Annotated in this window: 55 protein-coding genes, 2 tRNA genes and 1 pseudogene (2 of these 58 running past the window's edge); 29 read left to right on the top strand and 29 right to left on the bottom strand. The window is 68.6% G+C overall.

Going from position 1 to position 55,873, the window contains the following annotated elements:
• The 8 genes from IG04_RS0121430 to IG04_RS0121395 form a co-directional block, all read right to left on the bottom strand.
• On the bottom strand, positions 1–2,414 hold the 5' portion of the coding sequence (locus IG04_RS0121430) for a bifunctional FO biosynthesis protein CofGH (protein WP_030478457.1). It extends 109 nt beyond the left edge of the window; 2,414 of the gene's 2,523 nt are visible here — the first part of the coding sequence; it begins with the start codon at positions 2,412–2,414; its stop codon lies beyond the left edge, outside the window.
• Positions 2,415–2,477: 63 nt separating this feature from the next.
• Positions 2,478–4,136, bottom strand: a complete 1,659-nt coding sequence (locus tag IG04_RS0121425; protein ID WP_030478456.1) for a TIGR03767 family metallophosphoesterase — start codon at positions 4,134–4,136, stop codon at positions 2,478–2,480.
• 108 nt (positions 4,137–4,244) lie between these two features.
• Complete coding sequence (locus tag IG04_RS0121420; RefSeq protein WP_036015331.1) at positions 4,245–4,613, bottom strand: HepT-like ribonuclease domain-containing protein; 369 nt, start codon at positions 4,611–4,613, stop codon at positions 4,245–4,247.
• Positions 4,603–4,932: a nucleotidyltransferase family protein gene (locus IG04_RS0121415; protein ID WP_245815899.1), complete on the bottom strand. Its 330-nt coding sequence runs from the start codon at positions 4,930–4,932 to the stop codon at positions 4,603–4,605. The genes IG04_RS0121420 and IG04_RS0121415 overlap by 11 nt, the downstream gene beginning before the upstream one ends.
• 27 nt (positions 4,933–4,959) lie before the next feature.
• Positions 4,960–5,754: an exodeoxyribonuclease III gene (locus IG04_RS0121410; RefSeq protein WP_030478453.1), complete on the bottom strand. Its 795-nt coding sequence runs from the start codon at positions 5,752–5,754 to the stop codon at positions 4,960–4,962.
• A gap of 11 nt (positions 5,755–5,765) precedes the next feature.
• Positions 5,766–5,984, bottom strand: coding sequence for a hypothetical protein (locus tag IG04_RS0121405; RefSeq protein ID WP_030478452.1), 219 nt, complete (start codon positions 5,982–5,984; stop codon positions 5,766–5,768).
• A 10-nt stretch (positions 5,985–5,994) separates the two neighbouring features.
• Positions 5,995–6,306, bottom strand: a complete 312-nt coding sequence (locus tag IG04_RS0121400) for an SH3 domain-containing protein (RefSeq protein ID WP_030478451.1) — start codon at positions 6,304–6,306, stop codon at positions 5,995–5,997.
• Between the two features lie 174 nt (positions 6,307–6,480).
• Complete coding sequence (locus IG04_RS0121395) at positions 6,481–7,704, bottom strand: NADP-dependent isocitrate dehydrogenase (RefSeq protein WP_030478450.1); 1,224 nt, start codon at positions 7,702–7,704, stop codon at positions 6,481–6,483.
• Between the two features lie 272 nt (positions 7,705–7,976).
• Here IG04_RS0121395 and IG04_RS0121390 point away from each other — a divergent pair, with 272 nt between their 5' ends.
• The 4 genes from IG04_RS0121390 to IG04_RS0121375 all read left to right on the top strand — a co-directional run bounded on the left by IG04_RS0121390 (position 7,977) and on the right by IG04_RS0121375 (position 11,803).
• On the top strand, positions 7,977–8,783 hold the full coding sequence (locus IG04_RS0121390) for a metal-dependent hydrolase (protein ID WP_030478449.1): 807 nt from the start codon (positions 7,977–7,979) through the stop codon (positions 8,781–8,783).
• 77 nt (positions 8,784–8,860) lie between these two features.
• Positions 8,861–10,369, top strand: coding sequence for a PHP domain-containing protein (locus IG04_RS0121385; RefSeq protein ID WP_030478448.1), 1,509 nt, complete (start codon positions 8,861–8,863; stop codon positions 10,367–10,369).
• On the top strand, positions 10,366–10,848 hold the full coding sequence (locus IG04_RS0121380) for a hypothetical protein (RefSeq protein ID WP_030478447.1): 483 nt from the start codon (positions 10,366–10,368) through the stop codon (positions 10,846–10,848). Before IG04_RS0121385 ends, IG04_RS0121380 begins: the two co-directional genes overlap by 4 nt.
• A 10-nt stretch (positions 10,849–10,858) precedes the next feature.
• Positions 10,859–11,803, top strand: coding sequence for a ribose-phosphate diphosphokinase (locus IG04_RS0121375; protein WP_030478446.1), 945 nt, complete (start codon positions 10,859–10,861; stop codon positions 11,801–11,803).
• A gap of 7 nt (positions 11,804–11,810) precedes the next feature.
• Here the strand turns inward: IG04_RS0121375 and IG04_RS0121370 are convergent, their stop codons facing one another.
• Entirely contained in the window at positions 11,811–12,437 is a 627-nt protein-coding gene (locus IG04_RS0121370) for a TetR/AcrR family transcriptional regulator (RefSeq protein ID WP_211257789.1), read from the bottom strand.
• Between the two features lie 105 nt (positions 12,438–12,542).
• On the opposite strand from IG04_RS0121370, the gene IG04_RS0121365 reads away from it, so the two are divergent.
• The 3 genes from IG04_RS0121365 to IG04_RS0121355 are packed head-to-tail and all read left to right on the top strand — an operon-like array spanning position 12,543 to position 14,648.
• Positions 12,543–13,592, top strand: a complete 1,050-nt coding sequence (locus IG04_RS0121365) for a medium chain dehydrogenase/reductase family protein (RefSeq protein WP_030478444.1) — start codon at positions 12,543–12,545, stop codon at positions 13,590–13,592.
• Positions 13,589–14,047 carry a TetR/AcrR family transcriptional regulator gene (locus tag IG04_RS44130; protein ID WP_051770329.1) on the top strand — a complete coding sequence of 153 codons (459 nt, stop codon included), beginning with the start codon at positions 13,589–13,591 and terminating at the stop codon, positions 14,045–14,047. Before IG04_RS0121365 ends, IG04_RS44130 begins: the two co-directional genes overlap by 4 nt.
• 25 nt (positions 14,048–14,072) lie before the next feature.
• Positions 14,073–14,648 (top strand): hypothetical protein, encoded by a 576-nt coding sequence (locus IG04_RS0121355; protein ID WP_030478442.1) that lies wholly within the window; start codon positions 14,073–14,075, stop codon positions 14,646–14,648.
• 5 nt (positions 14,649–14,653) lie between these two features.
• On the opposite strand, the gene IG04_RS0121350 is transcribed toward IG04_RS0121355, so the two are convergent.
• The 4 genes from IG04_RS0121350 to IG04_RS0121335 are packed head-to-tail and all read right to left on the bottom strand — an operon-like array spanning position 14,654 to position 16,179.
• The gene (locus IG04_RS0121350) at positions 14,654–14,989 is read right to left on the bottom strand and encodes a nitroreductase/quinone reductase family protein (RefSeq protein WP_030478441.1); all 336 of its coding nucleotides are present in this window, start codon (positions 14,987–14,989) and stop codon (positions 14,654–14,656) included.
• Between the two features lie 30 nt (positions 14,990–15,019).
• Positions 15,020–15,490 carry a DUF3995 domain-containing protein gene (locus tag IG04_RS0121345; RefSeq protein WP_051770327.1) on the bottom strand — a complete coding sequence of 157 codons (471 nt, stop codon included), beginning with the start codon at positions 15,488–15,490 and terminating at the stop codon, positions 15,020–15,022.
• Between the two features lie 36 nt (positions 15,491–15,526).
• Positions 15,527–15,787 carry a hypothetical protein gene (locus IG04_RS0121340; protein ID WP_030478439.1) on the bottom strand — a complete coding sequence of 87 codons (261 nt, stop codon included), beginning with the start codon at positions 15,785–15,787 and terminating at the stop codon, positions 15,527–15,529.
• Between the two features lie 20 nt (positions 15,788–15,807).
• Positions 15,808–16,179: an MmcQ/YjbR family DNA-binding protein gene (locus IG04_RS0121335; RefSeq protein ID WP_030478438.1), complete on the bottom strand. Its 372-nt coding sequence runs from the start codon at positions 16,177–16,179 to the stop codon at positions 15,808–15,810.
• A 140-nt stretch (positions 16,180–16,319) separates the two neighbouring features.
• On the opposite strand from IG04_RS0121335, the gene IG04_RS0121330 reads away from it, so the two are divergent.
• Complete coding sequence (locus IG04_RS0121330) at positions 16,320–16,781, top strand: DUF2690 domain-containing protein (RefSeq protein ID WP_030478437.1); 462 nt, start codon at positions 16,320–16,322, stop codon at positions 16,779–16,781.
• Between the two features lie 149 nt (positions 16,782–16,930).
• Here the strand turns inward: IG04_RS0121330 and IG04_RS46605 are convergent.
• Positions 16,931–17,007 (bottom strand): annotated as a pseudogene (locus IG04_RS46605).
• Between the two features lie 106 nt (positions 17,008–17,113).
• Between IG04_RS46605 and IG04_RS0121325 the strand changes: the two are divergent.
• The 10 genes from IG04_RS0121325 (at position 17,114) to IG04_RS0121280 (ending at position 25,437) form a co-directional block, all read left to right on the top strand.
• Positions 17,114–18,229 carry a J domain-containing protein gene (locus IG04_RS0121325; RefSeq protein ID WP_030478436.1) on the top strand — a complete coding sequence of 372 codons (1,116 nt, stop codon included), beginning with the start codon at positions 17,114–17,116 and terminating at the stop codon, positions 18,227–18,229.
• 162 nt (positions 18,230–18,391) lie between these two features.
• On the top strand, positions 18,392–19,036 hold the full coding sequence (locus tag IG04_RS44125) for an RICIN domain-containing protein (RefSeq protein WP_144065197.1): 645 nt from the start codon (positions 18,392–18,394) through the stop codon (positions 19,034–19,036).
• A gap of 133 nt (positions 19,037–19,169) precedes the next feature.
• Positions 19,170–19,736: an HhH-GPD-type base excision DNA repair protein gene (locus tag IG04_RS0121315; RefSeq protein ID WP_030478434.1), complete on the top strand. Its 567-nt coding sequence runs from the start codon at positions 19,170–19,172 to the stop codon at positions 19,734–19,736.
• Positions 19,737–19,827: 91 nt separating this feature from the next.
• Positions 19,828–20,754, top strand: a complete 927-nt coding sequence (locus IG04_RS0121310; protein WP_245815895.1) for a hypothetical protein — start codon at positions 19,828–19,830, stop codon at positions 20,752–20,754.
• Positions 20,755–20,792: 38 nt separating this feature from the next.
• Positions 20,793–22,166, top strand: a complete 1,374-nt coding sequence (locus tag IG04_RS0121305) for a serine/threonine-protein kinase (RefSeq protein ID WP_030478432.1) — start codon at positions 20,793–20,795, stop codon at positions 22,164–22,166.
• Positions 22,167–22,283: 117 nt separating this feature from the next.
• Positions 22,284–22,994 (top strand): ABC transporter permease, encoded by a 711-nt coding sequence (locus IG04_RS0121300; protein WP_245815893.1) that lies wholly within the window; start codon positions 22,284–22,286, stop codon positions 22,992–22,994.
• Entirely contained in the window at positions 22,987–23,784 is a 798-nt protein-coding gene (locus tag IG04_RS0121295; protein WP_030478430.1) for an ABC transporter permease, read from the top strand. Before IG04_RS0121300 ends, IG04_RS0121295 begins: the two co-directional genes overlap by 8 nt.
• Complete coding sequence (locus tag IG04_RS0121290) at positions 23,781–24,752, top strand: ABC transporter ATP-binding protein (RefSeq protein ID WP_030478429.1); 972 nt, start codon at positions 23,781–23,783, stop codon at positions 24,750–24,752. Before IG04_RS0121295 ends, IG04_RS0121290 begins: the two co-directional genes overlap by 4 nt.
• A 48-nt stretch (positions 24,753–24,800) precedes the next feature.
• The gene (locus tag IG04_RS0121285; protein ID WP_030478428.1) at positions 24,801–25,148 is read left to right on the top strand and encodes a hypothetical protein; all 348 of its coding nucleotides are present in this window, start codon (positions 24,801–24,803) and stop codon (positions 25,146–25,148) included.
• Positions 25,149–25,245: 97 nt separating this feature from the next.
• Complete coding sequence (locus tag IG04_RS0121280; protein ID WP_030478427.1) at positions 25,246–25,437, top strand: DUF1918 domain-containing protein; 192 nt, start codon at positions 25,246–25,248, stop codon at positions 25,435–25,437.
• On the opposite strand, the gene IG04_RS0121275 is transcribed toward IG04_RS0121280, so the two are convergent.
• On the bottom strand, positions 25,434–26,249 hold the full coding sequence (locus IG04_RS0121275) for an inositol monophosphatase family protein (RefSeq protein ID WP_036015322.1): 816 nt from the start codon (positions 26,247–26,249) through the stop codon (positions 25,434–25,436). The genes IG04_RS0121280 and IG04_RS0121275 overlap by 4 nt on opposite strands.
• Positions 26,250–26,272: 23 nt before the next feature.
• On the bottom strand, positions 26,273–27,253 hold the full coding sequence (locus IG04_RS0121270; RefSeq protein ID WP_030478425.1) for a malate dehydrogenase: 981 nt from the start codon (positions 27,251–27,253) through the stop codon (positions 26,273–26,275).
• Between the two features lie 95 nt (positions 27,254–27,348).
• On the opposite strand from IG04_RS0121270, the gene IG04_RS0121265 reads away from it, so the two are divergent.
• Positions 27,349–27,948, top strand: a complete 600-nt coding sequence (locus IG04_RS0121265; RefSeq protein ID WP_030478424.1) for a pentapeptide repeat-containing protein — start codon at positions 27,349–27,351, stop codon at positions 27,946–27,948.
• Here IG04_RS0121265 and IG04_RS0121260 read toward each other — a convergent pair.
• Positions 27,934–30,603, bottom strand: coding sequence for a TNT domain-containing protein (locus IG04_RS0121260; RefSeq protein ID WP_036015320.1), 2,670 nt, complete (start codon positions 30,601–30,603; stop codon positions 27,934–27,936). The two genes, IG04_RS0121265 and IG04_RS0121260, sit on opposite strands and share 15 nt — an antisense overlap.
• 138 nt (positions 30,604–30,741) lie before the next feature.
• On the opposite strand from IG04_RS0121260, the gene IG04_RS0121255 reads away from it, so the two are divergent.
• From IG04_RS0121255 to IG04_RS0121245, 3 genes are read left to right on the top strand one after another with little or no spacing between them, the layout of a single operon-like run.
• Positions 30,742–31,662 (top strand): DMT family transporter, encoded by a 921-nt coding sequence (locus IG04_RS0121255; protein ID WP_030478422.1) that lies wholly within the window; start codon positions 30,742–30,744, stop codon positions 31,660–31,662.
• On the top strand, positions 31,659–32,507 hold the full coding sequence (locus IG04_RS0121250) for a bifunctional methylenetetrahydrofolate dehydrogenase/methenyltetrahydrofolate cyclohydrolase (RefSeq protein WP_030478421.1): 849 nt from the start codon (positions 31,659–31,661) through the stop codon (positions 32,505–32,507). Before IG04_RS0121255 ends, IG04_RS0121250 begins: the two co-directional genes overlap by 4 nt.
• A gap of 13 nt (positions 32,508–32,520) precedes the next feature.
• On the top strand, positions 32,521–32,814 hold the full coding sequence (locus IG04_RS0121245) for a DUF3017 domain-containing protein (protein WP_030478420.1): 294 nt from the start codon (positions 32,521–32,523) through the stop codon (positions 32,812–32,814).
• Here IG04_RS0121245 and IG04_RS0121240 read toward each other — a convergent pair.
• Complete coding sequence (locus IG04_RS0121240) at positions 32,804–33,373, bottom strand: TetR/AcrR family transcriptional regulator (RefSeq protein ID WP_030478419.1); 570 nt, start codon at positions 33,371–33,373, stop codon at positions 32,804–32,806. The two genes, IG04_RS0121245 and IG04_RS0121240, sit on opposite strands and share 11 nt — an antisense overlap.
• 74 nt (positions 33,374–33,447) lie before the next feature.
• Between IG04_RS0121240 and IG04_RS0121235 the strand changes: the two genes are divergently transcribed.
• The 4 genes from IG04_RS0121235 (at position 33,448) to IG04_RS0121220 (ending at position 35,230) form a co-directional block, all read left to right on the top strand.
• Positions 33,448–34,011 (top strand): dihydrofolate reductase family protein, encoded by a 564-nt coding sequence (locus IG04_RS0121235; protein ID WP_030478418.1) that lies wholly within the window; start codon positions 33,448–33,450, stop codon positions 34,009–34,011.
• A 267-nt stretch (positions 34,012–34,278) separates the two neighbouring features.
• A tRNA-Arg gene (locus IG04_RS0121230) sits at positions 34,279–34,350 on the top strand.
• A gap of 121 nt (positions 34,351–34,471) precedes the next feature.
• Positions 34,472–34,543: transfer RNA gene (locus IG04_RS0121225), tRNA-Asn, on the top strand.
• Positions 34,544–34,558: 15 nt separating this feature from the next.
• Positions 34,559–35,230, top strand: a complete 672-nt coding sequence (locus IG04_RS0121220; protein ID WP_159460426.1) for an SUKH-4 family immunity protein — start codon at positions 34,559–34,561, stop codon at positions 35,228–35,230.
• 12 nt (positions 35,231–35,242) lie between these two features.
• On the opposite strand, the gene IG04_RS0121215 is transcribed toward IG04_RS0121220, so the two are convergent.
• The 3 genes from IG04_RS0121215 to IG04_RS42735 are packed head-to-tail and all read right to left on the bottom strand — an operon-like array spanning position 35,243 to position 40,884.
• Complete coding sequence (locus IG04_RS0121215; RefSeq protein ID WP_030478416.1) at positions 35,243–38,530, bottom strand: error-prone DNA polymerase; 3,288 nt, start codon at positions 38,528–38,530, stop codon at positions 35,243–35,245.
• Positions 38,531–38,590: 60 nt separating this feature from the next.
• Positions 38,591–40,093: a DNA polymerase Y family protein gene (locus IG04_RS0121210; protein WP_030478415.1), complete on the bottom strand. Its 1,503-nt coding sequence runs from the start codon at positions 40,091–40,093 to the stop codon at positions 38,591–38,593.
• Complete coding sequence (locus IG04_RS42735; protein WP_063758296.1) at positions 40,090–40,884, bottom strand: hypothetical protein; 795 nt, start codon at positions 40,882–40,884, stop codon at positions 40,090–40,092. The genes IG04_RS0121210 and IG04_RS42735 overlap by 4 nt, the downstream gene beginning before the upstream one ends.
• Before the next feature lie 224 nt (positions 40,885–41,108).
• On the opposite strand from IG04_RS42735, the gene IG04_RS0121200 reads away from it, so the two are divergent.
• Positions 41,109–41,828: a hypothetical protein gene (locus IG04_RS0121200; protein ID WP_030478413.1), complete on the top strand. Its 720-nt coding sequence runs from the start codon at positions 41,109–41,111 to the stop codon at positions 41,826–41,828.
• Positions 41,829–41,880: 52 nt separating this feature from the next.
• Here the strand turns inward: IG04_RS0121200 and purH are convergent, their stop codons facing one another.
• The 7 genes from purH to IG04_RS0121165 all read right to left on the bottom strand — a co-directional run bounded on the left by purH (position 41,881) and on the right by IG04_RS0121165 (position 50,569).
• Positions 41,881–43,452, bottom strand: a complete 1,572-nt coding sequence (gene purH, locus IG04_RS0121195; protein WP_030478412.1) for a bifunctional phosphoribosylaminoimidazolecarboxamide formyltransferase/IMP cyclohydrolase — start codon at positions 43,450–43,452, stop codon at positions 41,881–41,883.
• A complete protein-coding gene (gene purN, locus IG04_RS0121190) occupies positions 43,449–44,066 on the bottom strand; it encodes a phosphoribosylglycinamide formyltransferase (protein WP_030478411.1) in 618 nt (205 codons plus the stop codon). Before purN ends, purH begins: the two co-directional genes overlap by 4 nt.
• A 45-nt stretch (positions 44,067–44,111) precedes the next feature.
• The gene (locus tag IG04_RS0121185; RefSeq protein WP_245815891.1) at positions 44,112–45,614 is read right to left on the bottom strand and encodes a cell division protein PerM; all 1,503 of its coding nucleotides are present in this window, start codon (positions 45,612–45,614) and stop codon (positions 44,112–44,114) included.
• A gap of 118 nt (positions 45,615–45,732) precedes the next feature.
• On the bottom strand, positions 45,733–46,446 hold the full coding sequence (locus tag IG04_RS0121180; RefSeq protein WP_030478409.1) for a DUF5336 domain-containing protein: 714 nt from the start codon (positions 46,444–46,446) through the stop codon (positions 45,733–45,735).
• A gap of 175 nt (positions 46,447–46,621) precedes the next feature.
• Positions 46,622–47,509: a succinate--CoA ligase subunit alpha gene (gene sucD / locus IG04_RS0121175; RefSeq protein WP_030478408.1), complete on the bottom strand. Its 888-nt coding sequence runs from the start codon at positions 47,507–47,509 to the stop codon at positions 46,622–46,624.
• Positions 47,510–47,514: 5 nt separating this feature from the next.
• Positions 47,515–48,681 (bottom strand): ADP-forming succinate--CoA ligase subunit beta, encoded by a 1,167-nt coding sequence (gene sucC, locus IG04_RS0121170; protein WP_030478407.1) that lies wholly within the window; start codon positions 48,679–48,681, stop codon positions 47,515–47,517.
• 208 nt (positions 48,682–48,889) lie between these two features.
• A complete protein-coding gene (locus tag IG04_RS0121165; RefSeq protein ID WP_030478406.1) occupies positions 48,890–50,569 on the bottom strand; it encodes a hypothetical protein in 1,680 nt (559 codons plus the stop codon).
• 125 nt (positions 50,570–50,694) lie between these two features.
• Between IG04_RS0121165 and IG04_RS0121160 the strand changes: the two genes are divergently transcribed.
• Complete coding sequence (locus IG04_RS0121160; RefSeq protein WP_144065196.1) at positions 50,695–51,675, top strand: esterase/lipase family protein; 981 nt, start codon at positions 50,695–50,697, stop codon at positions 51,673–51,675.
• 208 nt (positions 51,676–51,883) lie between these two features.
• Positions 51,884–52,672 (top strand): M23 family metallopeptidase, encoded by a 789-nt coding sequence (locus IG04_RS0121155; protein ID WP_030478404.1) that lies wholly within the window; start codon positions 51,884–51,886, stop codon positions 52,670–52,672.
• A gap of 1,110 nt (positions 52,673–53,782) precedes the next feature.
• Here the strand turns inward: IG04_RS0121155 and pcrA are convergent.
• On the bottom strand, positions 53,783–55,873 hold the 3' portion of the coding sequence (gene pcrA / locus IG04_RS0121145) for a DNA helicase PcrA (protein WP_030478402.1). Its footprint extends 222 nt past the window's final position; 2,091 of the gene's 2,313 nt are visible here — the last part of the coding sequence; the start codon falls outside the window, past its right edge; its stop codon occupies positions 53,783–53,785.

The raw sequence follows: 55,873 nt of genomic DNA, 5'->3' as shown, positions 1-55,873 counted from the left end.
TGTTCGGAGCCTGCCATGCGGCTGATGGTCTCCTCCATCAACGTGCCGCCGATGTCGTTCGCGCCGCCGTTGAGGATCTCCGCGGTGCCCTCGTCGCCGAGCTTCACCCAGGAGCACTGGATGTTGTCGACGCGTCCGTGCAGCGCCAGCCGTGCGAACGCGTGCACGGCCCGGTTGTCGCGGCGGGACGGGCCGGGACGGGCGACTCCCGCCAGGTAGATCGGGGCGTTGCGGTGCACGAACGGCAGCGCGACGAACTCGGTGAGCCCGCCGGTCCGGTCCTGCAGGTCCGCGAGCACCCGGAAGTGCGTGAGCCAGTGGCCGGGGTGGTCCACGTGGCCGTACATCATCGTGCTCGATGAACGAATGCCCAGTTCATGGGCCGTGCCGACGACTTCGAGCCAGGTCGCGGTCGGCAGCTTGCCCTTGGTCAGCACCCATCGCACGTCGTCGTCGAGGATCTCCGCCGCCGTGCCGGGGATCGTGTCGAGACCGGCTTCCTTCAGCTCCGTGAGCCAGTCACGGATACTCACGCCCGCCTTGGCCGCGGCGGAGACGATCTCCATCGGGCTGAACGCGTGGACGTGCATCTCGGGCAGACGCTTCTTGATCGCGCGCACCACGTCGGCGTAGTAGGTCACCGGCAGTTTGGGGTCGATGCCGCCCTGCATGCAGACCTCGGTGGCGCCGTCGTCCCACGCCTCCTGCGCGCGGTCGGCGACCTCCTCGGCCGACAACCGGAACGCGTCCGCGTCGCGCTCGCGCTGGGCGAAGGCGCAGAAGCGGCATCCGACGTAGCAGACGTTGGAGAAGTTGATGTTCCGGTTGACCACGTACGTGACGTCGTCGCCGACCACCTCGCGCCGCAGGTCGTCGGCGAGGCGGGCCATCTCCTCCAGCGCGTCGCCGTCCGCGGTCAGCAACGCCATCGCGGCCTCGGTGTCGCCGAGCAGCGCCGCCGGGTCGTTCGCGGCGATCTTCAGTCCACGTTGGACGTCGTCGGGAAGCCGTTGCGGGGCAACGGGAACCTTCAGCTCGTCCCAGTCGCCGTAGACCTCGTCGAAGTCGCCGCGGCGGTCGCTCGTACGGCCTTCGGTGTCGATCGCGGTGTGAAGGTCCGCGCGTCCGAACGTGTCGAGCCCGCCGTCCGGTTCCTGCCACTCGCGGCCGGTCACGGGAGCGTCCGGGTTCGCGAGGCCGTTCTCCAGTGCCAGCGCGGAAACGTGCGCGGTGAGCCGGGTGTCGATCCACTGCCCCGCCGCCGCGCGGACGTAGCGCGGGTAGACGTTCAGCCGTTCCTGCAAGGAAAAGCCGGCCTCTTTGGTGATCTCGGCGAGCTGGTCGACCTGCGGCCACGGCTTCTCGGGGTTCACGTGGTCGGGCGTGATCGGCGAGACGCCGCCCCAGTCGTCGACGCCCGCGCGCAGCATCAGATCGAACTCGCCACCGACGAGGTTCGGCGGGGCCTGCACGCTCACGGTCGACGGCATCACAAGGCGCGCAACGGCAATCGTCGCGGCGAGCTCGGTCAGGTCGGCGTCGGGCATGCCGCGCATCGCCGTGTCCGGCTTGGCGCGGAAGTTCTGGATGATGACTTCCTGGATGTGCCCGTACTGCTTCGCGATTTGACGCATCGCGAGCAACGACTCGGCGCGCTCGGCGATGGTCTCGCCGATGCCGATGAGGATTCCGGTGGTGAACGGGACGTTCACGCGGCCGGCGTCGGTGAGGACGCGCAGGCGGACGGCCGGTTCCTTGTCGGGGCTGCCGTAGTGCGGGCCGCCCTTCTCGCTCCACAGCCGTTCGGCCGTGGTCTCGAGCATCATGCCCATGCTGGACGCGACGGGCCGCAGCCGCGTCAGCTCCTCCCAGCTCAGCACGCCGGGGTTGAGGTGCGGCAGCAGCCCGGTCTCCTCCAGCACCGCGATGGCACTGGCTCGCACGTAGTCCAAAGTGGACTCGTAGCCGCGCGCGTCCAGCCACTCCTTCGCGGCGGGCCAGCGGTCCTCCGGCCGGTCGCCCAGCGTGAAAAGGGCTTCCTTGCACCCCTGCGCGGCGCCGGCGCGGGCGATCGCCAGCACCTCGTCGCGTTCGAGGAACGCGGCGGGCAGCTTGTGCGGCACGGTCGCGAACGTGCAGTAGTGGCACCGGTCCCGGCACAGCCTCGTCAGCGGGATGAACACCGACCGGCTGTACGTGACGATCCCGGCACGCCCCTCGGCGAGCAGGTGCGCGTCCCGCACCTTGCCCGCCGCTGTCAGCAACGCGTCCAGGTCGTCCTCACGCGCGTGCAGCAACACGGCGGCTTCCGTCGCGTCGAGCACGGCACCGTCAGCGGCCCTGCGCAGCGCACGCCGCATGGCCGCAGCACTCGGACGGGGCTGCGGTGGGGATAGCGAGATGTCCACTGCCACGTAAACGACCTTAAGCCGCCAAAATTCCTGATCACCGCACACCGGGTGTGGGACATCCCACTGTCAGCGCACGCTGACGAGCAGTTCCGTGTTCCGGTCGAGCGGCGTGCCCAGCGGGTTCGTCCGCGAATGGATGTCGTTGTAGGTGAACTCCCGGCACAGGCTGGCGAGCCCCGTGTCGGTCCGGTCGTCGTAGTCGACCCGGTACGGCGCGTCCGCCTCGAGCAACGTCGTGAACAGCGACAACGTGCCATCACCGTTGTCCGCAACCTCGATCACGCGGGCGTGCTGAGGGTAGTCGGCGTGCGCGGCGGTGTTGATCTCCCAGAAGCTCCGTGACGGCGTGTCGTGCCGGTGCGGGGTGATCACGTTGCGGTGCGTGTGGCCGTTGACCCACGCCAGCACGTTCGGGAAGCGGTGCAGCAGGTTGAGCAACGCGTCGCCGTTCATGCGCGGGTCCAACGGGCGGCGCTTGTCCGGCAGCACGTTGCCCATCGTCGTGCTCGTGTGGTGGCTGAACAGCACGAACAACTCATCGGTGACGTCCTGCCGCTGCGGCAGGCCGAGCCAGTCGTAGTAAAGCGAACTGTTGCGCTTGAGGGTCTTCTCGATCCAGTTGAGCTGATGCAGCCCGATGGAGCCCGTGGAGAACCCTGCGAGGTTCGTGGTGTCCATGCTGATGCCGGTGACACCGGGCGCCATCCGGAATGTGTAGAAGACGTCGACGCCGTCCGCGTTGGCTTCCGTGTAACCGTGTCCGCCCGTCGGCAGATGCTTGCGCACGTACTCACCGGTGCTGAACAGCCTGCGCCGACTGTCCGGCGTCACGGTCCGGACGACGCCACCACTCGCGAGAATGGCCATCGCTTCCGGAATGGCTTTGGGGTCCCTGAACGCCTGCGCGACCTTCGCGTTCTGCACGGGATCACCGAACCCGACGATCTTCTTGCGGCCGGTGTACCAGCTGTCGAGCAGTCCGTCCGGCAGCGCGCCGACCACGCTGTCGTCGTGGTTGCCGATCGTGGAGTACCAGGGGATGTCCAGACCGGGGCTGGTGAACTCGCGGACCGCCGCGTCGAGCAGACCACGGAGCTGCGGGAACCCGGCGGCCTTGTAGTCGTCGCCGCCGCTCAGGTCCGGCTGCCAGAACGTGCTGATGCCGGCGTTCTGCACGCCCTCGTACCGCGAGTCGCCGGTGTTCGGCGTGATGCGGCCGCCGTTGAGGATCGTGAGGAACCAGTCCAGCTCGATGTTCTCGTGGTTGTCCGTGTTGTCACCGGTCGTCATGAGGAAGTCGAACGGCCTGCCGGTCAGCGGACCGTTCCTGACGGCGTTGACCCGGCGGACGAGGCTCGTCGAGCCCTGCGTAGTCAGCGCCTCCTGCGGCCGGTGCGCGCTGGAGCCCATGATCGGATGCAGGTACTCGAACCGGAGCGGGCTCTGCGCGTCGCAGATGTGCATGTCGCTGAACTGCACGAAGCTGGTGAGCGCCTGGCGCCTGGCCTCCCGGTTCGCCTTGGCCTGGACGAGGTCGCCGCGCACGACCGTCGGCCAGCCCGGCCCTGCGGCGAGCCTGCGGTAACCGCTGGTGCCGATCGGCGTGGCCGTGACGTCGAGCGTCGTGCCCGCGGTCGACGCAAACGCTTGGCGGTCCAGGAGCGGCACGCCTGCGGCGCCCACCCCCATCGCCAGGAGGAAAGAACGCCGGTTGAACCCTGTCATGCCGCCCCCGATTCATCGATAGTGAATCGTGTTCATGTTCGGGGAGCGGGCGGGTTGAATCGAGCCGTCAGGTGGGTGACAAGAGCGATAAAGGCTGTTCGGGCTGGGTCAGTCGGAGCAGTGCGACGAGCCTTGATCGAGCCCGGCGAGCAGCTGGTGCAGCCGCTCCTCGAGCTGTGGACGCTTCTCGGTGAGCACCTGCCACACGAGCGCGTCGTCCACGCTCGCGTAACCGTGGATCAGGATGTTGCGGAAGGCCACGATGCGAGGCAGGTCGGGTACGGCGGCAGCAAGGTCGGGAGAGACCTTCGACAGGTTGTTCAGCGCCTCACCGATGATCTCGAACTGCCGCTCGACAGCGGACCGCAACATCGCGTCGGCAAGGTAGTCCGCGTATGACTTGCCACTGCTGAACTCGGCCAGCAACTCCGCAGCGCGAAGGGCATCCCACAGGTACGTGCGGGGATCACGCCGCATACAGAGTTTCCTTGCTTTTCATGACCTGCTCGCGGAAGTAAGGGTTGCGGATACTGCTGTCGACCACCAGGTCGACAGGCCTGTCGAGGATCCGCTCCAGCCCTTCCTTCAAAGCGAAGTAGGTGCCGAAATGATCAAAATCGTCGCCGGTCTCGAAGTCGACGAGAAGGTCCACATCGCTGGTCGTCACGTTGAACGAACCACTGGCCGCCGATCCGAACACGTCGAGACGCCGAACACCCAACGTTCGGCACAGGTCCTCGATCTCGGCCAGCCTGGCTGCCACGACCTCATGCACCCCCATCACCTCCTCGAACACGATTGTGCCTGATCCCGGGCATTTGGGTCAGTCCGAGTAGACGACGGTGACGGGCGCGTGGTCCGACCAACGCTCCGCGTATGTAGCCGCCCGCTCCACCACGGCCGAAGCGGCCCGAGCCGCCAGCCCGTCCGTCGCAACCTGGTAGTCGATCCTCCACCCAGAATCGTTGTCGAAGGCCTTGCCGCGGTACGACCACCACGAGTACGGCCCAACGGCATCGGGGTGCAGCGCGCGCATCACGTCGTTGTAGCCCGACGCGAACACAGACGTCATCCACTCCCGCTCGTACGGCAGGAAGCCGGACTCCTTCTGGTTCGTCTTCCAGTTCTTCAAATCCGCCTGCTGGTGCGCGATGTTCCAGTCACCGCACACGAGCACCTCACGGCCCGAGACAGCCGCCTTCTCTCGCAGCGACACCAGGTACGGCAGGAAGGCCGCCATGAAGCGGTCCTTCTCGTCCTGCCTCTCCGTGCCCACGTCGCCGGACGGCAGGTACAGCGAGGCCACGACGACGCCGGGCAGTTCGATCTCCAGGTAACGGCCGCTCGACTCGAACTCGGCGGTACCGAAGCCCACACGGACCGAGGTGGGTTCAACGCGCGAGAGAACACCCACGCCTGCGCGGCCCTTCAGCGAGGAAGGGGCGTACACGCCGTGCCAGCCGAGAGGTGAGTGGACGTCCGGAGCCAACTCGGACGGCTCCGCGCGGACTTCCTGCAAGCACACCACGTCCGCGGAAGAGGAAGCGAGCCACTCGAGGTAGCCCTTCTTCGCGGCGGCGCGCAGACCGTTGACGTTGACCGTGGAGACCGTGAGCACGACGAGGGAGCCTACTGGGAGGCCAGACCCCAGGGCTTCGGGTACTCGGCGCCGCAGCCGGCGCAGTGTGCGGTCAGGTCGAGGTAGCCGACGAGGGTGGCCATCTCGTCACGGGGCAGCGCCAGCTGACGTTCGCCGTAGACCTCGGTGTAGAGGCCCTGCCACTCCGGCTCGCAGGAGCACTGCGTGACGCTCTTGGCTCTGCCCCAACGAAACATGTTCCGCAGCATGCACGCGAGTTTACTTGCAGGTCGAATCGCTGGTCAGCGCGACGAACGACTGGCTCACCCAGCGGCGGTCGCTGAGCATCCGGTAGCCGTTCTCGACGCGCGCCTGGGCGTCGGTCACCGCGTCGCGCGGCATGGTCGAGACGATCGGCTGCATGTCACCGGGTCCCGAGCGGACGTTGAGGATGTCCGCGGTCACCGTGACCTTGCAGATCTCCGCGCCCTTGTCGCTGCCCATCTGCTTGCCGCCGTTCACGGCGTACATCACGCCCGCGACCCCGAGCACCCCGATGACGATCATTCCTCGAACCGGTACACCGAACATGACGCTGCCTCCGCACGCAAAAAGCCCTGGAACAGCAGATATATCGGCTACAGGACGTGTGTGGACGGCTCGGCGCGGCAACCACCCGCAAGAGGAACCGACCGGGTGACGGGCAACGAGAAAGGCCACCCCGGTGTGACCGGGGTGGCCTTCTCACGTGCTCGAATCAGGCGATCAGAACGACGCCATCTTCTTCTTGAGGTTCTCGTCGAGCGCGGCGAGGAAGTCCTCGGTGGTCAGCCACGCCTGGTCCTTGCTGATCAGCAGGGCCAGGTCCTTGGTCATCTGACCGGACTCGACGGTCTCGATCACGACCTCCTCGAGCGCCTCGGCGAAGCGGATCACCTCGGGGGTGCCGTCCAGCTTGCCGCGGTGCATGAGGCCACGGGTCCACGCGTAGATCGACGCGATGGGGTTCGTGGAGGTCGGCTTGCCGGCCTGGTGCTGGCGGAAGTGACGCGTCACGGTGCCGTGCGCGGCCTCGGCCTCGACCGTCTTGCCGTCCGGCGTCATCAGGACCGACGTCATGAGGCCGAGCGAGCCGAAGCCCTGCGCGACCGTGTCGGACTGGACGTCACCGTCGTAGTTCTTGCACGCCCAGACGTAGCCGCCCTCCCACTTCATGGCCGCTGCGACCATGTCGTCGATGAGGCGGTGCTCGTAGGTGAGGCCCTTGGCGTCGAACTCCGCCTTGAACTCCTCCTCGAAGACGCGCTGGAAGATGTCCTTGAAGGCGCCGTCGTAGGCCTTCAGGATCGTGTTCTTCGTCGACATGTAGACGGGGTAGCCCCGCTGCAGGCCGTAGGAGAACGAGGCGCGGGCGAAGTCCTCGATGGACTTGTTGTAGTTGTACATGCCCATCGCCACACCGCCCTCCGCCGGGAACTCGGTGACGACGTGCTCGATCGGGTCCGAGCCGTCCTCCGGCTGGAACGTGATCGTGAGCTTGCCGGCGCCGGGCACCTTGAAGTTGGTGGCCTTGTACTGGTCACCGTGCGCGTGACGGCCGATGATGATCGGCTTCGTCCAGCCCGGCACCAGACGCGGGACGTTGGAGATGATGATCGGCTCGCGGAAGACGACACCGCCGAGGATGTTGCGGATCGTGCCGTTCGGCGAGACCCACATCTTCTTGAGGCCGAACTCCTCGACGCGCGCCTCGTCCGGCGTGATCGTGGCGCACTTGACGCCGACGCCGTGCTTCTTGATGGCGTTGGCGGCGTCGACGGTGACCTGGTCGTCGGTGGCGTCCCGGTGCTCGATGCCCAGGTCGTAGTACTCCAGAGTGACGTCCAGGTACGGGTGGATCAGCTTGTCCTTGATGAACTGCCAGATGATCCGGGTCATCTCGTCGCCGTCGAGTTCGACGACGGTGCCCTGAACCTTGATCTTGCCCATAATCCTGGGCGCTCCTCTCGCGACGATGCAAGCAGGACAAGCGTACTGGTAAAACGCCGCCCTGTGCCTGCGACCCTGGTTACATCGATTCAACTGGCGCCAAGCACTGCGCCGTTGGTGTGAACCGTAGTCCCCTCGCCCATTGGCTACCACGAGAGAGGGCCCCACCAGGCAAGAGTCGATCTTCTTCGCCGTTGCACGAGTTTTGCTCCGGAGGCGTTCAAGCAACGACTACTGTCAGCACGGTCGGGTGATCACCGGAAAGGGCGTAAGTGTCAACTGGGCCAACACATGCGATGAGTGGGCTGCTCGCCTGGAGCGCGGTCACCGCACTCGCGTCAAGTCACCCGATCGGCCAGCTCTCGCCGCAGAGCTGGGCCGTCGGCGCGGTTCTCGCCACCGGCGCGGCACTTCTGCCCGACCTGGACCACCCCGGTTCGACCATCTCGCGCACGTTCGGGGCGCTGAGCAGCGGGCTGTCCGCGGGCATCAACGCGTTGAGCAGCTTCGTCTACCGGACGACGCGCCTGAAGAGGGATTCCAAGCGAGACGGCGGACATCGCGGTCTCACCCACACGCTCGTCTTCGCGCTGTTCTCCGCCGTCTTCACCGCCGCGGTCATCCAGAACAGCCAGAAGTGGGCGCTGCCGGTGCTCATGTTCGTGTTCGCCGGTCTGGCGGTGCGCGGCATCATGAACGACTGGTGCCCCAAGCAGGACGCGCTGCTGATCACCGTGGTCTCGGCGGGGATCACCTGGGCGATGATCGCGTGGACCTCGCAGACGGACGCGTCCGCCGCGGCGTGCGGGATCGCGGTCGGCGTCGGGTGCTTCGCGCACTACATCGGTGACGCGATCACCGAGCAGGGCTGCCCGATCCTGTGGCCGATCCCGATCATGGGCAAGACGTGGTTCCCGGTCGCGCCGCCGAAGATCATGCGGATGAGGACCGGCGGCGTGGTGGAGATGGCCATCGTCGGGCCGGTCGTGACGATCCTGTCGATCTGGCTGGGGCTCGCCGCGTTGCAGGGCACCGGCGCCCTGCCGTTCCTGGACTGGGTGGACCTGCTTCCTGTCTAGTTCATCCGGCGTCCACCTGCACCACACCCGATCGGCCTAGCCTCCACGGACCCCGACCCGTCGCGTGGAGGTTCAGCATGTCCGAAGTAGCCCGCAGACGCTTCCTGCAGGGGGCGGGCGTGCTGGGTGTGGCGGGAGCGCTGGGCACCGGTACCGCCTCGGCAACCAACCGCTACCAGTGGCTTTCCGGCGATCACCACGCGCACACGCAGTACTCGTACGACGGCATGTACACCATCGAGCAGCAGATCCGCGGTGCGTTGCGGCACGACACGGACTGGCTCGTGATCACCGACCACGGCCACGCCTCGCACGAGGCGCATTCGGTCGAGGCGACGGCGGCCGATCTCCGGCGCGCCCAGCGGAAGTTCCCGCAACTGCTGCTGTGGCACGGGATGGAGTGGAACGTCCCCGGCGCCGAGCACGCGACGTTGTTCTTCGAGGACTGCCGCGACGAGGCCGGGGTGCTGCGCGACTTCGAGCGGCAGTTCGACTGGCGGCTGAACGGCGCCGAAGCATCCAGTCCCGCCAACGAGAAGAAGGCGCTCGACGCGATCCGGTTCCTGCAGACCAAGATCCGCAACGGCACGATGAAGTCCGCACTGGTGTTCGTGAACCACCCGATGCGCAACGGCCGGGTGGCGCCTCACGAGCTGCGGAACATGCGTGACCTGGCCCCCGACATCGTTGTCGGCATGGAGGGCGCGCCCGGAGCGCAGGGCGACGGAGACCCGTTGCGCGGTCCGGGCGGGCACCGCGGCGGGTACTCGAACAGCCCCGGCTCGAACTCCTACGCGCCCTACCCGCCCGAGGCCTACCGGACCTACGGCGGCTTCGACTGGATGACCGCGAAGGTCGGCGGTGTCTGGGACTCGCTGCTCGCCGAGGGCCTCGGCTGGTGGATCACGTCGAACTCCGACTCCCACTTCAACTCGCGCGACACGATCGTCCGCGTGCCGGAGCCGGGCGACCAGTTCGACCTCACGGGCAAGCACCTGGACCCCGTCGACTCCGGTCCGCCGCAGGTCTCCCCTCCCTACGTCGACTTCTTCCCCGGCGAGTTCTCCCGGACCGTCGTCGGCGCCACCCGGCGCACGCGCGGCGCCGTGATGGAGGGCCTGAGGGCAGGCCGGGCGTGGGTCTCGCACGGCGGCCTCGTCGATGATCTTCGATTCGACGTTTACGCATCCGGCGGAACGCGGACGATGGGCGGCCGGCTGCGCGTTCGACGCGGCTCGGACGTGAGCGTGCTGGTCAAGGCACGTCTGGCGACCCGTCCGAACAGCGCCGGATTCATCCCCAGGTTGCGCCGTTTGGACCTCATCAAAGGCGCGGTAACCGGACGATCATCATCTGAAACGTTGGCCACGCCACATGTGAAGGTCGAGCGATCCTACGAGCCGCGCTGGCACTATGCGGTCTTCACGCACACGTTCCGCAACGTCCGGGAGCCGTTCTTCCTCCGATTGCGCGGAACCGACGGCAACCGCGGCGCGTTCGAACCCCAGGCGGACACACCCGGAGCCGCGAACCCGTGGGAGGACCTGTGGTGCTACACCAACCCGATCTTCGTGGAGGTCAGGTGACCAGCACCTTCGTCGGCATCGACGCCGGCTATGAAAACCGCTGGGAAGCGGAGAAGATCGCGTTGGAGCTGCACGACACAGTGCTGACCACGGCCCGAACGGTCGTGGTGCACGAGGTCGACGCCCACTACGCGATGTCCTTCCTCCTGCCCGTTCCCCCGTCCGACGCAGTGGTGAACTCACTGGTCGCACAGGGTTTCGGCGTCGCTGTACGCGGTGCGTCCTCAGGACGTCTGGTAGGCCCGGAGGTGCTTCGAGTAGGCGCCTCCACCGCTGCCGAGGCCCATCAGTACCGCCGCGAGGGGCGCGCTCTGCGATACCAAGGCCAACGGTCGTTGCGCGGCCGTCACGGGGTGTCGGACATCCTCGCGTTCACGGCCATAGAGGCCGTTCTCCCGCGCGGCACACACACGGTCGACACGCGCGGGAACCTGACGCCGTTCTTCCGCGACGGCAAGTTGGTGCTGGTCATCGACTAGTTTTGCGGATGTGCGTGACATCGCTGTCTTCAGTGGTTCTGCCCATCCGTCCCTAGCCGCCGAGATCTGTGGTCACCTCGGTGTCGAGCTCTCCCCCAGCCGTCTGACGCGGTTCGCCAACGACTGCCTGGAAGTGCAGCTGCAGGCGAACTGCCGTGAGCGGGACGTGTTCCTGATCCAGCCACTGGTGCCGCCGGTGCAGGAACACCTCGTCGAACTCCTGCTGATGCTCGACGCTGCCCGTGGCGCTTCGGCCGCGCGCACGACCGTCGTCCTGCCGCACTACGCGTACGCGCGTTCGGACAAGAAGGACGCACCCCGGATCTCGATCGGCGGCCGCCTGGTCGCCGATCTGATGGTCGCCGCCGGAGCATCCAGGGTGCTGGCGATGACGTTGCACTCGCCGCAGGTGCACGGGTTCTTCTCGGTGCCCGTCGACCACCTGCACGCCCTGCGCGAACTCGCCGCGCACTTCTCCCAATACGACCTCTCGAACACCGTTGTGGTGTCGCCTGACCTCGGCAACGCCAAGGAGGCCGCGCACTTCGCCCGAATCCTGGGGCTGCCGGTCGCGGCCGGCGCCAAGCAGCGGTTCGCCGACGACAAGGTGCAGATCCAGACCGTGATCGGCGAGGTGGCCGGGCGGGACGTGATCGTGCTGGACGACGAGATCGCCAAGGGCTCGACGGTGATCGAACTGCTGGACAAGCTGCGGGAACGCGGCGCCGGGTCGATCCGGGTCGCCTGCACGCACGGGCTGTTCTCGGCCGGCGCGCTGGACCGGCTGCAGGCGTTCGACGACGTGCTGGAGATCGTCGCGACGAACACCGTGCCGATCCCAGCGGAGAAGTCCGTGCCGAAGTTGAAGGTGCTGTCGATCGCGCCGGCGTTGGCCGAGGCGATGCGGCGGATCAACGTCGGCGAGTCGGTGTCGACCCTCTTCGAGGCCCCTTAGGGCCTGGTCACTTGAGGTGCGCGAGTGCCGTGATCAGCCGATCTCCGACGTCGGCCGGTCCCGGCATCTTGCGCACCACGGCCCGCTGGTGCGCGAGGCCGTGCAGCCCCAGCCACAACGCCACCGCGTCGCCGAACAGGTCGTCGCTGCCGTGGGCGATCCCCTCTTCGACGCACGCGCCGAGCACGTCGACGAGCAGCGTGAACGCTTCCACGCCGAGTGAGTCGAGGTCGGCGTCGGTGATCGAGGTGTCCTCCACCGACGGCGTCCACAGGCCGCCGAACATGATCCGGTAGCGCTGCGGGTGCAGCTTCGCGAAGTCCAGGTAGGCGTTGCACACCGCGAAGAGCCGTGCGCGTGCGTCTGGGCCCGCGTTTTCGCCGGCCTCGCGCAGGACGGTCGCGAGCGTGTCCATCTCCTGCTGCACCACAGCCAGCATGATCGACGGCTGGTCCGCGAAGTGCGGGTAGATCGACGGTGCCGCGATCCCCGCCTTGCGGGCGACCGAGCGCAGCGTCACCGCGCGTTCGTCGCCGCCCTCGTCCAGCAGCGCGAGGGCCGCCGCGATGATCTCGTCCCGCAGTTTCCCGCCTTCACCCCTGCGGTTGCGCCTGCGCGGTTCCGTGTTCGTCACGGCCGTAACCATACACCTGAAAGTTTATGGGTGTTAGGCCTTGCGATCGTAGACTTACGGGCGTTAGCTTATGTCCGTAAGCACAGCCGAGACCGAGGAGCCACGATGAACGCCACGACCACCACCACCCGCGCCACCGAGATCGTCCTGCCGGGTGTGGTCGAGCCCGCCGGCCTGCACGTCCAGGTCCGCGACCTGCCCGCGCCGGGTGAGGGCCAGGTCGTCCTGCGGATGGACGCCACGGGCGTCTCGTTCGCCGAGCAGCAGATGCGCCTGGGCAAGTACTACGACCAGCCGGCGTTCCCGTTCGTGCCCGGTTACGACGTCGTCGGCACCGTGGTCGGAACCGGGCCCGGCGTCGACCGCGACCTGCGGGGACACCGGTTCGCCGCGGTCACCAAGGTCGGCGCGTGGGCGAGCCACCTGATCGTCGAGGCCGCCGACCTGGTGCCCGTGCCGGACGGCGTGGACGCGGCCGCCGCCGAGACCGTCGTGGTCAACGGCGTCACGGCGTGGCAGATGATGTACCGCACGGCGAAGGTCGAGCGCGGCGACACGATCGTCGTGCTGGGGGCGAACGGCGGCGTCGGCTCGACGCTGGTGCAGCTCGCCCGCCACGCCGGCATCAAGGTGATCGGCACGGCCTCCGCCCGCCACCACGACGCGGTGCGCGAGCTCGGCGCGATCCCCGTCGACTACCGCGACCCGAACATGTACGCCCACATCCGCGAGCTGGCGCCCGAAGGGGTGGACGCCGTGTTCGACCACGTCGGTGGCCCCGCCCTGCACGACTCCTGGCGGCTGCTGCGCCGCGGTGGCGCGCTGGTCAACTACGGTTCGGCCGCCACGAAGGACGAGCCTGGCAACGCGATGCTGCCGGTGCTCAAGCTGTTCGGCCGGCTGATGCTGTGGAACCTGCTGCCCAACGGCAGGCGCGCGGGGTTCTACAACTTCTGGGCCGGCAAGCGCTTCCGTGCCGCCGCGTTCCGCGCCCGCCTGGCCGAGGACCTCACGCAGGTGTTCGCGCTGGTCAAGGCCAGCGTGCTGACGCCGCAGATCGCCGCGCGCGTCCCGTTGTCGGAGGCGGGCGCCGCGCTGGCGCTGGCCGAGTCGCGGACCGTACTGGGCAAGGTCGTCATCGTCCCGGAGCCGTGAGCCGGCCGGGCTGCCGCCAGACGATCGTGGCGGCGGCGACCGCCCTGGTCGACCGGGACCACGCCGTGACGCTGCGGGCCGTGTCCCGCGAGGCGGACGTGCCCACCTCGTCGATCTACCAGCAGTTCTCCGGCGCACCGTCGATCTTGCTGGCCATGTGTCACGCGGCCTTCCGCGAACTCGAAGCCGTCGTGCTCGACGCACCCGACGCTTACGCGGCCGGCCTCGCCTACCTGGACTTCGCCGTTCTGCACCCCCGCCGCTACCGCGTGATGTTCGGTGCGGCCGATCTCTCCTCGCAGGCACTGCGGCTGTTCACGCGGGTCCTCCCGGACCCCGACCGCGCCGTGACGTTCTGGCTAGGCCTGCACGGCCTCGCCGACCAGCGCGCCTCGATCCGCCGCTCGGCCCAGTTCGTCGTCATCGCACCACGCCTGATCACCTCACTCATCTGAACTCGACTTCCCGGGAGTCCCCACCATGAACGCCACCGCTGTCCGCGCCACCACCGTCGCGTCCACCGAGGTCGACAACCGCGCCGCCTATCTGGGTTTCGCGTTCGCCTACGTCTTCGGCCACGGCGCCGCGCTGCTCTCCAAGTCCGGCGCGGTCCTGATGCCGGCGTGGCTGCCGATCGGGTTGCTCGCCACCGGCCTCGTCGCCGGCACGGTCTTCGCCATGACCGCGTCGCTGCGGGCCCAGAAAGCCGCTCCGGAAGCGCGACGACGAGCCGAGAAGCTGGTCGGCACGGCCTGGATCACCGGCTTCACCGCTCTGGCGTTGGCGGTCACCGGCCTGAGCACGGTGTTCGACAAGCCGGAACTGCAGACCGTGCTGTGGCCCGCCGGCTCGACCATCGTCGTCGGCCTGATCTACATCGCCGAGGGCGCGATCCGCGGCAACGCCCTGCACTACAACCTGGGCACCTGGCTCATGCTGGTCGCCGCCGCGACGCTGTTCATCCCGGGAGCCGGTTTCTTCGGCACGCTGGCCGTGCTGGGTGGCGGCGCCTACCTGGTGGCGGCGTTCCTGGAGCGTCGACGCCTTGCCGCGTAAGGCTTCTACAGCTGCACTCGCACCGTGACACGACCCTTGTCGTCGCGGTGCGAAGTGGCGTGTCCGGTCTTCTCCGTACCATCGAGCTCAAGCGTCAACGGACCGCCCTCGCCTTCGAAGTTGCGCCACCACACCTTGGCGTCCGGCATCATCACGCGGATCTCGACGATGTCACCTTTGCGTTGGTAGCCAACGGGTGTGCTGATCGTGCGACCGGATCGCCTGCCCGTGTACGTCACGACCGTGAGCCCCTTGCGCACGAGTTTCCCCACGAGCGGCGCGTCGCGCAGTCCGACGATCCACTTGTTGACCCGGCGCACCATCGATCCCTGAACCCTCATGCGTTTCACCGTAGTCTGGCGCCTGGTCGCCTACCTGCTCGAAGCGTTCCGGGCGGGCACGGACCCGTTGCCGCCGCCCGTGCCGCTCAACCTGGACCTCCTGCTCCAGTAAGCGCCGAGCAGCAGCACGCCGCCGAGCACGAACCAGGGATTCCAGAGCAGAAGACTCCAACGGGCCTGCCGCTCGCCCACCTGCTGCGGCAGGTCGGTGGTCAGCAACGCGACCTCGACCGCAAGACCTCTGAGCAGGAGAACCGCGCCGCCGAGCAGCACGAGCACCCGCCGCCATCGCCGTGTGAGGTCGAGGCAGAGCCAGGCGCCGACGAGGAGCACCGCCGCCACGCCCCAAAGACCGCCCAGCACGAACCAGGCCGGCCGTTGCGCGGCCAGGTCCGCGCCGGCCGACTCCGCCAGTCCGGCGGAGCCGCCCAGCGCCCAGTAGACGTGCAGCGCGGCGAACAGCGCACACCACGTCGCCGCCGCATATCCCCAGGTCTTCACGCCAGACCAACGAGTCTGCGGCGGGCGGAGTTCCGATCAGCCCGGATGGGCGCCGACGGTGTCGCGGATCATCGCGCCCAGGTCGGCCGAGCCCATGCGCGCGCAGTGGGCGCAGCAGAAGAACTTGCCCTCCACCTCCACGCCGTGCCCGATCACGCGGCAGTCGCAGTGCTCGCAGCGCGGCGCCAGCCGTTGGATCGCGCACTCGAAGCTGTCGAACGTGTGCACACCCCCGCCGACGGTGCGCACCTCGAAGGCCATCCAGTATTCGTTGCCACAGACGTCACAGGTCGCCATGCGCGGAAGACTGCGACAGGTCAGTCGGGTCGGCAACTTGAAGCGTCGAGTTGCGCGACCAACGTCTTCGGGGCAATCACCCGATAGGCGTCCTCGACAAGATCGGCGAGGACGTCCCAGTCGAGTGGGACGTCGAGGTACACACCGAGCCAGCCTCGATGACCGACGTAGGGCGGACGGAAGTACTTCTCCGGCGCCTGCGCGACGAGCGTTTCCTGCACACCAGGGCCCGCCGCACACCAGAACGCCGTGCGGTCGTCGTGGTGGTGGTCGGCTGACGTCACGAAGGTCTTCTTGCCGCGGACGAACCAGGTCGGCTCGCCATGGCTCAGGCGTTCGGTCACCTCTGGCAGCGCGAGACAGAGGCGGCGCAGGTGTTCGAGCGCGTCCACCAGGACATCCTGCCATCTTCCCAGGTCAACCGCGGATTCAAGCTTTCGGCAACATCCCCGCAAGCCCGCGCGAACAGCATTCCCCTGCGACGGATCGCACGTCGCGGGGGGAATTCGACCATTCACGGGGAGCTGTTCACATGGCGAAGAAGTTGCTGGCCGGCGCTGCTGCGGCCGTCGGCCTGTCCATCGCGCTGCTCGGCGGTGTCACGGCGGGTGCGAGCGCCGCACCGATATCGGCCGCTGCCACGTGCACCGGCGCCGGCTGCGACAGCAAGGACCCGTACGACAGCGGCTGCGGGGCGACCAGGAGTAAGGCGGGCGAGAAGGCGACCGCGAGGGGCACGTTCATCCTCTACTACTCCAGCGGGTGCAGGACGAACTGGATCGAGGTGCCGAACTACGCGGGCGGACCTCCCAGCCTGGAGCTGTCGGTGTGGGACGGCGGGCGGAACAAGATCGTTCGTTACGACGCGAAGCCGACCGCCGGCCGGCACTACGGAAACATGGTCTATTCGCCGGGGAGCAGCTGCGCGATCGGTTACGCGGACTGGGACGCCGACTCCGCGTGGGAAGTGATCGTCAAGTCGAGCGGCTGCTGATCTAGTGGAACCCGTGGCCGGACTCGGTGCCTGGCCACGGGTTTCAGCGCAGTCGCATCTCAGATGTTCGACACACCGTCCACATAGGACGTGTGGTGGTGAGGACCCGGCGTGGTTCGCGGTCTCCGCGAACAGAGATCCCCTGAGAGCGGGACCGGCCGGATTCGAACCGGCGTTCTCCCTCCTCCGTTCAGGAGGGCGCGTCGACCACTGCGCTACAGGCCCCATTGCCACCGCGTCTCTCACACTAGTCGGGGAAGTCCGGGCCGTATGCCCTGCGAAAGTGTTGGACCCAATAAGGTTCACGGACCAACCCCGAACTGGACGGTGTCGTGCCAGGGATCGACTACTACGAGCTGCTCGGTGTCGACCGGGGCGCCAGCGCCTCGGAGATCAAGTCGGCTTACCGCTCTCTCGCCAAGGTCATGCACCCCGACGCGGGTGGGACGTCTGGCGGCTTCCGCCTGCTCCAGGAGGCCTACGAGACACTGAAGGACCCGGCCCGGCGCGCCGACTACGACCGCCCGACTCTCCGGGCACCCTCCGTGGTGCGGCCGCAGACACGGCCGCGACCTCGTAGAACAGGCCACACGGGCAGGCTGCGCGACTTCGGCGACGACCCGACCTACAGGGCACCGCGCCCCCGTGTCGACCTCGGTTCGACGGAGTGGTGGCACCGCATCGACCTCGGCGCGCGCGTCCGGTACGTCCCCGCCACCGGCCTCGGCCACGCCCCCGCGGCGGCCGCGATCGGCGGATGGTTCGTCCTGCTCATCCCGCTGACGATGACCCTGTCGCCGCTGCTGCTCGCCGTCTGGCTGCCGCTCGTGGCGGGCGCCGGCTACGGGGCGTTCCGGTTGGTGCGCCGCTACATGACGGTCGCGCGGGCCGAACGGGCGTTCGCCGGTGAGTACGACGGGAACACGATTTTCGGCCGTCCGGGTGAAAACAGACGCGAACGGCTGACCGCCGGACTGCTCACGGAGTACATGACCCAGCTACCGGGCGTGCGCATCTTCCACGGCCTCGCCTGGCCCGGGTCGGTCTTCACGGACATCGACCACGCCCTGCTCTGCGGCCGCCGCCTGGTCCTCATCGAGTCGAAGTCGTGGCTCCCCGGCCACTACTACTGCGACGAGGACGGCGAACTCTGGCGCAACGGCCACCCGTTCCGCGGCGGGGGCACCCAGCTGCTCGAGAGCGTCGAACGCTTCGCCGAGCTCCTGCCGTGGCTGGAGGTCCGCGGCGCCCTGCTCGTCTACCCGAGCCGCGCCGGCGAGGTCACGTGCGACGACGACCTCGACTTCGAGATACCGCCGATGACCCCCGAGCAGTTCGTCAGCGAGATCGGCGACTGGCTGGCCGACGATCCGGCCACCGTCGACCGCGAGGCATTGCGCATCCTCGTGCGCCAGGTGGTCTCGGAAGTCCGCGTCGCCGGCGCCTGACTCGTTTCACGCCTCACGAACAACCGGCCTGATTAAGACAAAAAGACCCTTGACTGACGACTGACGGCCTGAAAGATTGGCATTGTTCCTGGGGGAGCAGGTTGGCGTCGGGGAACGCCCTCCCATGGACTATTTCAGTCGCACATACATGGGGGATTCGAAGTGAAGAACGTCATTCGCAGATTTTCTGTTGCCATTGCGGCAGGCGCCGCCCTGATGTCGATCGTGACCGCGCCGGCCTCGGCCGCACCGAAGTTCGAGCCGTACGACCTGCCGGGCGTGGGCACGCAGGCCCAGTCCAGGATCGGCGCGGCGAGCGAGGCCGTCTGGACCGCGATCATCCCGAAGACGACCGACGTCAACTACGGCTCCACTGTGGACCGCTGCGCGGACATCGCCTGGAACTCCGTGGACAACGGCGCGCGCGCCATCCTGTTCGACTGCTACGGCACGAACAACCAGAAGTGGGCCCCTGTCTGGGTCGCGGGCACCGGCACCCAGTACGGCACCGCGATGTTCATCAACGCCAACTCCGGCAAGTGCCTCGACCTGTCCGGCAGCGCTCCCGTCAACGGATCCCACGTGATCCAGTGGAGCTGCCACAACGACACGAACCAGCAGTGGGAGGTCGTGCTGCCCGCCGGCGTCGACCCGGAGACCTACAACGGCCCGATCATGTTCAAGAACCGCGCCACCGGCAAGTGCCTCGACACCGACCACGGCGGCATCGTGAATGGCACCGGATTCCTGCAGTGGGACTGCCACGGCGAGGCCAACCAGCTGTTCTCGCTCTACAAGTGGATCTGATGATCTGAAGTACACGTAAAATGGCCGCCCGCACATTTCTGCGGGCGGCCACCGCTATTTCCGCACAACGTCATCGCCCGCCACCGGGGACCGCCACCGGCGATCTTGCGCCGGTCATGACATCCTTTCCGCCATGACCCGCACGGTGTGCCTCGCACAGAACCCCGACGCGGACGCACTCCTCGCGTCGGACATGTTCGCCCTGCTCACAGGAATGTTGCTGGACCAGCAGATCCCGATGGAGAAGGCGTTCTCCGGCCCCAAGGTCCTCGCCGACCGCATGGGCGGCCTGGACGTGCGCCGCATCGCCGAGGCCGACCCCGAGGCCTTCGCCACCGTCATGGCCACGCCGCCCGCCGTGCACCGGTTCCCCGGTTCGATGGCCAAGCGGGTGCAGGCGCTGTCGCAGTTCGTCGTCGAGACCTATGACGGCGACGTCACGCGGATCTGGGCCGACGGGGACGGGGCCGCGGTGTTGAAGCGGCTCAAGGCGTTGCCTGGGTTCGGGGAGCAGAAGGCCAGGATCTTCCTTGCACTTCTGGGCAAACAGTTCGGCGTCACGCCCGAGGGGTGGCGTGCGGCGGCCGGGCACTACGGGGACGAGGGAAGCCGACGTAGCGTCGCCGACGTGCGCGATCAGGCGTCGTTGCTGGAGGTCCGCGACTTCAAGAAGGCCGCGAAGGCCGCCGCCAAGAAGTAGCACGGCTGTTCATCGTCTGGTGCACTGGACGTCCGCCGCCAGTCTGCGCGAGGTGCGATCTTGCTGCCTCGTGAGAGAAGGGGCGTTTGCGTTGCGCATCAAGGTGATCGGCGTGTTCATGGTCCTCGTGCTCGGGTTGACCGGCCTTCCGGCGGGCGCGGCGACGTCGTGGCCGGGTGACTCCGCCACGAAGTACGCGGACGGGACGAACGTCTTCGGCAAGAACCTGAGCGGGCTGTCGTTCGAGAGTCCGGGTGTCGTGTGGGCGGTCAAGAACGGGCCCTCCACGCTGTACCGGCTCGTGCCGAGCGGAAGCACGTGGAAGGTCGACCAGAAGCGGTCGCTCAAGTTCGCGGACGGGCAGGGTGACCCCGACGCCGAAGGGGTCGTGAGCACTCCGGACGGGCTCTTCGTGGCTGTCGAGCGCGACAACAACGACGGTGACGTGAGCGCGCCGAAGATCCTCAAGTACGGCACCGGCAGCAACGCGGTCGCCGAGTGGGAACTCGGCGGCATGCCCGAGGTCGACCCCAACGACGGGCCCGAGGCCATCTCGTGGGTGCCGGACTCGTTCCTCACGCGGAACGGCTTCAAGGACGACAGCGGCAGGACCTACAACCCCGCTGACTACCCCGGTCACGGCAGCGGGTTGTTCTTCGTCGGGCTGGAGGCCACCGGTGAGGTGTACGTGTACGCCCTGCAGGGATCCAGCGCCAAGTTGCTGAGCAGGTTCGCGAGCGGGCAGAGCCAGGTCATGGACCTGGAGTTCGACGGCAGCAAGCTGTGGAGCCTCTGCGACAACCACTGCAGCGGCCGGGCGACGACGCTCGCCATCAGCAGCGGCAAGTTCAAGGCCACGGCGACGTACAACCGGCCGTCGACGCTGCCGAACGTGAACCTCGAGGGTTTCGCGATCTCGCCGAGCTGCGTGAACGGCAAGAAGGTCGTTCTCTGGTCGGACGACGACAACACGAGCAGTCACGCGCTCCGGAGTGGCACGCTGAACTGCGCGGTCTAGCGCCGGGATTGTCGGGGTGCGGAACTAAGCTGCCGCGCGTGACCGCACCCCACATTCCCGGCCTGACCGACCTGAGACCGTTGGGCGCGGGCGGGTTCGCCACCGTCTACACCGCCCATCAGGCTCAACTCGGTCGTGACGTCGCCGTGAAGATCGACAACCGGGTCCTGGTCGACGAGCGGGACCGGAGGCGGTTCCTCCGTGAGGCGCAGGCGGCGGCGAAGCTGTCGGGGCATCCGCACGTCGTCGGGGTGCACGACGCGAACATCACCGGCCATGGCACGCCGTACATCGTCATGGAGCTGTGCACGGGCGGGTCGCTCGCCGACCAGCTCGACCAACAGGGTCCGTTGCATCCCGAGCGGGTCCGCGACCTCGGCATCAAGCTCGCCGACGCACTCGCCGCAGCACATCAGGAAGGCGTGCTGCACCGGGACATCAAGCCCGCCAACATCCTCGTCGACCGCTACGGCACGCCGAAGCTCGCCGACTTCGGGCTCGCGGCGCTGCTCGACGCGCAGGGCGGCAGCACGGTCACCAGGGACGCCCTGAGCCCCAGCTACGCGCCGCCCGAGGCGTTCGCGATGGCCGAGCCGACGCCTCAGGCCGACGTCTACTCGCTCGCGGCGACGCTCTACACGTTGCTGGCCGGCAAGCCGCCGCGTCCGGTGCCGTGGCCGATCACCAGTTTCGACCAGCTCGGGGAGATCCTGCGCCGGCCCGTGCCCGCGGTGCCGGGGGTGCCGCCCGCGTTGCACGAGGCGCTGGCGAGGGCTCTGCACCCGGACGCGAACCTGCGCACGCCGAGCGCCACGCAGTTGCGGGACGAGTTGATCGACCCGATGCGGATGCCCACCGTGCCGGTCCCTCCCCCGCCGAAGCGCAAGGCGTGGCAGCTGCTCGCCGGCGCGGCGGGGCTCGTCGTCGCGGTCGTGGTCGGCCTGGTCATGTGGAACCCCTTCGGCAAGGAGCAGACGACCGCCCAGGGCGCCGGGCCGTCGACGAGCCAGCAGGGCGGTGCCGAGGACATCCCGCCGTACCTCAAGAAGTGCGACGCCGGGTTCTGCATCGACAAGTCGACCTGCTTCCGCGGCGTCACGAACATCGGCGGCATGCCCGCGGTCTCCCGGAAGGTCGGAAGCTGCGCGGACCTGCACCACTGGGAGGCGTTCTCCGGCGGCTGGCTCTCCGGGGAGATCCCGGCGGTCGACTCCGACGAACTCATGGCCTCGCCCGAGCTGAAGGACGTCTGCACGCCCGCGGTGATGAAGGCGAACTCGCGGCCGAGGGTGGACACGACGGGCTGGAAGATGACGGCCGTCGGCTTCAAGGACGGCAGCCGCAACTACTTCCTCTGCCTCGGCTCGCAGCCGAAGGCCGGGGAGGTCGTCACCAGCGCGTTCGGCGGTTAGCGACGCTAAATCCACTTGCGACGGTCACTAACGTTGACCGACGTGCGTGTTCACGCCGATTTGATCATTGCTGGATTCCGAAGGTACTCGACCTACCGACAAGCGATGCTGGCCGGGATGACCGCGAACGTGGTCTTCGGCCTGCTGCGGGCCGCCGTTCTCGTCGCCGCTCTCCAGGCGGCGAACGGTGAGATCGCGGAGTACGGCATCGCTGCCACCAACACGTACGTCTGGATCGGGCAGGGGCTGCTCGGGTTCATCCTGTTGTGGGGAACCAACGAGCTCGCCGAGCGCGTGCGATCCGGTGACGTCGTGGTCGACCTGTACCGGCCGTGGCACCTGCAGAGCGCTCTGCTCGCGCAGGACCTCGGCCGCGGCGGGTACGCGTTCCTGACCAGGCTCGCGCCGCCGATGGTGTTCGGCATGCTGCTGTTCCCGTTCCAGTTCCCGGCCAGCCCGGTGCAGTGGCCGCTGTTCCTGGTCAGCGCGGTCATCGCGCTGGTCATCAGCTTCGCGTGCCGGTTCCTGATCGACGTCAGCGCGTTCTGGCTGCTCGACAACCGGGGGCTGTACGGGTTCTGGAACGTCACGTCCGGCCTGCTGTGCGGACTCACCGTGCCGGTCGCGTTCTTTCCCGAGTGGGCTCGGGACGTGCTGTGGATGACCCCGTTCCCCGCGTTGATGCAGGCGCCGATCGACGTGTTCCTCGGACACGGCGACCCGGCGCGAACCTTGCTCTACCAGGTGTTCTGGGCCGTGGCGCTGCTCGCGGCCGGTCATCTGGTCCTTCAACGCGCGGTGCGCAGGGTGGTGGTGCAGGGTGGCTGACTCCATCTACCCCAGGCTCATCGGCGCGCGGCTGAGAAGCCAGATGTCCTACCGCGCGTCGTTCGCGCTCGACCTCGTCACGCAGGTGCTGGCGCAGTGGATCGAGCTGGTCGTCATCCTCGTGCTGTTCGGTCACGTCAGCGCGCTCGGCGGGTTCACCAAGGACGAGGTGCTGCTGATGTACGCGTTCGCGGGCATCGCGTTCGGCATCGCCGACCTGTTCGCCGGACAGCTCGACAACCTGCCGACGTACATCCGCACCGGCACCTTCGACGTGCTGCTGATGCGGCCGCTCGGCACGCTGCCGCAGATCATGGTCTCGGACGTTCGCCTGCGCAGGGTCGGGCGCATCATCGGCGCGATCGCCGTGATGGTCTACGCGCTGGCGCACGTCGGCATCGGCTGGACGCCCGCGAAGGTCGCGCTGACCATCGCCACGCCGCTGGCCGGCGCGGTCATCTTCGGCGCGATCTGGGTCGTGACGTGCTCGGTGTGCTTCTGGATCGTGGAGGGCCGCGAGTTCGCCAACGCCTTCACCTACGGCAGCAACGCCTTCACGTCGTACCCGGTCAACGTCTACTCCGCCCCGCTGCGCTGGGTGATGGCGTTCATCGTGCCGGGGGCGTTCGTCGCGTACTACCCGAGCCTCGCGCTGCTCGGGAAGCAGGATCCGCTCGGCCTTCCTGGCTGGGTCGGCTGGACATCACCGCTCGTCGCGGCGCTGGCGGCGGTCGTCGCCGGGTTCGTGTGGCGGTTCGCGGTCAGGCACTACCGGGGAACGGGATCATGATCGAGGTCAGGGAGCTCCGCAGGGAGTTCAAGGTAGCCACGTCCAAAGGCCTGCGCCGCAACTACAGGACCGTCACGGCGGTCGACGGCGTCACGTTCGACGTCGCCGCGGGTGAGGCCGTCGGCTACGTCGGGCCGAACGGCGCCGGCAAGTCCACGACGATCAAGATGCTGACCGGGATCCTGGTGCCGACCAGCGGCCACGTCAGGATGGGCGACGTCGATCCGTCGAAGCAGCGGCGCGATCTCGCGAAACGCATCGGTGTCGTGTTCGGCCAGCGCAGCCAGCTCTGGTGGGACCTGCCGCTGGGGGACAGCTTCGACCTGCTCAGGTCCATCTACCGCGTGTCGGCGGAGGACTACCGCAGGCGGCTCGACGAGTGCGTCGAACTCCTTGGGCTGCAAGAGTTCCTGATCACTCCCGTGCGGCAGCTCTCGCTGGGGCAACGGATGCGCGGCGAGATCACCGCCGCACTGCTGCACGCCCCGGAGCTCCTGGTGCTGGACGAGCCGACGATCGGCCTGGACCTGGAGTCCAAGGAGCGCCTCAGGGAGTTCCTCGCGGACATCAACACCCGCCGCGGCACGACGCTCCTGCTCACCACGCACGACCTGGACGACATCGAACGGCTCTGCCCGCGGCTGATGGTGATCGACCACGGCCGGGTGCTCGCCGACGGCCCACTGGAGGAGCTGCGCGCCGAGGTCACCCCTGACCGTGAGCTCGTCATCGACCTCAGGGAACCGGGTCCGGCACCGGACGTCCCTGGAGTGACGGCGGTGCGCAGCGAGGCCAACGGCCTGCGCCACCACCTCACGTTCAGGAGAGCGGAGACGACGGCGGCACAGTTGATCACCCAGGTGGTGCGGCAGGTGGAGGTCCACGACCTCGCCGTCGTGGAGCCGGAAATCGACGACGTCATCCGGAAGCTGTACCAACGTGAACTCGATCAAGACATCCGTCGGTAGAGTCATCAGTAGTAATAGAACCGGACACTTCGGTCACAAGGAGAGCGAATGCGCCTAGTTGGACCGCTTGCCGCGGCTGTCATCGCGTTGGGCAGCTTGACGGCATGCGACGCGATCCAGGGCGTCAGCAACACCGCGGACAAGGTGAAGCTGTGCGCCGACGCGATCTCGCTCGTCGGTTTCACGCCGGACATGAGCGACCCGCAGAAGGCGCTGGAGGAAACCCAGGCCAAGGCGAAGGAGCTGGAGACCCTCGCGAGTTCCTCGCCGGACGAGCAGGTCAAGAAGGCTCTCGAAGAGGCAGCCAACGGCATGCAGAACGTCAACTCCGCGGCGGACTGGGTGCAGCAGAAGGCCGATCTCGCCGCGAAGGTCTCCTCAGCCTGCGGCGGATGAGCACTTGAGCCCTGTTGCGCATCTCCGGTGGCGGCCTACGCTTTGACGCGTTCATCGTGCCAAGCCTCACGCCGCACACCGGAGGTGTTGCAGCACCATGCAAGCAACAGTGGGTGACAGGCTCCACGTCCACAGCCGTTCCGTCGGCCTGGAGGAGCGTCTCGGAGAGATCCTCGAAGTGCGCGGGACCGACGGGCATCCGCCGTACCTCGTCCGCTTCAACGACGGCCACGAGGGCCTGGTGTTCCCCGGACCCGACTGCATCGTCGAGCCCCGGGGCGCCGTCTAGCCGTTGAGAACGGTCGCGATCAACTCCTCGGCGAGCTGAGGAGTCGCTGCCGCCACGCCTGACCACCGACGGGTCAGGTCGGGCTCGAACGTGAACGGCCGCCCGTGCAGGTCGACCAGCACGCCCCCCGCGGCGGGCACGGTGACCAGCGCCGTCGCTAGGTCCATGATCCGGTGCGTGTCACTTCCCGGATCGATGAAGGCGTCGACCGTGCCTTCCGCGACCAGCATGGTCTCCAGGCAGGTCGTGCACAGCACACGGATGCGGTCGGCGCTGTTCGCGATGCGCAGCCACGCGTCCTGAGTGCTCGTCTTGGGGCGCATCAGGCAGACGGACGCGCCCTTGAGCGTCGTGCGTCCGGTGGTGCGGAACGACGTCGGCACTCCTGCGCGCGCGTGCCATGCACGGCCCGTGTCGAACCACGTCGTCAGAGCTTCTTTTGCCGTGCCGTCTTCGACGAGCGCACCGGCGAAGCAGGAGAGAGGGACGCCGAACGCGGCGTTCGCGGACCCGTCGACCGGGTCGATGACGAGGGTGATCGAGGAGCCGTTGTCGACGAACCCGGCTTCCTCGGAGAGCAGGTTCACGCGACTGCGGTGGATCGATTCCAGGATCGCGTCCTCGACGATGCGATCGACGAGCATCGTCGGTGTTCCGTCGGCGCCGTCCGCCACTTCTTCGCGGAGTTCGAGGCGCGTGTGCAGAGATCGGGCACGCCCGTACGCCGCCGACGCCGCACGGGCGGCGTCAGCGAGCGCAGGGTGCACGTCATCGGAGAGCTGCGGCTGGGGAACGTCCCATGGGATCAGCACGTTCCCACCCTGCCACGAAAAACTCAGATCAGGCCGAGGCCCTTGACCGCGTCGCGTTCCTCGACCAGCTCGGCCACGGAGGCGTCGATCCGGCCGCGGGAGAACTCGTCGATCTCCAGGCCCTGGATGATCTCGTAGCTGCCGCCGGAGCACTTGACCGGGAACGACGAGATGATGCCCTCGGGCACGCCGTACGAACCATCCGACGGGATGGCCATCGAGGTCCAGTCGGTGCCGTTGACCCAGTCGTGGACGTGGTCGATGGCGGCGTTCGCGGCCGACGCGGCGGAAGACGCGCCACGGGCCTCGATGATCGCCGCGCCGCGCTTGGCGACGGTCGGGATGAAGTCGTTCTCCAGCCACGCCTGGTCGTTCACGGCCTCGGCGGCGGTCTTGTCGCCCACCTTGGCGTGGAACAGGTCCGGGTACTGGGTGGCCGAGTGGTTGCCCCAGATCGTCATGTTCTGGATGTCGGTGACCGCGACGCCCAGCTTCTTGGCGAGCTGCGACAGGGCGCGGTTGTGGTCCAGGCGCGTCATCGCGGTGAAGCGCTCGCGCGGGACGTCCGGCGCGTGCTGCTGGGCGATGAGGGCGTTGGTGTTGGCCGGGTTGCCGACCACGAGGACCTTCACGTCGTCAGCGGCACCGGCGTTGATCGCCTCGCCCTGCGGCTTGAAGATGCCACCGTTGGCCTCGAGGAGGTCGCCGCGCTCCATGCCCTTGGTGCGGGGGCGGGCGCCGACGAGCAGGGCCACGTTGACGCCGTCGAACGCGGTCTTCGCGTCGTCGGTGATCGTGATTCCCTTGAGCAGCGGGAAGGCGCAGTCGTCCAGCTCCATCGCGGTGCCCTCGGCGGCCTTCAGCGCGGGGGTGATCTCCAGCAGCCGCAGGTTGACCGGGGTGTCCGGGCCGAGCAGGTGGCCGGAAGCGATGCGGAAGAGCAGTGCGTAGCCGATCTGGCCGGCTGCACCGGTGACAGTGACGTTCACGGGCGTGCGGGTCATGAGCCTTCCCGAATGACGATCGTCCTCGTTGACGTCGGGCAGGTCGCCCGGCGTCCCGCACGTTACCAACACGTGGTCAATGGCAGAGTGTGAGAGTGGACAACCTGGTCGAAGAGGTTGGCGAGGACTACGCCGACGCGAACCTGCACGGACAACACTGGGAGAAGCGGTCTTTCACCGACTGCGACTTCACCGAGGCCGACCTTCGCGAACTCGTCACGGCGGGGTGCACCTTCACCCGATGCGACTTCACCCGGACGGACCTCGGCGAGTCGAAGCACACCGCGACGGCGTTCCGGCAGTGCACCTTCGACCGTGCGGTCCTGACCCGGTCGAGCTTCACCTCGTGCAGCCTCATGGGTTCGAACTTCGTCGACTGCGTGCTGCGGCCCATCACCTTCACCGAGGTCGACTTCACGCTGGCGTCGTTCGTGAAGGCGCCGCTGTACGACCTGAAGCTGGGCGGTCAGCGGTTCCGCGAGACGAACCTCAGCGAGGCCGACCTGCGCAACACCGACCTGAGCCAGGCGGACCTGATGGGCGCGCGGCTGCTCGACGCCAAGCTGGAGGGCGCGGACCTGCGCGGGGCGAAGGTGGACGCGAACGGGCTCCGGCAAGCCAAGCTCGCCGGAGCCCTGATCGACATCGAGCAGGCGATCGCTTTCGCGGCCGCCTACGGACTAGTTGTCAGTTGATCCCGTGATCTCCACCAGAATGCCTTCGGAGACCATCTCCTCGACGGCCTTCGGCAGCAGGTAGGCGGTACCGCCGCCCGGCTGCTCGAACCACGGCACGGCCACGCCGGTCAGCACCTCGAGCGGGCGGCGCAACCGGTACACGCGGTACGGGCGGTTGATCCACGACGGCACGAGGCTGCGTTCCGGGAACGGTGTGCCCGCCACGTAGACGAGGTTGCCGCTCTGGTCGCCGTAGCGGTCGACCTCGGTGCCCGCCGGCAGTTCGAACATCTGCTTGTGGCGGAACAACGTCAGCGGCGGCTCGCCCGCGAGCGGCGAGATCGGGAACTTCCGCTTCGGCGGTTCCTCCTGCGCCACGGCGGCGGCGACCGGCGAGAGCGCCGGAGCCTGCTGTGGTGCGGGTGGCGGCGGAACCGGCTGCACCTTCGTCGGGGCGGCGGCCGGTGCCGGCATCGGCGCGGGCGGGACCTGCGGTGCCAGCGGCGGGCGCTGCGGAACGGGACGGCGCGGCTCCTCGCGGAAGCCGTTGGTCATCGGCCGCTGCGGTGGCTGGGGCGTCCGCGGGGGGATCGTGCGGAAGTTGCCCAGCACCAGCCTGCCCACCAGGTACGCCGACGCGTCCTCGACCTTGTCGAACCGCACCGGGTTCTTGGGGCCGTGGTCGAACCAGCTGACCTCCCAGCTGTCGCCGTCCAGGCGCAGCGACCACGTGCGGTCGGCGGGCTCGCCGCCGATCCGGAACACGCCGTGCGGCACGTTGAGGTCGTCCAGCGCACGGCGGGTGCCCGCCAGTTCGCGGTCCTCCTCCGGCGTGACCTGCCGCGGTGGCCTGACCGGTTCCGGTTCCGGTTCCGGTTCCGGTTCCGGTTCCGGTTCCGGCTCGGGTTCGGGCTCCGGTTCGGTCTCCTGGAACAGCGCCGCGTCGAACTGGGTGGTCTCCTCGGAACGCGTGGGCGCGGGAGCCATGGGCAGCACCTCGGGCTCCGCGACCGGCTCCGGCTCGAAGTGCGAGTCGAGCCGCGGGTCGAACCGGTCGTCGAACTCCGGCTCGACCGCCGCCTCGAACGACGTCGTCGACTCGATCTCCTCTTCGGCGAGGTCCGGCTCGTCCTCGGCCGCGGGGACGACCGGGTGCTCCTCGGTGACCTCGGCCGGGCTCTCCAGCGGCTCGTCGAGGACCGGGCTCCACGCCATCGTGTCCTGCATGAGGTCGCGCGGACGTTCCTCGGTCTCGGCGTCCAGGTGGTCCGTGAGTTCCGCTTCGGCCTGGTGCGTGAGGAGCACCGGCTCGTCCGGCCCTGCGGTGGGGATCTCGGGTTCCTCGGCGACGTCCACGTCTTCGTGTTCGTCCAGGGCGACCGTTTCGTTCGGCTCCTCGGCGACGAACTCCTCGACCGGCTCGGGAACGATGTCCCGGACGGGCTGCCGGACGATCTCCGGTGCGGACTGCCGCACGGGCTCCTGCTCCTCCGCGAGCTCGCTCGGGTGCGGGGCGAAGAGGTCCATGCCCGCGCCGTACGTGTCGCGCAGGGTCCTCTCGTCGACCGTGTCCGCCACGCCGTCCGAGTCGAAGACGACCCGGTAGGGAGGACCGTCACCGGCCAGTGGCGGCACGGCCACCGCGAGCGTCTCGCCCAGGTCGTCGGCCACGGGCTCCGGCGCGACCTGCGGCTGCTCGGTCGTCACCTCGGCCGCGATCGGCTCGGGGTACATCGGCTCGAAGTCGTACTCCTCCGGCCCGTCCTCGGCCTCGAGCTTCGGGGCCGCGACGAACTGCGTCGCGTCCGCCGCGGGTGCGGGCTCCGGCTCCGGTTCGACCGGCGTCGGCACGACGGTGCCGGGAGGCGCGGCGGGAGCGCCCAGGTTCGCCGCGGCGCCGAGCCTCGACTCCTCGCTGACCTCGGGCAGGCCGAACGCGGCGGCACGCGCCCGTTCGACCAGGTCCGGCTCGGGCGGGACGCCGTACTTGCGCAGGTAGTAGGCGACCCCGGCGGGCCAGATCCACACACCGTCCGTCTGGAACCCGGACGGCACGACCGGCGGCGCGTCCGGGTGCAGCACGTCGTTGTCGAAGCCGCGCCCGGCCACGGCGACCGGCGCGTTCGACAGGTACGTGAGCAGCGGCGCGACCTCGGGCTCCGGCACCGGCGGGCGGTTGACCGACGGACGGCCGTTCGGTCCGGCGCCGTCGAACACGCGAGCCGTGCGGAACACCGGCGTCGGCGGGTTCATCCTGCGGCGCAGCCAGTCCGGGATGTTCTCCTCGACACGCGGGAAGAACCGCATCTCGTCGACGTACGCCTGCTGGGGCGGCGGGGTCTGCCAGCTCGGCTCCGCGCGGTCGAAGTCGAGGTTGTAGCTGGAGGGGTGATCAAGCTGGTACCTGGCGTTGGTCCAGCTGCCCCGGCCCTCGCGGTGCATGCCGGCCCGCAGGCGCGCGAACAGCGAGGCCACCTCTTGAGGCACCTGCCACGCGCGCTTGGATCCGTCCTGCAGCTTGAGTTCGGCCTCCAGTTCGAAGTACCGGCCGGTGGCGCGGTACTGCGCGATCACACTGCGCCAGTCCTCTGGTGCGGCCCGCATCAGAGTCAGGCCGATCTGCTTAACCAGAGCGTCCTGCTCGGTAGGGTTCAACGGCTTCGGCTCGGACACGCCAACATCTTCCCCCGCAACTCGCCGGATCGCACACGTCCCCCGCCACTGCGCCGAACGGTGGAGGCACGACCATAACGTGGTGGACGTGCAAGGTTAAAGCTGATCAAGAACACCTTTGACCTGTCTGGAGGGCATGTGACGCGGTCCGCGCAGGTGACCGGCGGTCTGCTGGCGGCGGCGGGCGGAGTGGCGATCGCGGTCCAGGCGCGCGTCAACGGATCACTCGCCCAATCACTGGGCAACGGACTGCTGGCGGCGTTGATCTCCTTCGCCGGAGGGTGGTTCGTGCTGCTCGCGGTGGTCCTGACGCGACAGTCCGGGCGGGACGGCCTGGTGCGACTGCGGGACGCGTTGCGCCGCCGCCGCATCCGCTGGTGGGAGTGCATCGGCGGCATCAGCGGCGCGGTGCTCGTGGGCTCCCAGGGACTCGCGGTCGCGACCATCGGTGTGGCGGTGTTCACGGTCGCGGTCGTGATCGGGCAGGTCGTGAGCAGCATGGTCATGGACAACCTCGGGGTCGGTCCCGGTGAGTCGAAGCCGATTACGAAGACACGTGTCGCCGGAGCGGCGGTCGGTGTTATCGCGGTCACTATCGCCGTGTCGCACCAGTTCACGTCGCCCGGCGCGTTGTGGCTCGCGGTGCTGCCGCTGATCTCGGGCCTGCTGATGGGCTGGCAGCAGGCGGTGAACGGGCTGGTGCGCGAGGCCGCGGCCCACTCGATGGCGACGATCCTGGTGAACTTCAGCGTCGGCACGGTGGCGTTGTTGCTGGTCAACGCCGTGACGTGGAGTGGCGTGCCCGGTGCGTTCCCCTCTGCCTGGTGGCTGTACCTCGGCGGGTTGCTGGGCATCGTGGGCGTGGGTGGCGCGATCATGTCGGTGCGGTTCATCGGCGTGTTGATGGTCGGGCTGTGCGCGGTGTGCGGCCAGCTCATCGGGGCCGTGCTGCTCGACGCGGTGAGCGGGTACCTGGCGTTGCCGACGGTGATCGGCGTCGTGCTGACGCTGGTGTCGGTGGGCGTCGCGGCCCTGCCCAATGGGAAGATGAGGACGTGACTGCGACGCTGCTCAACGGCAACGAAACCCGGAACGCGCTGTTCGAGGACCTGAAGGCGCGGGTCGCCGCGCTGCCCGGCTCCGTGGGCCTGGCCACCGTGCTGGTCGGCGACGACCCCGGCTCGCACTCGTACGTCAAGGGCAAGCACCGGGCGTGCGAGAAGGTCGGCATCAAGTCGATCCGGCGCGACCTCCCGGAGACGATCACGCAGCAGGAGCTCGAAGCCGTCATCGACGAGCTGAACGCGAACCCCGAGGTCACCGCGTACATCGTCCAGCTGCCACTGCCGAAGCACCTGAACGCGAACGCGATCCTGGAGCGCATCGACCCGGCCAAGGACGGCGACGGCCTGCACCCCGTCAACCTCGGCAAGCTGGTGCTCGGCGAGGAAGCCGCGCTGCCCGCCACGCCGCGCGGCATCGTGGAGCTGCTGCGCCGCTACGACGTGCCGATCGCGGGCGCGAACGTCACCGTGATCGGCCGCGGCGTCACCGTGGGCCGCCCGATCGGCCTGCTGCTGACCCGCCGCTCCGAGAACGCCACCGTGACGCTGTGCCACACCGGCACCAAGGACCTCGCGGCGGAGGTGCGCCGGGCGGACATCGTGATCGCCGGCGCCGGCAGCCCGGGCCTGATCACCGCGGACATGGTCAAGCCGGGCGCGGCCGTGGTCGACGTCGGCATCACCCGCACCGAGGCCGGCCTGGTCGGCGACGTGGCCCCCGAGGTCCGCGAGGTCGCCGGCTGGCTCGCCCCGATCCCCGGTGGCGCGGGCCCGATGACGGTCGCGATGCTGCTGACCAACACCGTCGAAGCCGCCGAGCGCGCTCATGCAGCGGTCTGACGCCGAGGCGCTCATGTCCGAACAGCGCTGGCGTTCCGGCCCCGCGAAGCACCTGCCGTTCGCGCTGGTGCTCGGGGTCGGCGCGCTCGGGCTGGTGCGGATCTTCCAGTACCACTGGCGGCAGGGCGCCGTACTGCTCGGCGTGTCGCTGCTGGTCGCGGCCGTGCTGCGGATCCTCGTGACCGACGAGCAGGCGGGTCTGATCAAGATCCGCGGCCGTGGCATGGACGCGTTCCTGTACTCGACGCTGGGCGTCGTGGTGATCGCCGTCGCACTGACGATCACTGGCGGCCCGCTCAGCCGATAGCGCGGTTCACCATGACCTCGACCAGTTCGTCGAGGTCCATGGTGGCCACCACGTCCGGCAGCGTCAGCCGTTCGTAGATCAGCCCCGTCATCGCGAAGTACAGCGAGACGACGGTCATCCGGTCGCCCGGCAGCTCCGACTCCTCGTTGAACGCGACGTTGGCTTCGATGTTGTCGGCGATCGTCTTCGTGAGCGCCTTGCGGATCTCCGGCCTTCTCGTGGCCTCCAGCCGCAGCTCCATCATCGCGAGGTAGCAGGCCTTGTCGGCGTCCGCCCGCTTGATGATGTCGTGCATGAACTTCACCGTCAGCGACCTGTCGCGCGGCAACGCGAGCGACTCCGCGACCGACTCGTCGGACGGCATGAGCCTCTCGTGCACCCGCGTCATGACGTTCGACATCAGTTCGTCGCGGTTCGCGAAGTAGTTCGACGCCGTGCCCGCCGGCACCTCCGCCTTCGCGTCGATCGCGCGGTAGGTCAGCCCCCGCGCACCCTCCTGCGCCAGGACGTCGATCGCCGCGTCCAACAGAGCAGTTCGCCGTGCCTCGTTCCGGACCACGCCGCCTCCTTGACAACCACTACAGTCATAGTACTACAGTTGTCGTGGTTCAACGACAGCTCAGGGGGTCTGTTATGCGAAAGCTCGTGTACTACGTCGCCGTCACGCTCGACGGGTTCATCGCGGCCGAGGACGGGACCTACGACGGGTTCATCTTCGAAGGCGACCACATGGCCGGCATCAACGCGCACTACCCGGAGACGCTGCCCACCCAGTTCCGCGAGCCGTTCGGCCTGACGGACGCGCCCAACCAGCACTTCGACACCGTCCTGATGGGCCGCCACACCTACCAGGTCCCCGGCGGCCTGGCCTCGCCCTACGCGCACCTGCGCCAGTTCGTCGTGTCCACCCAGGTGACCGGCACCCCGTCCGATGTCGAGGTGATCAGCTCCGATGCCATCGGCCGCGTCCGGTCACTCAAGGCGGAGGACGGCCTCGACGTCTGGCTGTGCGGCGGCGGCAAACTGGCCGCCGAACTGCTGCCCGAGATCGACCGGCTGCTGCTCAAGATCCACCCCGTGGTGTTCGGGCGAGGTATCCCGCTGTTCGACGGGAAAGCCGACATCAGGAAGTTCCAGCGCACGGATGCGCGACTGTTCGAGAGCGGAGTTTCGTTCATGACTTACGACCGCGTTTAAGAAATTGATTGACGGCAGGCAGTGCCCGCCGCAATACTTGTGCCACACACCGAGTCCAAGGGGAACGTCATGGCGAGCTTGCAGAGTCAGGAGCGGCGGTTCAGCAGCGCCGTCACCTGCGTGCGCTCCTCACGACGCCCCGGCTCCTCGCGACCGTTTTCGCAGGTGAGCTCCTTGTAGTGGCATGAGCATCAAGGCCATTCAGGGAGCCGCCCATCGGGAAACCGACAAGGGCGGCTCTCTTTGTTTGTCATGCATTTAATTCTTGCCCTTGTAGCTCAATGGAGAGAGTGCGGCGCTACGAACGCCGAGATTCAGGTTCGACTCCTGGCAGGGGTACTCACGGGTGCGAGGGAGACGGCAACCCACCTCATTTGGGATGAGGACACACCGCGTTCGACTCGCGGGCATCCGACGGAAAGGCGCCTTTCGGGGAGCCACGCAGTGATGGTTGTTCCAGTCCTCTGAAGTGCTGGCGGCGGCACGCCCGACTGTTACGCGGGAGGACCAGGTTCGAATCCTGGCAGGGGAACTACGCTCCAACCCCGTGTCTCTGGGGAAAGAGCGGCTCGTCCAAGTGCTGACAGCACCACTGGACTCGATCGTCGACGTCGGCGCTCGGACGTGCCCGTCCGAGCAGGTGCTGCGCGAGTGGCGGCTGCCGGAACGCGATCTCGACGCACTGTCGCGGTGGGGGCTGCCGAACGACGGGGTCAAGACACCCGATTTCCAAGCCGCGACCGAACCGGTGCTCGTGCCCAACGTCGCGGGCCCGTTCGAAAGCCTCATGATCACCCCCGAGGACCGGCTCTACCTGCTGGGCGGATGGGGATCGTGGGAGGGCACCCCGCGGATGGGCGCGGTGGCCGGCGACGGCAGAGTTCTGGCGATCCGCAAAAGACCGATGACTGTCGAGGACATCCATCGTGACCTGCGACCGTACCGCCCTCACCTGTACCACCCCTCGGTGGACTTCATCAATTCGTCGGTGGCCCAACTGGTCGAGGTCTCCTGGCGGTGGCGCGCGGCGGCGCAAGTCATGACAACGCTGGAAGAGCCCGCCTTCAATGCACCGATCGAGGAACTGGAGGCGTTCTGGGCCCGCCTCCGGGAGTGCGTGTGGATCGTCCTGCAGCAGGTGGAGCGGATCGACGAGCAGCTCCAAGCCGTCTTCCCCGGCTCGCTCTGGTACGAGACCATCACCGATCCAGGCTGCTGATCTCCACGGGCGTCAGCGGAAGTCCCGTGACTTCGACGGGATCCGCAGGTCCAGGTGCTGCAACCGGTCCGCCAGCAGGCTGACCACGCCGTCGGCCGACTCCACCACGCCCCGCACGAGCATCGCGCCACTGCCGCGCGCCACCCGCCGGTACCGGGCCCACAATCCCGGCGAGCACACGACGTTCACCATCCCCGTCTCGTCCTCGATGTTGAGGAACGTGACGCCACCCGCCGTCGCCGGCCGTTGCCGGTGTGTCACCGCGCCGCCGATCAGCACCCGCGTGCCGGGTTCGGCCGAGGCGAGTGCGTCCACCGGCAGCGCACCCATCGAGTCCAAAGTGGACCTGACGAACTGGGTGGGGAAGCTGTCCGGGGACAGGCCCGTGGCCCAGACGTCCGCCACCGCCAGTTCGACGTCGTCCATGCCCGGCAACGCGGGTGCGTCGACGCCGACCACGGTGCCGGGCAGGCGATCGGACCGGATCGCGGCCACCGCGCCGGCCGCCCAGAGCGCCTCGCGGCGTTCCAGGCCGAAGCAGGAGAAGGCGCCCGCCGTGGCGAGAGCCTCCACCTGGGCCGCGGTGAGCTGCACTCGGGTGCCGAAGTCCTCCATGTCGCGGAACGGTTGTGCGGCAACGATCCGCTCGGCGTCCGCGTCGCCGATGCCGCGTACGGCGGACAGGCCGATGCGGACGGCGTTCCTGCCCTCGAACGGTTCCAGGCCCGCCCAGGGAAGCGACCTGTTCACGCACGGACCGTGTGCCGTCACGCCGTGGCGGCGAGCGTCGATCACCAGCGACTGCGGCGAGTAGAAGCCCATCGGCTGGGCTCTGAGCAGGGCCGCGCAGAACGCCGCCGGGTGGTAGAGCTTGAACCACGCGCTCACGAACACCAGATGCGCGAACGACAGGGCGTGCGACTCGGGGAAGCCGAAGTTGGCGAACGCCAGCAGTTTCGCGTAGATGCGGCCGGCCAGCTCCTCGTTGATGCCCTGGGCGGCGCAGCCCTCGTAGAAGCGGTCGCGCAGGCGTTCCATGCGGGCGGTCGAACGCTTGGCGCCCATCGCGCGGCGCAGTTCGTCGGCCTCGGCGGCGGTGAAGCCGGCCACGTCGACCGCGATCTGCATGAGCTGTTCCTGGAACAACGGCACGCCGTAGGTCTTCTTGAGCGCGTTCTCCAGCAACGGGTGGTCGTAGTCCCACTCCTCCTGCTTGTTGCGGCGCCGGATGTACGGGTGCACCGAGCCACCCTGGATCGGGCCCGGCCTGATCAGCGCGACCTCGACGACCAGGTCGTAGAACTCGCGCGGTTTCAGGCGCGGCAACGTCGCCATCTGCGCGCGGCTCTCCACCTGGAAGACGCCGACCGAGTCGGCCTTCTGCAACATCTCGTAGACGCGCTGGTCGTTGAGATCGAGCCGGCCGATGTCGACGTCGACGCCCTCGTGGTCGCGGACGAGGTCGATCGCGTAGTGCAGCGCGGAGAGCATGCCGAGGCCGAGCAGGTCGAACTTCACCAGGCCGATGGACGCGCAGTCGTCCTTGTCCCACTGCAGGACCGTGCGCTTGTCCATGCGCGCCTTCTCCACCGGGCACACCTCGCTGACGGCGCGGTCGCAGATCACCATGCCGCCGGAGTGGATGCCGAGGTGGCGCGGGAAGTTCTCCAGCTGCGCGGACAGTTCCAGCACGTCCCGCGGGATGTCGCAGTCGTCGGTGGTGGTGCCGAGCGGCCCCCACCTGTCTATCTGCTTGCTCCACGCGTCCTGCTGGCCCGGCGAGTGGCCGAGCGCGCGGGCCATGTCGCGCACCGCGGAACGGGCTCGGTAGGTGATGACGTTCGCGACCTGCGCCGCATGCCTGCGGCCGTACTTCGCGTAGACGTGCTGGATGACCTCTTCGCGCCGGTCGGACTCGATGTCGACGTCGATGTCGGGAGGGCCGTCGCGGGCGGGGGCGAGGAACCGTTCGAAGAGCAGGTCGAAGCGGACCGCGTCGACGTTGGTGATGCCGAGCGCGAAGCACACCGCGGAGTTCGCCGCGCTGCCCCTGCCCTGGCAGAGGATGTCGTTGCGCTTGCAGAAGTCCACGATGTCGTGCACGACGAGGAAGTAGCCGGGGAAGCCGAGCTGTTCGATGATCCTCAGTTCGTGCTCGATCTGGCGGAACGCCTTCTCGTCGCCGTCGGGGTACCGCTGCCGCGCGCCCTCGTAGGTGAGCTCGCGCAGCCAGGTGATCTCGGTGTGGCCGCGCGGCACGTCGAACGGCGGCAGCTTCGGCGCGACCAGCCGCAGGTCGAACGCCAGTTGCATGCCGAGCAACGCGGCGTTGTGCACGGCGCCGGGGAATCGGCGGAACCGGTGGAACATCTCCTCGCCGCTGCGCAGGAACGCGGCGGGTGACGGCGGCAGCCAGCCTGCCATGTCGTCGAGGCTGCTTCGTGCGCGCACGGCGGCCATCGCGGCGGCCAGCCTGCCGCGGCTCGGGGTCGCGTAGTGCACCGCATTCGTTGCCACGACAGGGAGTTGCAGCTTCTGCGCCATCGCGTTGAGGATGTCGTTGCGCCGGCTGTCCTCGGGCAGGCCGTGGTCGGTCAGCTCGACGTGGACACGTCCCTTGCCGAACAGGTCGGTGAGCCGGACGATCTCCTCGAACGCCGCCTCCGGGCCTTCTCTCACCAGCGCCCGGCGCACGGTTCCCTTGCGGCAGCCCGTGAGAACCACGACGTCACCCTTGGTGTCGGCGACGATCTGGTCGATGTCGTAGACGGGCTTGCCCTTCTCGGCGTTGTCGTCGAGGTGTCCGGTGGTGAGCGTGCGGCACAGCGCGTGATAGCCGTCCTGTTGGCGTGCCAGGAGAAGCAGGTGGTCGCCCTCGGGATCCGGCTCGCCGTTGGCGGGCCTGCTCAGTCCGATGCTCAGCTCGGCACCGAACACCGTGTGCATGCCCAGTTCCTTGGCCGCCTCGGCGAACCGCACGACGCCGTACATGCCGTCGTGGTCGGTGATCGCGATGGCGTCGAGCTTGAGCCGCTGCGCCTCCTCGACCAGTTCCTCGGGGTGGCTCGCGCCGTCGAGCCAGCTGAAGTTGGAGTGGCAGTGCAGCTCCGCGTACGGGACGCGCTTGCGGGTGGCCGCCATCTCGTCCGCGTGCAGCGCGAAACCCGGTGGGGCGGCGTAGCGGTCGCGGTGTCTTCCCCACCCCGGACCGTCGCCGCCGTCGGGTTTCTGCTCGTAGGGCTTGCCGGACAGCGCCCGTTCCAGCTCCCGCCAGCGGACCGGTGGGTTATTCCAGCCCATCGGCTTCCCTGCGCGGCAACGGGATCAGGGTCTCCAGCAGGTCCCAGTACTCGTCGTGCATCAGTCGTACACCCCTTCCAGAAACCACCTCTGGTCCCTGCGGATCAGCAGGAACGCCTGGTCGTTCGTCTGCACCTGCATGCGCGCGGCCCGGTGCGGGTCCGGCGCCCACCACCGCTCGTCGACCGGCCACGGCCCGGCCCACGCGGTGATCTCGCGCGTTCTTCCTCTGACGGTCAGGTTCTTCGGCCTCGCGGTGAGTTCGAGCCTGCCGGTCACGCCGACCTCCACACCTTCGGAGTCCTTCAGTTCCGCGGGGTCGTCGGCGAGCGTCGCGGGCGCCCTGGTCAGCCGACCGGGCCACGGGTGGTCCGGGTGCGCGGCCGGGGTTCGCTCGTCACCCCACGGCACGAGCCTGACCTGCTCCTTCGGTCCCCTGCCGCCGTCGATGACCCCGGTGAGCACGCCGTCCGGGCCGAGCAGCCCTTGGACGTGCAGCAACGCACGTACCGCGCGTTCGTCGTCGTGGCCCCACAACCCGAGCTGGAGCGCGGTGCCGTTGACGACCTCGACCGGTTCGAGGGTGAGCGTGCGGATGCCGGAGGTGAGGCGTTCACGGGTGAGCCAGCCGTCGAGCTGCCAGCGCACCCGGTCCGCGATCCCCCTCGGTGTCAGCGGTTCCGCGGCCCGCCACACCCGGCCCAGTTCCTCGTCGTTCTCGGTGCGGGCGTGGATGCCGAGCCGCGTGCACGCGAGACTGCGGGCCGCGAGGTTCTCGTGCAGCCGTTCCGAGAGGATCTTCGCGGCGAACGCGGCGGCGTCGATCCGCTCGACCGGTTCGTCGAAGGTCTCGGTGACCGCCAGCTCCGGCGCGGGCCTGCGCTTGTCGAGCGGGCGTTCGGGCAACCCGCGCGCCAGCCGGTGCTGCCTCGTCGCCGGCCCGCCGAACCGGGACGCCACCGCGTTCTCCGGCACCTCCGCGAACGCGCCGAGCGTCTTCAGCCCGAGCCTCCTGAGCAGGTCGACCAGCTCCGGGGCATCGAGTTCGTGCACTCCCAACGGTCCGAGGAACTCCGCGGTCCGCTCCGGCGGCACGATCACGTTGCGGTGCGCGGCTTTCGTGGCCCCGAACAGACTGTCGGCCACGCCGACCTGGGCCTCTGTCCCGGTGCGGCTCGCGACGTGGTCGACGATCCGCTCGGCCGCCTGCTCCGCGGTCCCGAAGTAGCCGACCGGCCCCTGCGCCGGTACCGCGACCAGTCCGGGCTGCACGACCTCGATGCCGGGCGCGAGCTCCTCGACGGCCTCCGCCACCGGCTCGAAGAACCGGGCGTCGCGCTGCGGGTCGTGCTCGAAGGTGATCAGCTCCGGGCACATCGCCTCGGCCGCGCGCCTGCGCATGGCCCGCCGAATCCCCTCCTTGCGCGCCACGGCCGAGGTGGACACGATCTCGTTGCCGTCGACCACCGCCACCGGCACGTGCGGAGCGGTGCCGGTGGCGGCGCAGGCGGCGATGACGGGCCAGTCGGGGCACCAGACCGCGAGCAGACGCGTGTCCTTCATGCCGACGGGCCCTTCTGCGCCAGCCTGACCAGGCGCTCGACCGCCTCCGTCCGCCTGATGGCGGCACTGTCCGCCCGCTTGGCGGCCAGTTCGTCGGCCCGGCCCGGACCGGCATCAGCCGGCTCGTCGGAGCGGGCCGGTCCACCGGCCACCAGCGGGAGCTCGATCTCTTCCGTACCGAACGTCAGCAACGCGTGCTTGGCCTGCCCTGCCGAGCCACGGCCGCCGCTGCGCACGGTGATCTGCTGGCGCCGCAACGTTTCCGCGCCGTCGCGCAGGGCGTTCCAGCTCACGGACTCCGCGGTCAGCGCCACGTCGGCCGACGGCCAGGTGCCGCAGGCGATGAGCACGGCGCGGCGCTGGCGGGCGCGGGCCGTCAGGCGGCGAGCCAGTGAGGGAGGTAGCGGGCAGGCGACGGCCACCAGGTCCATGCCGTCGAGCAGGGCCGCGATGACCGGGCCCGGGTCGGAACCCGGACGTGGGACCAGCGCCAGGCGCTGCACCGCCACGCCCAGTTCGGCCGCGGCCAGCACCCCGATCTGGGGCAGGCCGACCACGGCGGCCCAGCAGCCGTCGGCGGTCGCGCCCGCCAGGAGGGCGAGCAGCAACGATGTCGATCCGCCCACCGACACCGTGCTGCCCCGCCGCAAGCCGCCCCACGGGAGCAGGCCCGCCAGTTCCCCGCGAACCGGCAGGACCCGCCCCGTGGCGTGGTCGGTGGTGGTGCTGGTCAGCTCGCTGGCCGGGTTCACCCCGAGCGCGGCCAACGACGCCGTTGCCGACCTGGACACTCCACCCACCTCCCGTCACGGACCGTGCGCACCCCTGTGCACGACCGCCGAGGGAAGTTCGGCGACTTGCTTATTCGAACTCCTGTTCGAACGAACGAGATGATCGTAGCGCGTGGACACACCCTTCTGTCAACGCCGGGACGTCACCCTTTTGGTGGACACGGTCACACGCGTCCGGAAGGTCATCTACGGTGCCTTCAGCACTACTGGGAACTGGGGAAACCATGAACCAACCACCTCCGCACGGCTGGCATCAGCAGCCACCGCAGCAGGGCTGGCCGCAACAACAGCACCAGGGCTGGCAGCAACCGGGCTGGGGTCCGCCGCAGCCACCCAAGAAGAGCAAGGCGCCACTGGTCGTCGGCATCATCGTCGGTGCGCTGGTGCTCGCCGGGGTCATCACGGGGCTCGTGCTGTACCTCGACGCCAACGAGGACAGCGGCACCAGCAAGCGCGCCGACAAGCTGCCCTCGTTGTGCGGCAACATCTCCGAGGCCGCGCTCGCCAAGGCGCGCACGACGAACCCGAACGGCCTGGGCTCACGCGAGGCAAAACTGTCGGACGGCACGCGCACGAGCTGCTCGTGGAACCAGACCAAGGGCGTCGACGGCTCCGGTCTGCGCAACAGCAACGTCTACGTCTCCAGCGGGCAGGAGCAGGCGGAGACCGACTTCGACCGGGTCGTCGCCCAGAACATGGCCAACAACCAGGGCACACCGCAGCAGAAACCGCTCGAAGGGCTCGGTGACGAGGCCACGGCCGTGCTGGTGGAGACGAAGTCGGCGTTCACCGAGATCTCGATCATCGTGCGAAAGGGTGACACCGTCGTCGAGGTCGATCTCTCCGGCTGGGACGCGGGCATCTTCACCAACGCCAAGCCCGACGTCGCGGAGCTCGAAGCCGCCGCGAGGGGCATGGCCGAGGAGATGGTCTCGAAGCTCTGACGAAAAAGCGCCGCTCCCCCGACGGAAGCGGCGCTCTTCTCAGCAACGAGGCTCAGTGGGCGAAGTGACGCGTGCCCGTCAGGTAGAGCGTGATGCCCGCCTGCTCGGCCCTGGCGATGACCTCGGGGTCGCGCACCGAACCGCCGGGCTGCACGACCGCGCGCACGCCGGCCTCCAGCAGCACCTCGAGGCCGTCCGGGAACGGGAAGAACGCGTCGGAGGCACCGACCGCGCCCTTGGCCCGCTCACCGGCGCGCTTCACCGCGAGATGCGACGAGTCGACCCGGTTGACCTGGCCCATGCCGACGCCGACGGTGGCACCGTCGTTCGCCAGCAGGATCGCGTTCGACTTCACCGCGCGGATCGCGCGCCACGCGAACTCGAGGTCCGCCAGCGTCTTCTCGTCCGCGGGCTTGCCGCACGCGAGCGTCCAGTTCTCGGGCGAGTCACCGGAGGAGTCGATGGCGTCGCGCTGCTGCAACAGCAGCCCGCCGGACACCGGGCGCATCTCGGCGCCGGCCCTGTCGGGCGCCTCGGCCACGAGGATGCGCACGTTCTTCTTGCGCTGCAACACCTCGACCGCACCGTCCGCATAGGACGGAGCGATGACGACCTCGGTGAAGATCTCCGAGACGAACTCGGCCATCTCCACGGTGACCTCGCGGTTCGCCGCGATGATGCCGCCGAACGCGCTGACCGGGTCGCACTCGTGCGCCTTGCGGTGCGCGTCCGCGATGCTCAGCTCGGACACCGCGATGCCGCACGGGTTGGCGTGCTTGATGATCGCGACGCACGGCAGTTCGTGGTCCCATGCGGCACGCCAGGCGGCGTCGCCGTCGAGGTAGTTGTTGTACGACATCTCCTTGCCGTGCAACTGCTTCGCCGACGCCAGGCCGGTACGGCCGTCGCCCTGCGTGTAGATCGCGGCGCTCTGGTGCGGGTTCTCGCCGTAGCGCAGCACGTTCGACCGGTTCCAGGTCGCGCCGACCCAGCCGGGGAAGCCGCTGCCCTCGTCGTCGGGCGCCAGGGCGTTGCCCATCCACGAAGCCACTGCCACGTCGTAGGAAGCGGTGTGGCGGAACGCGTCGGCGGCCAGGCGCTGACGGTCGGCCAGGGTGAAGCCGCCCTCGCGGACGTTCTCCAGCACCCAGTCGTAGCGGGCCGGGTCGACGACGACCGCGACGTTCGCGTGGTTCTTCGCCGACGCGCGGACCATCGCGGGGCCGCCGATGTCGATCTGCTCGACGCACTCGTCGGCGCTCGCACCCGAGGCGACGGTCTGCGTGAACGGGTACAGGTTCACGACCAGCAGGTCGAACGGCGCGATGTCCATCTCGCGCAGCTGCTGGACGTGCGAGTCCTTGCGCAGGTCGGCCAGCAGACCGGCGTGCACGCGCGGGTGCAGCGTCTTCACGCGGCCGTCGAGGCACTCGGGGAACCCGGTGACCTGCTCGACGGGCGTCACGGGGACGCCCGCGTTCGCCAGCACCTTCGCGGTGCCGCCGGTGGACACGATCTCGACTCCGGCCGCGTGCAGGCCGGTGGCCAGTTCCAGCAGGCCGGCCTTGTCGGAGACCCCGATCAGGGCCCGGCGGACCGGTCGCCTCTCGGCAGGAGTGGTCACGGAATGCTCACCTTTCGTCCGTTCACGGTGCAGCCCTCGCGGGCGAGTCGGCCGACTGTCTCGACGAGCAGCCGGCGTTCGACGACCTTGATGCGTTCGTGCAGGGTGTCCTCGGTGTCGCCGGGTTCGACGACCACGGCCTCCTGCGCGAGGATCGGCCCCGTGTCGACGCCCGCGTCGACCAGGTGCACCGTCGAACCGGTGACGTGCACGCCGTAGGCCAGTGCGTCCCGCACGCCGTGCGCGCCGGGGAAGGCCGGCAGCAACGCGGGGTGCGTGTTGATCATCCGGCCGCCGAAGCGGGCGAGGAACTGCTCGCCGATGATCTTCATGAAGCCTGCGGACACGACCAGGTCGGGCTCGTACGACGCGACCGCCTCGGTCAGCGCCGTGTCCCAGGCCGTGCGGTCGGCGTGGTCGCGCAGCTTCACGGCGAAGTGGGGCACCCCCGCGCGTTCGGCGCGCTTGAGGCCCTCGATGTTGTCGCGGTCGGCGCCGACGGCGACCACCTCGATGGGGAGGTCGGCGTCCAGCAACGCCTGCATGAGGGTTCCGGAACCGGAGACGAGTACGACGACGCGCGCCGGTGTGGGAAGCCGAAGTTCGGTGCTCAGCGTCTACTCCTGGTCGTTGCAGCAGCTCAGGAGCAGCCTATGACGTCACCGTCCCGGCTTGCCGTCCAGGTCCTCCTCGGCCTTCATCCCGAGCATTTCGTCGAACTCCGCATCAAGGTCCTCTTCTTCGCCGAGGTCCTCTTCCGCTTCCGGTTCGGCGTCGTCTTCCTCTTCGCCCTCAACGTCTTCGGGCTCTTCGTCCTCGTCGTAGTAGTCGTCGGTTTCAAGATCCTCGTCGACCTCGAACTCGTCGGAGTCCACGACTTCGAGCTGCTCGAACTCGTCGGTGAGCTCGTCGTCCTCGAACACGACGTCCGGGTCGGCGGTCTCCTCGTCGTAGTCCGGCTCGACGAACTCGGCGGCGTCGTCCGCCGCCACGACCTTCCTGCGGCTGCCGGCGAGCCAGGCCACCAGCGCACCCGGTACCAGCACCCACAGCGCCACGAGCAGCGCGAGCAGGCCGGCCGGCACCGTCACGGGGTCGAACGCGCCGCCCGCCAGCCGTCCACCGGCCGTCGCGGCGAGCACGAGGCTGCCCACGCCCGCCGTGATCGCGGCCACCAGCACCGCGCGCAGCCGCGAGGTCGGCCGGTCGGACACCTTGCGGCAGGTCCAGCCCACCAGTACGCCGATCACCGCACCGCCCGCCAGCACAGCGGGGCTCCACATGAACTCGTTCTCCGGCATGGCCGCCAGCAGCGGCACCGGCGGCACCTGACCACCGACGAACCGCAGCGGCGAGACCTCGACCCCGCCCATCGAGAACCCGGCGCCCACGACGTACGAGAAGCCCGCGATGATCGCGTTCGGCAGATAGCCGAGGCACAGCAGGAACACGCCGAGGCCCACGCCGAACGACGGACCCGCCCCGGCGAAGACCTCGCTGGTGCGCGGCCACGAGGCCGCGAGACCGGCCGCCACGGCCAGCGAACCGATGCTGACCAGCGCGAACAACGCCATGAAGCCGGCGCGCAGCCCGTGCAACGCCACCGGGTCGAGCTTGTCGAACACCACCTCGTACAGGCCGCAGCGGCGGGCCACACCGATGGTGGCCGCGAGACCGGACACCGCCGCACAGCCGAAGAACGCCACGGCCGGTGTGGTGCGTACGACCCCGTCGCCCATCACCAGCGCGATCGCGCCGCCGACGACCGCGTGCGATGCGGCGATGCTGAGCACGACACCACGGACCTGCAGCGGTTCGTAGAGGCCCAGGCGGTCGGCGGTGCCCGCGGCGGTGCGGCCGACCAGCAGCATCAGCAACGCGGTGGGCAGCAACGGCAGCACGCCGAGCTGGCCCGAGTCGAAGCGCAACGGCACGTGGTGCGCCGCCAGCCAGGCGGGCGCGGCGGCGCTGAGCACACCCGACGTGGAGAAGTCGGCGTACGTGGCGGTCGCGGAGACCAGCGCGAGGACCGCGGCGACCGCGGCGTATCCGACGACCACCGATCCGACCGCGGCGGCGACGAGCACGCGCATGCGTTCGGACCGCGAGAACTCCGGTGGGCGCACGGTGTTGACCTCACGGGTCACATCGCGTTGCAGCACGGGCACTTCTCCACTGTGTCAGGCCGGCTGGGCCATTCAGGGCAGGCACGCCGGGTCATACGACAGGGGTGGCACCGGAGAACCGGCACCACCCCTGAGGTCGAACGGTGTGCGGACCTTACTGCTGCGGTCCGCCGAAGCCACCGGGCGGCGTGCCCGGCGAGCCGAACTGGCCCGGCTGCGGCATGAAGCTGGTCTGCTGCGGCGGCTGACCCGGCTGTGCGGGCTGCTGCGGCTGCTGACCGAACTGCTGCTGCTGGCCGAACTGCGGCTGCTGCTGCGGGGCCTGCTGCTGGGGCGCACCGTGCTGCGGGTGCTGACCCTGCTGCGGGAACGCGCCGGACTGCGGGTTCCAGCCGCCCGGCTGGCCCTGCTGCTGGCCCGCGTACGGGTTCGCCGGCTTCGGCTCGAACTTGACGATGCCCTCGGCGAGCAGGAACGCGAGCACGACCGCGGCCGTCTCGAGCAGCGCGACGATGAGCAGCACGATGTCGAGGCCCTGCACGGACGGCGACTTGATGATGCCCTGCAGCTGCAGCAGCGTCTGCACGGCCGCCAGGACCGCGGCGACCGGGACGAAGCCCTTCGGGGTGCTGGGGAGCACCGAGAGGCCGGCGAGCAAGCCTGCGGCGAGCAGATACGTCACGTTGCCGCTGACGTCGTCAGCGAACGCGACGAGGTACGCCACGAGACCGAGACCCGCCGCGGCCAGCGGGAGGATCAGGGCCAGGTTGATGTTGTTGGCGCCGGCGGCCCCGTGGGCCGGCGGCGGAGCCTGGTGCTGTGCCGGACCCGGCGGCTGCTGTTGGGGTGCGCCGTAAGGCACGGACATGTCGAGGTCTCCTCCTCAAACCAGGGTGCGTCGATTGACGCTAGCAGTGCTCTGCACCCGCTACTAAGACGATGGACCGATCATGCCGGTTCCGCCATACGAGCGAGGGCCGGACTCCGAAAGTACTCCCGGAATCCGGCCCTGTGTTGCCTGGCGTGTTCTGAGTCAGAAAACCTCAGAGACCCTGCATGATCTCGCGCATCAGGTCGGCCGTCTCGGACGGCGTCTTGCCGACCTTGACGCCGGCGGCCTCGAGGGCCTCCTTCTTCGCCTGCGCGGTGCCCGCCGAGCCCGAGACGATGGCGCCGGCGTGGCCCATGGTCTTGCCCTCGGGAGCGGTGAAGCCCGCGACGTAGCCGACGACCGGCTTGGTCACGTTCTCCTTGATGTACGCGGCCGCACGCTCCTCGGCGTCGCCACCGATCTCACCGATCATCACGATCGCGACGGTCTCCTCGTCGGCCTCGAAGGCCTCCAGGGCGTCGATGTGCGTGGTGCCGATGATCGGGTCGCCACCGATGCCGATCGCGGTGGAGAAACCGAAGTCCCGCAGCTCGTGCATCATCTGGTAGGTCAGCGTGCCGGACTTCGACACCAGACCGATCTTGCCGCTGCCCGCGATGTTCGCGGGGATGATGCCGGCGTTCGACTTGCCCGGGCTGATGATGCCGGGGCAGTTCGGGCCGATGATGCGGGTCTTGTGGCCCGTCGCGACGGCGTGCGCCCAGAAGTAGGCGGTGTCGTGCACCGGGATGCCCTCGGTGATGACGACGGCCAGTTCGATCTCGGCGTCGATCGCCTCGACCACGGCGGCCTTCGAGAAGGCCGGCGGGACGAAGATCACGGTCACGTTCGCGCCGGTGGCCTCCATGGCCTCCTTGACGGTGCCGAAGACCGGGAGGACGGTGCCGTCGAAGTCGACCTTCTCGCCCGCCTTGCGCGGGTTCACGCCACCGACGATGTTCGTGCCGGACGCGAGCATGCGCTTGGTGTGCTTGGTGCCCTCGGCACCGGTCATGCCCTGGACGATGACCTTGCTGGTCTCGTTGAGGAAGATAGCCATCTTGGTCAGACCCCCGCAGCCGCGAGCTCGGCGGCCTTGGCGGCCGCGTTGTCCATCGTGTCGACAACGGTCACCAGCGGGTGGTTGGCGTCGGCGAGAATCTGCCGGCCCTCCTCCACGTTGTTGCCGTCGAGGCGGACGACGAGCGGCTTGGTGGCCGAGTCGCCGAGGATCTCCAGCGCCTTCACGATGCCGTTGGCGACGGCGTCGCACGCGGTGATGCCACCGAAGACGTTCACGAAGACCGAGCGGACGGCCTCGTCGCCGAGGATGACGTCCAGGCCGTTGGCCATGACCTCGGCGGACGCGCCGCCACCGATGTCGAGGAAGTTCGCGGGCTTCACGCCGTACTGCTCACCGGCGTACGCGACGACGTCCAGCGTCGACATCACGAGACCGGCACCGTTGCCGATGATGCCCACCTCGCCGTCGAGCTTGACGTAGTTGAGGCCCTTCTCCTTGGCCTTCGCCTCGAGAGGGTTCTCGGCCGCCTTGTCGACCAGCTCGGCGTGGGCCGGGTGGCGGAAGTCGGCGTTCTCGTCGAGCGTGACCTTGCCGTCGAGCGCGACGATCTTGCCCTGCGGGTCGCGGACCAGCGGGTTGACCTCGACGAGCGTGGCGTCCTCCGCGACGAAGGTCTCCCACAGCTTGACGATGACGTCGACGACCTGGTCCTTGACCTCGGCCGGGAAGTTCGCCGCGTCGGCGATCTCCGTGGCCTTGGCCTGGTCGACGCCCTTGATGGCGTCGATGGCGATCTTCGCGAGGGCCTCGGGCTTGGTCGCGGCGACCTCCTCGATGTCCATACCGCCCTCGACGCTCGCCATGGCGAGGAAGGTGCGGTTGGCGCGGTCGAGCAGGAAGGAGAAGTAGTACTCCTCCGCGATGTCGGAGGCGGGCGTCACCAGCACGCGGTGAACGATGTGCCCCTTGATGTCGAGGCCGAGGATGGCCTTGGCCTTCTCCTCGGTCTCCTCGGCGGTGGAAGCGAGCTTCACACCACCGGCCTTGCCGCGGCCGCCGGTCTTGACCTGGGCCTTGACGACGACGGCCTGGCCGAACTTCGCGGCGATGGCCTTGGCGTCTTCGGGGTTGGTAGCCACATCGCCCGGCAGTACCGGGACGCCGTGGGCGGCGAAGAGATCCTTCGCCTGGTACTCGTACAGGTCCACTCGGGTCTCCTGCGACGTCGGTGTCGGAACACCGCGCCTGGGTGGTCCTCAAGGGGCCAAGCGAACCCACTTGACGCGGCTGGGCCCAGACACTATCGACCTGCGGCTACCGCTCGCACGCCACCACCGGTGAGGTCGGTCTCAACGGCGGTGAGGTCGATCACGCGCACGCGCGCGTTGCAGGAGAACGCGAGTTCCAGGACACGTTTCAGCGGGTCGAACGAGCTCCCATCAAACCGGCCGCGACCAGCAGAGCCGCGATGGACGCCAGCGCGAGCCAGGTGCCGGGTGCGGCCACCGCGCCCTCGACGCGATCACCGGTCAGCGGCAGCTCCAGCGCGCGGACGCCGAGCAGCAGAGCCGTGCCGGCGAGCGTGGCGGCACCGCGAGCGGGCCTCGACCTGAACGCCAGCACGAGGGTCATGATCAGCAGCGTGAGGGAGATCAGCAGCGTCCAGGAGACCGCGGGGTCGCTGTCCGGGATCAGCGTGGGCGACGTGTACCGGTCGCCGCGCATGGTCGGCAGCACGAAGGCGCCGACCGCGAAGAGTCCCGCGAGCAGCACCGCGCCGAGTTCGGTCACCGGCACCTGCTCCTTCTTGACCTCGCCCGCGTTCTCCCGCTCGATCGCGCCCGCGAGGCCCGTGCAGGCGAGTGCCAGCAGGCCGAGCGGGGCCTCGACGACCATCAGCCAGAACCCGGCGCCCGGTTGCGCGACGCCCACCTGACTCGCCGCCACCACCACCTCGGTCATGCCCGCCGCGGCGAGTTGCATGGCGAGGTAACCGCCCAGCAGTGCCGGACGCACCACCGCGGCCGCGGCTGGCACGAACAAGAGGAGTCCGAGCACGCCGAACGCGAGTCCGGCCACCCACAACAGGTTCACGGACGCCAGGCCGGGTGCCGTGCCGCCGGTGGTGAGGACGAGCTGCGGCAGAAGCGCGCCGACCAGCATCGCGACGGCGGCGAGGACGGCGAAGACGCCGGCGGTCACGTGCATCCGGCCAACAGAAGGCAGCTCGGGGTCGTGCGTCTCGTCGCGCTTGCCGCGCAGCAGTCGCAGCGTCCGGCCGAGGAGAGGCACGGCGGGCAGGAGAAGAGCGGCGGTGAACACGGAGACCGATCCCGCGCTGATGCTCAGGCCCGGCGCGACGGTACCCACGGCCAGAGGGGGCACCACGACGGCGAGGAGGGACAACGAGACGCCGATCGTCCCGCCCTGACGGGTGTCCGGGTCGGGCGAACTGGCCGCGAGCGCGGTCGCGAGCGGCGCGGCCACCGCGACCAGCAGTCCGCCGATCAGCCCGAGCACCGGCAGTTCCCACGGCCCCCGGTCCAGCTGGAACGGATCGATCGAGATGATCGGCTTGCCCAGCAGGCCGATCGCGGCGATCGCGGCGATGAGCACGGGGAAGGCGACCAGGGTCGGCGGCTCCGACTCGTCGGCGGGCATGCCGGCGCGACCCGCCGAGAGCGCGCCGCCGGCGATGACCAGCACGTGCCCGGCGATCAGCAGCCACACACCGGTCGACGGCGTGACGGCGACCAGGGTGTCCGGCCGGAACAGCTCGGGCCTCGCCACGTCCATCGCGTCGAGCACGATCTGGAAGTCGCTCAGCAGCCGGCCGACCGCGAAGACACCGGCCGCCGCGATCAGCCCCGCCGCCACGAACGGGCGCCCGCGCATCAGCAGCACACCCGCGACGACCGGCGGCAACAGCGCCAGCAGTGCGAGCAGGGGCCACGACGTGAAGGCGGGCTCGGCGCCGTCGACCACGCCGAGCAGCGGCCCGAGTGTCAGGAGGAGGGAGCCTGCGGCGGCGAGTGCCCACGACGTGCGCAGCCTGGCGGCCGCCGGGGTCTGGTTCTCGAGCTCGGTGCGAGTCATCGCGGGCGAACCTAGCAACACCTGTGTGTGGTCGCGCGTGACCTATTAAGACGAAATTCGTTCGCGTGTGGAAAACAGCCGCCGGGTACTCCTAGCCCGTGACTTCATCACCTACCGTCGCTCATATGAGCGAGAGCGGCCGGTCGTGGATCACGCGTCTGACTGACGCGGCTCTCGACCGCGCCGGCTGGGGCGTCCACACGGCCCGGGACGTCGCGGAGGAAGTAAAGGTCGCGCTGCGGGCGATGGCCACGCCCGGCGGCATGCGCGGGGTCGCGATGGAAGCGGCCTGGCTGACGGCCCACGCGGTGCTCTACCCGTGGGGTGCGATCACCGAGCAACTGCGGCCGGACGGCCAGTACCGGCACTACCGCACCGACGGCCTGCCACCCCGTCAGCGCGGGCTGGTGGTTTCGGCGATGGACGCGGCGGGCACCCCGATCGTGTTGGTGCATGGCATCGGGGACAACCGTTCCGCCTTCGCGGTGCTGTCGGGGGCGCTGCGAAGGCGGGGCTTCGGTGTGGTCCACGCCATCAACTACAGCGTGCTGACGGCGTTGACCGGGGACGTCCGCCGTTCCGCCGCCCTGCTCGGCGCGCACATCGAGCGCATCTGCGAGCAGACCGGTTCCGAACAGGTGCACGTGGTCGGCCATTCGCTGGGCGGGCTCATCGCCAGGTACTACGTGCAACGGCTGCACGGCGACTCACGCGTGCGCTCACTCGTCACTCTGGGTACACCGCACAACGGCACCCTCGCCGCCTATCTGCTGCCGACGCCGCTGACCCGGCAGCTGCGGCCCGGCTCCGAGTTGCTCACGGAACTCGCCGAGCCCTGCCGGCCGTGCCGCACGCGCTTCGTCGTGGTCTGGTCGGAGATGGATCAGGTCATCGTGCCTCAGCGCAACGCCCGGCTGGAGCACCCGTCGTTGCTCATCGAAGAGCATCAGATACGTGATTCAGGTCACCTCTCTTTGCCGGTTGACACGAGGACGCTTCACGTAGTTGTGACGGCCATCACCCGATCGGATGACTTGTCAACTCACCCCATCGCCGCTGGCGGTGAGGCGTGTCGGCCGTCTCAGATCACCGATCGTCACAGTTGACAGATAAAAGCCGCAGGTCGACGCCCATTGGGGGGACATAACGAACTGGGGTTTGCCCTCCGAGGCTCCGCGCCGTTATCGTCCCCCGGTCCGTTGTCACGGTCTGATCACAGAAGGACACCGAGTCAGAACCCCGAATTTTGACTCACCGGGAATCCCCCGCCCGGCGTCCACCAGATCAGGCTCCCCGAAGGCGGAAGGGCAAGCTTTGAGTCACCACCGCTCCCCCGGCGGCCATGAACGCAGTGCTGCGCTTGAAGAGGCAGTCGACCGCGCCACCGCGCGCCCGGTCAGCTCTCACCGGCTCCCCCCACCACCGTCGGCGCTTCGCGGACGAATCGTCGTCGCCGCCGTCGCAGTAGGCGCGTTCGCAGCGGCAGGCGCAGGCCAGATCGGCCAGGCCGCAGCGAACGACAGCAAGGACGTCCAGCTCGCGAACCACGCTGACGGCGCCGCCACCTTCGACGGCGTGGGCGGCGACACCGCCTCCGCGCCGCAGATTCTCGCGGTCTCCAAGACCACGACAGAGGGTTCCGCCGAGGCCGCCAAGCTCGTGCGCAGCCAGCAGCTCACGACCCAGCGTGAGACCGTCGAGGCCGAGAAGAAGCGCCCGAAGTTCGTCCGCCCCGCCGCCGGCGAGTTCACCTCCGGCTACGGCGGCCGCTGGGGCACCATGCACCTCGGCATCGACATCGCGGGCCCCATCGGCACCCCGATCGTCTCCGCCGCGGACGGCGTGATCATCGAGGCGGGTCCCGCGTCCGGCTTCGGCCTCTGGGTCCGCGTGCAGCACGCCGACGGCACCATCACCGTCTACGGCCACATGGACACGATCGGCGTCCGCGAAGGCCAGCAGGTCAAGGCAGGTCAGCAGATCGCCCGCATGGGCAACCGCGGCTTCTCCACCGGACCCCACCTGCACTTCGAGGTCTGGAACCCGGGCGGCCAGAAGGTCAACCCGCTGACCTGGCTGAACGCTCGTGGCGTGACGGTCTGATCCACCGGGTCTTTCGGCAGTTGGCGCACGGATCTTCGGATCCCTGGTTCGGGATTTCCTGAACTACGGCTGAGTAGCTTCCTGACGGTCGTTCTGCTCCTGGCCCACCTCGTGGTGTGGGTCAGGGTGTTTTGGTCGACTCAGAGGGCTCAGGTGGCCCAGGAGCCTCTAGCGTCGCTCTAGTCGCGTGCGAAGTAGGTCGCCGCTATGCGCCAGACTGAGCACATGTGTTTGCGCCAGCGTGGGCCGCAGGCCTTGCAGGCCCCGCTCTCCGTTGGTTCGTGGTGGCGCAGCAGGGTGCGCCAGGCTTCGACCAGCCTGATGGTCTCCGGAGATTCCAGCTGGTTGAGGATTGCGAACACACGTTCGTGCAGGGCGCCGGCCAGTACGTGATCCAATTTGAGCTCTCCCGCCGGGGTTGTGGCCTCATGCGGTCGATGATGCTCCTGGGGTCTGACAATTTTTGGACGCGGTGGGGCTGACCTGCGTCGATCTTCAGAAGACAGTGCGGCCGGACCGCTCTCCCGTTCGGTCCGGCCGCACTTCGCCGCGAAGTTAGGCCCCCGCCGTCCCTTCGCTCCCCTGTGTCTGCAGGCTGCTCGTTGTGCCCTGGACCGCCCCGAACGTTCCCTGGCTGTGCTGCTTGCGACACCCACATAGACGTACGTAGTGGCTTGCCGTTGCGCGGATTTTGGGGATTTCTCCGGATTTTCTTGGGGGTGGGTGTTGGTGCTGGTCAAGGGGCGCGTCGGTTGCGTTGGCCGTCTCCCTGGTGCGTTGGCGGCCGCCGGTTTGTTGTCCGTGGGTGGTCACCGTGCTGGGGGATGTTCCGGCTGATTCCTGGGGCTCCGCCCCAGACCCCGCCAATCTGATCCAAAGCCGGGGTCTACGCCATGAGCGGGTTGATGGCACGCCTGTTGCGTTGGGCGGAGGCGCGTTGCTTTGTGGGGCGCGTTGGTGGGGTGGCTTCGTCACGAGTCGAGCCACCCAGAACGTTCGGTAAGGACGGCTCGCCTGCGGCGTCGCGGGTGGGATGTGTGCCCATGAGCGTGTGCTTGGACTGCTCGCCTTTGGCTTCGCTGCGATCGGGTGGCGGGTGGGGGTGGCTCGTCAGAGTTTTGTCATTGGGACGCTGCCGATGAGCATCAGGCGGACTGTGCCTGCGCCGCCGAAGTCGATCGTTGCTGTTGCCCTTAGGCCCGCGCCGTCCACTGCCACTACTCGGCCCAGGCCGTACTTGTCGTGGGTTACTCGGTCGCCTACGTCCAGCTTCAGGGCTGGGGCGTCCTTCCAGCCCGCTTTGCCTGGGGCCGGGCGGGAGAGGCCTCGGGAGGCTATGCCGCCTGAGGCTGAGCGGCTCCAGGTCGTGGCTGCTGCCGGGCCTGAGCGGGAGGGCTCTACTCGGCGCCAGTCCAGCAGGTCTTCCGGGATTTCGCCCAGGAAGCGGGAGGCCGGGTTTGCCGAGGGCTGGCCCCAGGCCGACCTCACCAGGGCCCTGGAGAGGTAGAGGCGGCGTTGGGCCCTGGTGATGCCCACGTAGGCGAGGCGGCGTTCTTCTGCCAGTTCGGCTGGGTCTCCCAGTGCTCGCATGTGCGGGAAGACGCCGTCTTCCCAGCCCGTGCTGAAGACGACCGGGTATTCGAGGCCCTTTGCCGTGTGGATGGTCATCAGGGTGACCACGCCGTCTGAGTCGGCGTCCGGGATCGAGTCCGCGTCTGCAACGAGGGAGACGCGTTCGAGGAATGCCGGTAGGGACGGGACCGGGTCTGCGCCCTCGGGGAGCTCCAGTTCGGTGAACTCCCGGGCGACGGTGACCAGTTCGTTGAGGTTTTCGATCCTCGTGTGGTCTTGCGGGTCTTCGCTGGCTTCCAGTTCGGTGCGGTAGCCGGTCTTGTCCAGGACCGCTTCGAGGATGTCGGCCACGTCGTCCTCGCGCGCGACCATCTCGCCGAGTTGGTCCATCATTTCCACGAAGCCTGCGATCGCGTTGCGGGAGCGCGGGTTCAGCATCGGGACCCGGTCGTTCACCGCTTCGCGGAGGGCTGCGGCGAAGCTGACTCGTTCGCGTTCCGCGTAGGCCGAGACGCAGGCTTCCGCCCGGTCGCCGATGCCTCGTTTCGGGACGTTCAGGATTCGGCGGAGTGAGACCGTGTCTTCCGGGTTGGCCAGGGTTCGCAGGTACGCGAGGGCGTCGCGGACCTCTCGGCGCTCGTAGAAGCGGACGCCGCCCACTACTCGGTACGGGAGGCCCAGGCGGATGAAGATCTCTTCGAAGACCCGCGACTGGTTGTTGGTGCGGTAGAAGACGGCGATCTCGGAGTTGTTGACCTCGCCGCCGTCTACCAGGCGGTCGATTTCGTTGGCTACGAACGCCGCCTCGTCGTGCTCGTTGTCCGCTACGTAGCCGACGATCTTCTCGCCCTCGCCGAGGTCGGACCAGAGCGACTTGGCGCGGCGGTTCGGGTTGCGGGAGATCACCGCGTTCGCGGCCGTCAGGATGTTCTGTGTGGAGCGGTAGTTCTGCTCCAGCAGGATCGTGGTCGCGTCCGGGTAGTCGCGCTCGAACTCCACGATGTTGCGGATCGTGGCGCCGCGGAAGGCGTAGATGGACTGGTCCGCGTCGCCCACCACGCAGAGTTCGGCCGGGGGGAGCTCGCCGCCCGCCTTGCCGACCAGTTCGCGCACGAGGGTGTACTGCGCGTGGTTCGTGTCCTGGTACTCGTCGACCAGGACGTGGCGGAAGCGGCGGCGGTAGTGCTCTGCCACGTCCGGGAAGCGCTGCAGGAGTTCGACGGTCCTCATGATCAGGTCGTCGAAGTCGAGCGAGTTCGACTCGCCCAGGCGGCGCTGGTAGACGGCGTAGACCTCGGCCACGCGGCGTTCCAGGTCGTTCGTGGCCTGGGCGGCTGCGGTCTCCGGGTCGATGAGCTCGTTCTTGAGGTTCGAGATGTGCACGGCGAGGGTGCGGGCCGCGTACTTCTTCGGGTCGAGGTCGAGGTCTCTGGCGACGAGCGTGATGAGGCGGCGCGAGTCGTCGCTGTCGTAGATCGAGAAGTTCGACGACATGCCCAGGACCTTCGCGTCCCGGCGCATCACGCGCACGCACATCGAGTGGAACGTCGACACCCACATCGAGCGGGCGCGGGCGCCCACCATGTCGGCGACGCGCTCCTTCATCTCGGCGGCGGCCTTGTTCGTGAA

The sequence above is a fragment of the Lentzea albidocapillata genome (assembly GCF_000719115.1).
Taxonomy (GTDB): domain Bacteria; phylum Actinomycetota; class Actinomycetes; order Mycobacteriales; family Pseudonocardiaceae; genus Lentzea; species Lentzea albidocapillata.
Note: the sequence above shows the minus strand (reverse complement) of the source record. Positions and strands in the feature narration are given on the sequence as shown.

What these genes read in the sequence shown, in the direction of transcription:
- IG04_RS0121210 (WP_030478415.1), bottom strand. Translation starts at nt 40,093, where the DNA reads ATGAAGGACACGCGTCTGCTCGCGGTCTGGTGCCCCGACTGGCCCGTC.
- IG04_RS0121420 (WP_036015331.1), bottom strand. Translation starts at nt 4,613, where the DNA reads ATGCGGCGTGATCCCCGCACGTACCTGTGGGATGCCCTTCGCGCTGCG.
- IG04_RS0121330 (WP_030478437.1), top strand. Translation starts at nt 16,320, where the DNA reads ATGGCGAAGAAGTTGCTGGCCGGCGCTGCTGCGGCCGTCGGCCTGTCC.
- IG04_RS0121235 (WP_030478418.1), top strand. Translation starts at nt 33,448, where the DNA reads ATGCGAAAGCTCGTGTACTACGTCGCCGTCACGCTCGACGGGTTCATC.
- IG04_RS0121355 (WP_030478442.1), top strand. Translation starts at nt 14,073, where the DNA reads ATGAACGCCACCGCTGTCCGCGCCACCACCGTCGCGTCCACCGAGGTC.
- IG04_RS0121280 (WP_030478427.1), top strand. Translation starts at nt 25,246, where the DNA reads ATGCAAGCAACAGTGGGTGACAGGCTCCACGTCCACAGCCGTTCCGTC.
- IG04_RS0121425 (WP_030478456.1), bottom strand. Translation starts at nt 4,136, where the DNA reads ATGACAGGGTTCAACCGGCGTTCTTTCCTCCTGGCGATGGGGGTGGGC.
- IG04_RS0121200 (WP_030478413.1), top strand. Translation starts at nt 41,109, where the DNA reads ATGAACCAACCACCTCCGCACGGCTGGCATCAGCAGCCACCGCAGCAG.
- IG04_RS0121395 (WP_030478450.1), bottom strand. Translation starts at nt 7,704, where the DNA reads ATGGGCAAGATCAAGGTTCAGGGCACCGTCGTCGAACTCGACGGCGAC.
- IG04_RS0121215 (WP_030478416.1), bottom strand. Translation starts at nt 38,530, where the DNA reads ATGGGCTGGAATAACCCACCGGTCCGCTGGCGGGAGCTGGAACGGGCG.
- IG04_RS0121270 (WP_030478425.1), bottom strand. Translation starts at nt 27,253, where the DNA reads ATGACCCGCACGCCCGTGAACGTCACTGTCACCGGTGCAGCCGGCCAG.
- IG04_RS0121160 (WP_144065196.1), top strand. Translation starts at nt 50,695, where the DNA reads ATGAGCGAGAGCGGCCGGTCGTGGATCACGCGTCTGACTGACGCGGCT.
- IG04_RS0121285 (WP_030478428.1), top strand. Translation starts at nt 24,801, where the DNA reads ATGCGCCTAGTTGGACCGCTTGCCGCGGCTGTCATCGCGTTGGGCAGC.
- IG04_RS0121165 (WP_030478406.1), bottom strand. Translation starts at nt 50,569, where the DNA reads ATGACTCGCACCGAGCTCGAGAACCAGACCCCGGCGGCCGCCAGGCTG.
- IG04_RS0121290 (WP_030478429.1), top strand. Translation starts at nt 23,781, where the DNA reads ATGATCGAGGTCAGGGAGCTCCGCAGGGAGTTCAAGGTAGCCACGTCC.
- IG04_RS0121340 (WP_030478439.1), bottom strand. Translation starts at nt 15,787, where the DNA reads ATGGCGACCTGTGACGTCTGTGGCAACGAATACTGGATGGCCTTCGAG.
- IG04_RS0121400 (WP_030478451.1), bottom strand. Translation starts at nt 6,306, where the DNA reads ATGTTCGGTGTACCGGTTCGAGGAATGATCGTCATCGGGGTGCTCGGG.
- IG04_RS0121315 (WP_030478434.1), top strand. Translation starts at nt 19,170, where the DNA reads ATGACCCGCACGGTGTGCCTCGCACAGAACCCCGACGCGGACGCACTC.
- IG04_RS0121350 (WP_030478441.1), bottom strand. Translation starts at nt 14,989, where the DNA reads ATGAGGGTTCAGGGATCGATGGTGCGCCGGGTCAACAAGTGGATCGTC.
- IG04_RS0121300 (WP_245815893.1), top strand. Translation starts at nt 22,284, where the DNA reads ATGACCGCGAACGTGGTCTTCGGCCTGCTGCGGGCCGCCGTTCTCGTC.
- sucD (WP_030478408.1), bottom strand. Translation starts at nt 47,509, where the DNA reads ATGGCTATCTTCCTCAACGAGACCAGCAAGGTCATCGTCCAGGGCATG.
- IG04_RS0121405 (WP_030478452.1), bottom strand. Translation starts at nt 5,984, where the DNA reads ATGCTGCGGAACATGTTTCGTTGGGGCAGAGCCAAGAGCGTCACGCAG.
- IG04_RS0121180 (WP_030478409.1), bottom strand. Translation starts at nt 46,446, where the DNA reads ATGTCCGTGCCTTACGGCGCACCCCAACAGCAGCCGCCGGGTCCGGCA.
- IG04_RS0121385 (WP_030478448.1), top strand. Translation starts at nt 8,861, where the DNA reads ATGTCCGAAGTAGCCCGCAGACGCTTCCTGCAGGGGGCGGGCGTGCTG.
- IG04_RS0121365 (WP_030478444.1), top strand. Translation starts at nt 12,543, where the DNA reads ATGAACGCCACGACCACCACCACCCGCGCCACCGAGATCGTCCTGCCG.
- IG04_RS0121245 (WP_030478420.1), top strand. Translation starts at nt 32,521, where the DNA reads ATGTCCGAACAGCGCTGGCGTTCCGGCCCCGCGAAGCACCTGCCGTTC.